Source organism: Tenacibaculum sp. TC6 (assembly GCF_050606265.1).
Classification (GTDB): Bacteria; Bacteroidota; Bacteroidia; order Flavobacteriales; family Flavobacteriaceae; genus Polaribacter.
The window spans coordinates 1-45,603 of sequence record NZ_JBOCUK010000030.1 but is presented as its reverse complement, the minus strand read 5'-3'; the positions used below and the strand labels follow the sequence as shown (position 1 = coordinate 45,603).

Annotated in this window: 37 protein-coding genes, 1 other RNA gene and 1 pseudogene; 21 read left to right on the top strand and 18 right to left on the bottom strand. The window is 31.7% G+C overall.

The window, feature by feature from the left end; all coding sequences use genetic code 11:
- Both ACQY1Q_RS13990 and ACQY1Q_RS13985 read left to right on the top strand, forming a co-directional pair.
- A pseudogene (locus tag ACQY1Q_RS13990) lies at positions 1–101 on the top strand (integrase core domain-containing protein); the annotation flags it as partial.
- A gap of 110 nt (positions 102–211) precedes the next feature.
- Positions 212–1,003 (top strand): ABC transporter substrate-binding protein, encoded by a 792-nt coding sequence (locus ACQY1Q_RS13985; RefSeq protein WP_431005944.1) that lies wholly within the window; start codon positions 212–214, stop codon positions 1,001–1,003.
- A 315-nt stretch (positions 1,004–1,318) separates the two neighbouring features.
- Here the strand turns inward: ACQY1Q_RS13985 and ACQY1Q_RS13980 are convergent, their stop codons facing one another.
- The gene (locus ACQY1Q_RS13980; RefSeq protein ID WP_431005942.1) at positions 1,319–2,026 is read right to left on the bottom strand and encodes a DUF4197 domain-containing protein; all 708 of its coding nucleotides are present in this window, start codon (positions 2,024–2,026) and stop codon (positions 1,319–1,321) included.
- A 58-nt stretch (positions 2,027–2,084) separates the two neighbouring features.
- Positions 2,085–2,252, bottom strand: a complete 168-nt coding sequence (locus ACQY1Q_RS13975; protein WP_431005941.1) for a DUF5522 domain-containing protein — start codon at positions 2,250–2,252, stop codon at positions 2,085–2,087.
- Positions 2,253–2,354: 102 nt separating this feature from the next.
- On the opposite strand from ACQY1Q_RS13975, the gene ACQY1Q_RS13970 reads away from it, so the two are divergent.
- Positions 2,355–3,464 carry a hypothetical protein gene (locus ACQY1Q_RS13970; RefSeq protein ID WP_431005940.1) on the top strand — a complete coding sequence of 370 codons (1,110 nt, stop codon included), beginning with the start codon at positions 2,355–2,357 and terminating at the stop codon, positions 3,462–3,464.
- A complete protein-coding gene (locus ACQY1Q_RS13965; RefSeq protein WP_431005939.1) occupies positions 3,454–4,515 on the top strand; it encodes a nucleotidyltransferase family protein in 1,062 nt (353 codons plus the stop codon). Before ACQY1Q_RS13970 ends, ACQY1Q_RS13965 begins: the two co-directional genes overlap by 11 nt.
- Here the strand turns inward: ACQY1Q_RS13965 and ACQY1Q_RS13960 are convergent.
- On the bottom strand, positions 4,499–5,851 hold the full coding sequence (locus ACQY1Q_RS13960; RefSeq protein ID WP_431005938.1) for a UDP-N-acetylmuramate--L-alanine ligase: 1,353 nt from the start codon (positions 5,849–5,851) through the stop codon (positions 4,499–4,501). The two genes, ACQY1Q_RS13965 and ACQY1Q_RS13960, sit on opposite strands and share 17 nt — an antisense overlap.
- 205 nt (positions 5,852–6,056) lie before the next feature.
- On the opposite strand from ACQY1Q_RS13960, the gene ACQY1Q_RS13955 reads away from it, so the two are divergent.
- Positions 6,057–12,167: an alpha-2-macroglobulin family protein gene (locus ACQY1Q_RS13955; protein WP_431005937.1), complete on the top strand. Its 6,111-nt coding sequence runs from the start codon at positions 6,057–6,059 to the stop codon at positions 12,165–12,167.
- Between the two features lie 62 nt (positions 12,168–12,229).
- Positions 12,230–12,703, top strand: coding sequence for a hypothetical protein (locus ACQY1Q_RS13950; protein WP_431005936.1), 474 nt, complete (start codon positions 12,230–12,232; stop codon positions 12,701–12,703).
- Positions 12,704–12,753: 50 nt separating this feature from the next.
- On the opposite strand, the gene ACQY1Q_RS13945 is transcribed toward ACQY1Q_RS13950, so the two are convergent.
- Positions 12,754–13,494, bottom strand: a complete 741-nt coding sequence (locus ACQY1Q_RS13945; protein WP_431005935.1) for a hypothetical protein — start codon at positions 13,492–13,494, stop codon at positions 12,754–12,756.
- A 216-nt stretch (positions 13,495–13,710) separates the two neighbouring features.
- On the opposite strand from ACQY1Q_RS13945, the gene ACQY1Q_RS13940 reads away from it, so the two are divergent.
- The 3 genes from ACQY1Q_RS13940 (at position 13,711) to ACQY1Q_RS13930 (ending at position 16,957) form a co-directional block, all read left to right on the top strand.
- Positions 13,711–14,127: an HYC_CC_PP family protein gene (locus tag ACQY1Q_RS13940; RefSeq protein ID WP_431005934.1), complete on the top strand. Its 417-nt coding sequence runs from the start codon at positions 13,711–13,713 to the stop codon at positions 14,125–14,127.
- A gap of 213 nt (positions 14,128–14,340) precedes the next feature.
- Positions 14,341–16,581, top strand: a complete 2,241-nt coding sequence (locus ACQY1Q_RS13935; RefSeq protein WP_431005933.1) for a TonB-dependent receptor — start codon at positions 14,341–14,343, stop codon at positions 16,579–16,581.
- A 13-nt stretch (positions 16,582–16,594) separates the two neighbouring features.
- Positions 16,595–16,957: a heavy-metal-associated domain-containing protein gene (locus tag ACQY1Q_RS13930; protein ID WP_431005932.1), complete on the top strand. Its 363-nt coding sequence runs from the start codon at positions 16,595–16,597 to the stop codon at positions 16,955–16,957.
- Between the two features lie 267 nt (positions 16,958–17,224).
- On the opposite strand, the gene ACQY1Q_RS13925 is transcribed toward ACQY1Q_RS13930, so the two are convergent.
- On the bottom strand, positions 17,225–18,001 hold the full coding sequence (locus ACQY1Q_RS13925) for a DUF6261 family protein (protein WP_431005931.1): 777 nt from the start codon (positions 17,999–18,001) through the stop codon (positions 17,225–17,227).
- A gap of 864 nt (positions 18,002–18,865) precedes the next feature.
- Here ACQY1Q_RS13925 and ACQY1Q_RS13920 point away from each other — a divergent pair.
- Positions 18,866–19,057 carry a cold-shock protein gene (locus tag ACQY1Q_RS13920; protein WP_431005930.1) on the top strand — a complete coding sequence of 64 codons (192 nt, stop codon included), beginning with the start codon at positions 18,866–18,868 and terminating at the stop codon, positions 19,055–19,057.
- Between the two features lie 667 nt (positions 19,058–19,724).
- Here ACQY1Q_RS13920 and ACQY1Q_RS13915 read toward each other — a convergent pair.
- From ACQY1Q_RS13915 to ssrA, 5 genes are all read right to left on the bottom strand, one after another.
- Entirely contained in the window at positions 19,725–21,035 is a 1,311-nt protein-coding gene (locus tag ACQY1Q_RS13915) for a DUF3570 domain-containing protein (RefSeq protein ID WP_431005943.1), read from the bottom strand.
- A 57-nt stretch (positions 21,036–21,092) separates the two neighbouring features.
- The gene (locus ACQY1Q_RS13910; protein WP_431005929.1) at positions 21,093–21,305 is read right to left on the bottom strand and encodes a DUF4266 domain-containing protein; all 213 of its coding nucleotides are present in this window, start codon (positions 21,303–21,305) and stop codon (positions 21,093–21,095) included.
- Positions 21,302–22,300 carry an FAD:protein FMN transferase gene (locus ACQY1Q_RS13905; protein ID WP_431005928.1) on the bottom strand — a complete coding sequence of 333 codons (999 nt, stop codon included), beginning with the start codon at positions 22,298–22,300 and terminating at the stop codon, positions 21,302–21,304. Before ACQY1Q_RS13905 ends, ACQY1Q_RS13910 begins: the two co-directional genes overlap by 4 nt.
- Positions 22,301–22,375: 75 nt before the next feature.
- On the bottom strand, positions 22,376–22,816 hold the full coding sequence (locus ACQY1Q_RS13900) for a thioredoxin family protein (RefSeq protein WP_431005927.1): 441 nt from the start codon (positions 22,814–22,816) through the stop codon (positions 22,376–22,378).
- Positions 22,817–23,097: 281 nt separating this feature from the next.
- Positions 23,098–23,494, bottom strand: a transfer-messenger RNA (tmRNA) gene (gene ssrA, locus ACQY1Q_RS13895).
- Positions 23,495–23,743: 249 nt separating this feature from the next.
- On the opposite strand from ssrA, the gene ACQY1Q_RS13890 reads away from it, so the two are divergent.
- Both ACQY1Q_RS13890 and ACQY1Q_RS13885 read left to right on the top strand, forming a co-directional pair.
- Positions 23,744–24,949 (top strand): NAD(P)-dependent oxidoreductase, encoded by a 1,206-nt coding sequence (locus tag ACQY1Q_RS13890; RefSeq protein WP_431005926.1) that lies wholly within the window; start codon positions 23,744–23,746, stop codon positions 24,947–24,949.
- Between the two features lie 33 nt (positions 24,950–24,982).
- Entirely contained in the window at positions 24,983–25,201 is a 219-nt protein-coding gene (locus tag ACQY1Q_RS13885) for a DUF3820 family protein (protein WP_431005925.1), read from the top strand.
- A gap of 4 nt (positions 25,202–25,205) precedes the next feature.
- Here ACQY1Q_RS13885 and ACQY1Q_RS13880 read toward each other — a convergent pair whose 3' ends face one another.
- The 3 genes from ACQY1Q_RS13880 to kdsA are packed head-to-tail and all read right to left on the bottom strand — an operon-like array spanning position 25,206 to position 27,432.
- On the bottom strand, positions 25,206–25,568 hold the full coding sequence (locus ACQY1Q_RS13880; protein ID WP_431005924.1) for a DUF2809 domain-containing protein: 363 nt from the start codon (positions 25,566–25,568) through the stop codon (positions 25,206–25,208).
- A gap of 39 nt (positions 25,569–25,607) precedes the next feature.
- Positions 25,608–26,567, bottom strand: coding sequence for a transglutaminase domain-containing protein (locus ACQY1Q_RS13875; RefSeq protein ID WP_431005923.1), 960 nt, complete (start codon positions 26,565–26,567; stop codon positions 25,608–25,610).
- Positions 26,568–26,613: 46 nt separating this feature from the next.
- Positions 26,614–27,432 carry a 3-deoxy-8-phosphooctulonate synthase gene (kdsA, locus tag ACQY1Q_RS13870; protein WP_431005922.1) on the bottom strand — a complete coding sequence of 273 codons (819 nt, stop codon included), beginning with the start codon at positions 27,430–27,432 and terminating at the stop codon, positions 26,614–26,616.
- 72 nt (positions 27,433–27,504) lie between these two features.
- On the opposite strand from kdsA, the gene ACQY1Q_RS13865 reads away from it, so the two are divergent.
- The 4 genes from ACQY1Q_RS13865 (at position 27,505) to ACQY1Q_RS13850 (ending at position 31,135) form a co-directional block, all read left to right on the top strand.
- Complete coding sequence (locus ACQY1Q_RS13865) at positions 27,505–28,497, top strand: M28 family peptidase (RefSeq protein WP_431005921.1); 993 nt, start codon at positions 27,505–27,507, stop codon at positions 28,495–28,497.
- Between the two features lie 183 nt (positions 28,498–28,680).
- On the top strand, positions 28,681–30,174 hold the full coding sequence (locus tag ACQY1Q_RS13860; RefSeq protein ID WP_431005920.1) for a S8 family peptidase: 1,494 nt from the start codon (positions 28,681–28,683) through the stop codon (positions 30,172–30,174).
- A gap of 100 nt (positions 30,175–30,274) precedes the next feature.
- Complete coding sequence (locus tag ACQY1Q_RS13855; protein ID WP_431005919.1) at positions 30,275–30,787, top strand: DUF4136 domain-containing protein; 513 nt, start codon at positions 30,275–30,277, stop codon at positions 30,785–30,787.
- Positions 30,788–30,793: 6 nt separating this feature from the next.
- Positions 30,794–31,135, top strand: a complete 342-nt coding sequence (locus tag ACQY1Q_RS13850) for a TfoX/Sxy family protein (protein WP_431005918.1) — start codon at positions 30,794–30,796, stop codon at positions 31,133–31,135.
- A 77-nt stretch (positions 31,136–31,212) separates the two neighbouring features.
- On the opposite strand, the gene ACQY1Q_RS13845 is transcribed toward ACQY1Q_RS13850, so the two are convergent.
- From ACQY1Q_RS13845 to ACQY1Q_RS13825, 5 genes are all read right to left on the bottom strand, one after another.
- A complete protein-coding gene (locus tag ACQY1Q_RS13845; protein ID WP_431005917.1) occupies positions 31,213–33,048 on the bottom strand; it encodes a DUF349 domain-containing protein in 1,836 nt (611 codons plus the stop codon).
- 86 nt (positions 33,049–33,134) lie between these two features.
- Positions 33,135–33,890, bottom strand: a complete 756-nt coding sequence (locus ACQY1Q_RS13840) for a shikimate dehydrogenase family protein (protein ID WP_431005916.1) — start codon at positions 33,888–33,890, stop codon at positions 33,135–33,137.
- Complete coding sequence (locus tag ACQY1Q_RS13835) at positions 33,871–34,878, bottom strand: DUF368 domain-containing protein (protein ID WP_431005915.1); 1,008 nt, start codon at positions 34,876–34,878, stop codon at positions 33,871–33,873. The genes ACQY1Q_RS13840 and ACQY1Q_RS13835 overlap by 20 nt, the downstream gene beginning before the upstream one ends.
- 33 nt (positions 34,879–34,911) lie before the next feature.
- Positions 34,912–35,835, bottom strand: a complete 924-nt coding sequence (locus ACQY1Q_RS13830; RefSeq protein WP_431005914.1) for a DUF368 domain-containing protein — start codon at positions 35,833–35,835, stop codon at positions 34,912–34,914.
- Positions 35,836–35,844: 9 nt separating this feature from the next.
- The gene (locus tag ACQY1Q_RS13825; RefSeq protein WP_431005913.1) at positions 35,845–40,275 is read right to left on the bottom strand and encodes a translocation/assembly module TamB domain-containing protein; all 4,431 of its coding nucleotides are present in this window, start codon (positions 40,273–40,275) and stop codon (positions 35,845–35,847) included.
- Positions 40,276–40,433: 158 nt separating this feature from the next.
- On the opposite strand from ACQY1Q_RS13825, the gene tsaD reads away from it, so the two are divergent.
- The 5 genes from tsaD (at position 40,434) to ACQY1Q_RS13800 (ending at position 45,487) form a co-directional block, all read left to right on the top strand.
- Positions 40,434–41,462 (top strand): tRNA (adenosine(37)-N6)-threonylcarbamoyltransferase complex transferase subunit TsaD, encoded by a 1,029-nt coding sequence (gene tsaD / locus ACQY1Q_RS13820; protein ID WP_431005912.1) that lies wholly within the window; start codon positions 40,434–40,436, stop codon positions 41,460–41,462.
- 5 nt (positions 41,463–41,467) lie between these two features.
- The gene (locus tag ACQY1Q_RS13815; protein WP_431005911.1) at positions 41,468–43,318 is read left to right on the top strand and encodes an LTA synthase family protein; all 1,851 of its coding nucleotides are present in this window, start codon (positions 41,468–41,470) and stop codon (positions 43,316–43,318) included.
- Between the two features lie 2 nt (positions 43,319–43,320).
- Positions 43,321–43,884, top strand: coding sequence for a Crp/Fnr family transcriptional regulator (locus ACQY1Q_RS13810; RefSeq protein ID WP_431005910.1), 564 nt, complete (start codon positions 43,321–43,323; stop codon positions 43,882–43,884).
- A gap of 71 nt (positions 43,885–43,955) precedes the next feature.
- The gene (locus tag ACQY1Q_RS13805) at positions 43,956–44,720 is read left to right on the top strand and encodes a hypothetical protein (protein ID WP_431005909.1); all 765 of its coding nucleotides are present in this window, start codon (positions 43,956–43,958) and stop codon (positions 44,718–44,720) included.
- A 149-nt stretch (positions 44,721–44,869) separates the two neighbouring features.
- A complete protein-coding gene (locus tag ACQY1Q_RS13800) occupies positions 44,870–45,487 on the top strand; it encodes an aspartyl/asparaginyl beta-hydroxylase domain-containing protein (RefSeq protein WP_431005908.1) in 618 nt (205 codons plus the stop codon).
- Positions 45,488–45,603 lie beyond the last annotated feature (116 nt).

Sequence of the window (45,603 nt, the reverse complement as noted above, 5' to 3'; positions counted from 1 at the left end):
CTTGATAAGTACATCTTTGAGAATATCGACCAAGTAAGAGAACAAACACAAGATTGATGTATGATTATAACCATCATAGACCCCATGACAGACTGGGTAGATAATCACCGATAAAATACGCAGAAATTTATGCAGTTCTAATTAGGGGAAGCTCACATTGGGATAATATTTCATTCTCATCTAATTTTTTCTCATATATTGCGATTAAAAAATAACCTTGATTGATCAAATTAACAGAGAAATTACATTATCCAAAACACCTAAACGAATTATCTCTCTAGTTCCTAGTCAAACAGAATTGTTAGTTGACTTAGGTTTAGAGGAATTTTTAGTGGGTATAACAAAATTTTGTGTACATCCTGTTCATATTAAAAAAACAATAACTATTGTTGGAGGTACTAAAAATATTAAAGCAGACAGAATTAAGGAGCTTAAACCTGACATTATTCTTTGTAATAAAGAAGAAAACACTAAAGAAATAGTTGAAGCATGCGAAAAAATAGCTCCAACTCATGTTTCTGATATTTTTACCTTATCTGATGCCAAGGAGCTTATTCAACAATATGGTGAGTTATTTTCTTGCAGAACTGAGGCTAATAGAATAATACAAAAACTAAATTTTAAACTTAACGAATTTCAAGAATTCGTAAAGGATAAACCTACAAAAAAAGTTGCTTATTTTATATGGAGAAACCCATGGATGGTAGCTGGCAACAATAATTTTATAAATCATTTATTATTACTAAACAACTTTGAAAATATTTACAGTAATAAAAATCGTTACCCTGAAATTGAATTAAAGAAAATCCGAATTGAAGGTGATCCTGATCTTGTTTTATTATCATCAGAACCCTACCCTTTCAAAGAGGAACATGCCTTTGAAATAGGGAGATTTACACATCATGCCAAAACGATTTTTGTTGACGGTGAAATGTTTTCTTGGTATGGTAGTAGACTTTTGAAAGCTTTTGATTATTTTAAACAGTTACACAATCGAATCTGAAAATTCCTGATCTAAATATTTTATCCTATTCAATTTCTCCAAAATTTTCATTGCTTTAAAAGCTGATCTGTCACTTTTACACTCATCGATATATTTATAATCATTAGCTCTTTCAACCAATTTTCCATATCTATCCTCAAGATGTTTTCTATACTTATGTAATTGATCTACTCGTAACATAGTTTAAAATTTAACAACCTTATAAATATACACAATATTTTGATTTACAATTAATTATTATTTTATTTTTTACTCAATTAAAAGCAAAAAAAGCTCCACCAAAGGTGAAGCTTAAAAATAATATATCTAACTTTTTTATATTTTATCTTGCAAAGCAAAAACTCTACGAAGTAAATCAGTATTACGTAAACCTACTTTTTCTCGTATTCCTTTCTCTTCTACCGCAATCATAGTAAAAACTCCTTCTAAAGCTTCTTGAGTTACATAATCTGTTAAATCAGGATTTACCTGTTTTACAAAAGGAATGCTATTGTATTTAGAAATTAAATTAGCCCAAATTTTATCAGCACCAACCTTAGCAAATGAATTCTGAATTACCGGGTGAAATTTACCATACAGAGCTGTATTTGTTTTTCCTTGTAAATATGTAGTGGCAGCATTTTGCTCTCCTAATAATATATTTTTTGCATCTGTAAATGTAATTTCTTTTACCGCATTAACAAAAATAGGTGTTGCTGTTTTTACTGCATCTTCAGCAGTTCTATTAATAGCCCTAAGCCCTTCATCTGCCAATGAACTTAATCCTATTTTACGCAAGCCTCTGTCTACAACCTGTAATTCTTCCGGTAGTAAAATTTTTACTAATTCATTTTTATAAAAACCGTCTTTTGCGGTTAATTTAGATACCTGATGCTGTATTCCGTTATCAAGTGCCTGGCGTAATCCATTTCCTATTTGTTCTTGAGTTAACCCTCCTTGACTTGGCAATTGACTAACTACTTTTTGCAATTCAGCACAACCAACCAACTGAAGCCCTATAAACAATACTAAAAATTTTTTCATTTTTTATATTTTAATTGAATTTTCCTTTTAATTAGAAACAATAATCTATATAAGGTCACTACTTCTTAAAACTATCTGTTTTTTTATCATAACTATATGGACAATGTTTGCACCCACTCTTACAACAATACCCTCTTCTCAAATGGTATTTTTCTGTAAACACTTTATATCCCTGCTCGTTAAGATAATAATCTCCTTCTTCTAATTCTATTCTTTGTTTGTACATACCACAAAAATACCAATCAATTATTTATTTAAACGTAAATAGTTTAATATATTTTATGAGAAATATAATTGCTTGAAATTGGTTTTATTATTTTTGTTGGATATGATTTTAACAAAAGATATTGAAGAGAAAAGCTTGGTATGGTTAGCCAACAATAATCAATACATTATAGTAGAAAAAATTGTTGCAGAGATACTCACTTTATTAACAAACAATACTCCTGAGGAAACCATTACAAGTTTTCTTTCTGATAAGATACATGTGCCATACTCAGAAGCAAATCAGTTCATTAATGATATTAAAAAATTATTAGAGAAAACAGGAACATTACCCTTTGAACAATGTAACACTCCTATTCCTTCTTCATTTGAACATAGAAAATATTATAAAATAAATAATACCGTATTTTTAGTTGATTTTCTATCTGACTATGAAGTATCGCTAATACATCCAAAGTTTGCTCATTTAGAAGTAAAAAAACAAGAAAAAATAAACTATCACTATCAGGTATTCACGTATAAAGAAGCTATCTTTTTTTATTGCAATGATGAATATATTGGTCATTGGTCTTTTAATGAAAGTCATTTTTTTCAAGGAAAGTTTTCAATGAAAATAATAGAGCATACTCATAGCTATAAAGAAGATGATTGGATGGGAATTTTTCATGCTTCTGCGGTTAGCAATGATGAAAACGCTATACTTTTTCTTGGTGATTCCGGTAATGGAAAAAGCACTTCTTTAGCTTTATTACAAGCCAATGGTTTTACCTGTTTAGCAGACGATTTTGTTCCTGTTCTTGCAAAAAATAAAGAAGTGTATAGTTTTCCTTCAGCAATTTCTATTAAAAAAAATAGTCTACCAGTTCTTTTACAGTTGTATCCTGAATTAGAAAACACTGCTGAATATCACTTTAAAAAGCTAAATAAAGTTGTACGATATCTTCCTCCTAATAATGCTGATTACACACAGCACAAGCCATGTAAAAAACTTGTATTTATTAAATATGTTCCTGAAAGCAATTTAAGTATTACCAATATATCAAAAACAGAAGCCTTTCAACAATTAGTTCCTGACTCTTGGTTGTCTCCTATTCCTGAAAATGCTGAAACATTTTTAAATTGGTTTAGTGATTTAAATTGCTACAGATTGGTTTACTCTGACAATCAAAAAATGATTCAAACTGTAAAAAAATTGTTTTCAAATGAACTATAAAGAAACCTTATTTTTTGTTGGTAAATGTTTAACCATAACGCATGAAAAACACAACAAAGATGGTGTTGAAAATGAAATAATTTCCGGTAACGTTGATTGGGATGCAGTCGTCAAATTAAGTACAGCTCATTATGTTTTTCCGGCTTTATATTGCAATTTAAAACGTACTGACTTACTTAAGCATATTCCACAGGACCTGGCTGAATATATGGAACATATTACTAACCTCAACAGAGAACGTAATCTTCAAATTATAAAACAGGCTCAGGAAATTAATGATATACTTTTAACTAATAATATTACACCTATCTTTTTAAAAGGAACCGGTAATTTACTGGAAGGATTATACGAAGATGTAGGTGAACGTATGGTTGGAGATATTGATTTTTTAGTCCCAAACTCTGATTTTTCAAAAGCTGTAATAAGTTTAAAAAACGATGGATATAAGGAAAAAAATATCGACTTTATTGATAATACTTTATCAGAAAGACATTATCCTAAGATTACAAAACATAATCGTATAGCTGCTGTAGAAATTCACTATAAAATGATTTCAGATGAAAAATATTTTAACTATAATCATGTAAAAGAGAATCTAAAAAAAAATAAAGACAACACCTCGGTACTTTCTTTTACTGATCAAGTTTTAATCACTTGTTATAATAAACAAATAAATGATAAAGGGCAGTGGTATAAAACTCCCTCTTTAAGAAACACTTACGACCTATACCTTCTTTCTTTAAAAACATCAGTAAAAGACTCACTAAAAAATAATAAAAACTTCAATTACTTAAATAATTTTGTTGCTAGTTCTAGCTTTTTAATGAACAATCCTAATTCTCTAAAATATCACAAGACTAGAGACACTTCTAATTTTATAAAAAAACAATTATTCTTTATAAAAAATCTTAGAATTAGCCGTTACAACAGAAAAATATGGGGCATTGTTTTTCTATATAAACACAGGTTAAACTTGTTAACTCTATTCATATTTAATAAAAAAATAAGAAAATATGTTATTAGCAGGCTAAAATCTAAACTAAACCTTTAACCTCATCAAAGTTTAACCCTCCGTAGTTACCCGAACTCATTAAAAGCAGAGCTGTATTTTTCAGATTTTCATTAAAAAGAAAATTTTTAAAATCTTCAGGGTGCGTATAAATAATTAAATCTTCTCTTTTAAATGCTTTTGCTATTTGATCTTTAGTAACTTCTTCTAGTTTTTTAATTTTTACAGCATCCGGAGAATAAAAAACTACCGCTTTGTCTGCATTTGATAAGGTTCCTTCATACTCTTCTAAAAATTCAGCATTTAAACTACTATAGGTATGTAACTCTAAACAGGCTAGTAATGTTTTATTGGCATATTGTTTTTTAACTGCTGTTGTTGTTGCTTTTACCTTACTTGGACTATGCGCAAAATCTTTAAAAACTACCGTATCTGAGCTCTCTGCTATTTTTTCTAAACGCTTACTTGCTCCTTTAAAACTAGCAATAGCTTCGTAAAAATCTTCCTCATCTATTCCCATGTGTTGACATATCCATTTTGCTCCTGCCAAGTTTTGTAAATTATGCTTTCCAAAAATTTCTAACGGCATTGCTCCATCGGGAGTATCGATATAAGTAGTTCCGTTTTCTATGGTGTAACCAGGAGTACGATATGGATATTTTTTTATCGAGTGCTCAGACGCTTCCACTACTTTCTTTACTTCAGAATCTTCTTCATTATATACCATAATACCTCCATTGGTTAAAGAATTAGTAAATATTGAAAACTGCTCTACATAATTTTCAAAAGTTGGAAATACATTAATATGATCCCAAGCAATACCGCTTATTAAAGCTATGTTCGGTTTGTACAAATGAAATTTAGGTCGTCTATCAATTGGTGAACTCAAATATTCATCCCCTTCCAAAACAATAAATTCATTTTCTTCGGTTAAATGCACCATAGTTTCAAACCCTTCCAATTGAGCTCCTACCATATAATCTACCTTTACATCATGGTAATTCAACACATGTAAAATCATTGAAGTTATGGTTGTTTTACCATGTGACCCCCCAATAACAACTCTTGTTTTATGTTTTGACTGCTCATATAAAAACTCCGGATACGAATATATCTTTACTCCTAACTCCTGTGCTTTAATTAACTCCGGATTATCTTGTTTTGCATGCATCCCTAAAATAACCGCATCTAATGTTACGTTTACTTTTTCAGGAAACCACCCAAATTGCTCAGGTAGTAATCCATATTTTTCTAAACGAGATTTAGAAGGCTCATGTATTGTATCATCACTTCCTGTAATTTGGTATCCTTTTTGGTGTAAAGCAATTGCTAAGTTGTGCATTGCACTGCCTCCAATAGCTATAAAATGTATGTTCATATATCCATGTGAGTTTGCAACAAAAATACAAAACCATGGTACAAATTCGTTATCTTTAAAACCAAAACTCAATGAAAACTCTTGTTTACACGCTAAATACACTGTTTCACGTATTTTAAGTTGCTCAACACCTATTAAAATCCGTGTTTTACTAATTATTAAACCCTAAAAAAACTAAAAACTCTTTCTGAAAAAATTTTAGAATATGAAAAAACTAACACCCATTTTACTCATGATATGCTTATTTTCAACCACCATAAACGCTCAGGAAAACTATAAAGGTTTATGGAATAAAGTACTTAAGTTTGAAAATGACAATCTTCCTAAATCTGCCTTAGAAGTAGTAAACGAAATCTACAATAAAGCGCAAAAAGACAAAAACTCACCTCAAATTATAAAGACTCTTTTTTATAAAAGTAAAATTTCATTAGTACTGGAAGAAAACGCTCAATTAAAAGTTATCAATCAGTTTAAAGAACATATAGCATCCAGTAACTTTCCTACTAAAAATGTTCTTGAAAATATTTTAGCCAACTTATATTGGCAATATTTTAATCAGAATAGATGGAAGTTCTATGACAGAACACAAACTTCAAGTAAAGTTGATAAAGATGATTTTAGAACTTGGGATTTAACAACGCTTTTTAACGAGGTACATTCTTATTTTGAAGCTTCTTTACAGAACACTCCGCAGCTACAAAAAATAAAGATTCACGACTTTGAAGATATTTTACAACTTACTGAAGACACTAAAACATTTCAACCAACTTTATTTGATTTTTTAGCACATAACTCATTAGAGTTTTACAAGACCACAGAAACTAATATAACTAAACCGTCGTATGAATTTAAGATTGATAATCCGGATTTTTTAGGTGATTTCAACAAATTTTCAACACTAACGCTAGCTTCTAAAGATAGTCTATCACTCCAGCTTAATGCCTTAAAAGTATATCAAAAGCTTATTCAATTTCACCTTAACAGTAAAAATTCAAATGCTTTAGTAGCAAATGATATAGAACGCTTGACTTTTGTAAATGAGCATGGTACTTTTTACGATAAACAAAAATTACTTTTAACAACTCTCGAAGCTTCAAAAAATAAATATAAAGGCAACGAAGCATCAGGTTTATATGCGTTTGAAATTGCCAAGATATACAATGAATTAGCCAACACGTATCAACCTAATAAAGATGAAACGTATCAATTTAAAAACAAAGAGGCTTTAACTATTTGTACTCAAATCATTACTACTTACCCTAAAAGTTTAGGAGCAAAAAAATGCACTATTTTAAAACAACAGATAACCTCAAAATCACTGAGCATACTAACTGAAAAAAATGTTCCTGTAGAACAATTTTCTAAAGTATTAGTGAATTACAAAAACGTACATGAGATTTATTTTTCTGTCTATAAAATTACTTCTGATCAAATAACTCAACTTAATGAAATATATAATGAGGGCAAACAAGTTGATTTTATACAGAAATTACCTAAAAATGAAAGTTGGTGTTCCGATTTAAAAAATGAAGGAGATTACCAACAGCATACGACAGAAATTGGTCTTCCAAAATTATCCGATGGTAGTTTTTTAATATTAGCTACTACAGACAAAAATTTAACTAAAAAATCAACCTTTGCTTTTTCATCAATCCAAGCAACGGATATTGCTTTTATTATCAATCACAATCAAGAAAACAACTATCAGATAGTTGACCGAAATACCGGTATGCCTCTGGCAAATGCTAAAGTGCATTTTACCAACACAACCAGAAATCATTATGATAAAAAAATTGACACTCACTTTACTACAGACAAAAATGGTGAGTTTACATATTATCCTAATAATCGCGAATATTTCCCTAATGTTCGTGCTATAATAACTTACAAAGGCAAAACAGCGACTTTTGGTTATTTTTATATCAATCCTAAATATAGAAACACTTCTTCTGTAGAAAAAGCCTATACAGAAACGTTTCTTTTTACTGACAGAAGTATATACAGACCCGGTCAAACGATTTATTTTAAAGGAATATCTATGGAATCCTTTAAAAACAAAGCAACAGTTAAAACCAATGAAACTGTTGTAGTCACGTTAAAAGATGTAAACCATCAAAACATCAAAGAAATAACATTAAAAACAAATGATTTTGGTTCTTTCTCTTCTCAATTTATCATTCCAAAACAAGGATTAACGGGGCAGTTTGTAATTGAAACATCTATTGATGGCAGAAAAAACTACACCTATATTTCTGTTGAAGAATATAAACGTCCAAAGTTTGAAGCTGAATTTTCACCGATTACTTCCAGTATAAAAATAAATGATGTTGTAACTATAAACGGTTTTGCTAAAGCATATTCTGGAGCTACTATTTCTGATGCTAAAGTAGTTTACCGAGTACATCGTAAAGTTGAATACCCAAGATGGTGGTATTGGTACAAACCTTTCTTTATTTCACAACCTCAAGAAATTACCTATGGTGAAACAATAACCGATAATTCCGGTAACTTTTCAATTGAATTTAAAGCATTACCGGACGAAAGTGTTAACAAAAAAGATTTACCCGTTTTTACTTACGAAATAACCGCTGATGTAACAGATATTAATGGTGAAACCCGAAGTGCTACCACACAAGTAAAAGTGGGCTATCACACACTACTTGCTGAGCTAAATATTCCTGAAAACATTGATAAATCTGAAGGAAAAACCACCATAAAAATTAATACTAAAAATTTAAATAATGAGTTTGTAGCAGGTTCAGGAACTATTTCTATATACAAACTAAAAGCTCCGAACAGAATTTTACGCAAACGTCCTTGGACCGCTCCTGATTACCAAACAATTCCTCAAAAAGAATTTGAGAACAAATATCCTCATGATGCTTATACTGATGAAGATAATTTTATGAATTGGGATAAAGGAAATGCTATTCAAACACTAGCTTTTAATACCGAAAAACAGAAAGAACTGATATTAGACAAATTTAAAAACTGGCCTTCAGGAAAATATTTAGCTGTTTTAGAAACCAGTGATAAATTTGGTCAAAAAGTAGAAGCGAAGCAGTTTTTCACGCTCTTTTCTCCTCAAGATAAATTACCCGCAGATCAAAAACTTATTAGCATTACTGCTGATAAAAAATCATATAAAGCCGGCGACAAAGTTGTACTAACCGTTAGCTCTAATTCAAAAGATATTAGCTTGGTTTTGCTAGTTGAAAAACAACGTAATATTGTTGAAAAACACTATATCCATCTTACTAAAGATCATAAAAAAATCACCATTCCGGTGACAGAACAAGACTTGGGTGGTTTCGGCATTCAATGGTATTATGTAAATTATAATGCTTTTGATAAAGGCAATTTATTAATACAAGTACCCTACCCTAAAACTGATTTAGAAATTACCACGAAAACCTTTAGAGATAAACTCTACCCGGGTGAACAACAAACATGGAGTTTTACAGTAAAAGGAGCTAAAAAAGACATGGTTACTGCCGAACTTTTAGCAGGAATGTACGATGCTTCTCTTGACGCTTTTAAACCACATCAATGGCAATTTACACCTATACAAAAACCGATATACCATACATATAATAATGCAGAGGCTAATGCTAGTTTTGGTGTTTCTCACTTTAGAGTTCAAAATTTATATGATAATAACAATAACATAACTATAAATACCGAGCTCTTTAACGCTCAGTATAATTGGTATGGGTTTAGCTTTTTTAATAGTCCTGTTTACATGAAAAGAGCTACATTAAATGAAATGAATGATGCTCCTGTTGAAGCTGAGCTTGAAGAGGAAACTGTAACCGGTAACCTTATGGCTTCTCAACGAAAAAAAGTAGCCCGACTTTCTGAAAATGCTAATGGAGTTGCCGATTCTGATTTACCACCTCCGGTTTCAGGGGAATCTGACACGAATGATATTGCATCTACAAAAGTGCAAATCCGTAAAAACTTACAAGAAACTGCTTTTTTCTATCCTCATTTAACAACGGATAAAGACGGAAACGTATCTTTTAACTTTACCGCTCCGGAAGCATTAACCAAATGGAAATTACAGTTATTGGCGCATACTAAAGAGCTAAATTCTGCCACTAAAACATTAGAAACGGTTACTCAAAAAGAGCTTATGGTTACTCCAAACGCTCCTCGTTTTTTACGTCAGGGAGATCAAATTACCATCAATACTAAAATAGCTAATCTATCTGATAAAAACTTAGAAGGTACCGCTCAACTTATCTTAACAAATCCTATTACCGGTAGTGAAGTTAATCTGTTAACAGCTTCCGGTAAAACACAATCTTTTTCGGTAGCTAAAAACGGCAATGCCAATGTTTCTTGGAACTTATCTATCCCGGAAAACCTGGAAGCTGTTCAATATAAAATTATAGCTAAGGCGGGTGATTTTTCAGATGGTGAGCAAAATGCTTTACCTGTATTATCCAACAGAATGTTGGTTACAGAAACACTCTCTATGTGGGTAAAAGGTAACCAAACCAAAACTTTTAGTTTAGATAAGCTAAAAAACAACAGCTCTTCTACTCTAAAAAATCATCAATTAACATTAGAGATTACGTCTAATCCTGCTTGGTATGCTATACAGGCACTACCTTATTTAATGGAATATCCTTATGAATGTAGTGAACAAACTTTTGCTCGTTATTACGCCAATACTTTAGCTAGTCATATAGCAAACTCTAATCCTAGAATTCAAGAAGTTTTTAATCAATGGAAATCTTCTGATGCTTTACTAAGTAATTTAGAAAAAAATCAAGAATTAAAATCACTGATTATTCAAGAAACTCCTTGGTTACGAGACGCGCAATCTGAAACCGAACAGAAAAAGAGAATTGCTTTGTTATTCGATTTAAACAAATTAAGTAACGATCAACAAGCCGCTATTCAAAAATTAAAAAATATGCAAATGAGTAACGGAGGTTTTCCTTGGTTTAAGGGTAACTATTCGCCAAATCCGTATATTACGTTACATATAGCTAGTGGTTTTGGGCATTTAAAACAGTTAGGCATTACTACTTCTGATAGTACTCAAGAAAGTATTATACTAAAAGCTATTCAATTTTTAGATAATGAAATTGTAGATATCCATAAAGAAATGCTTAAACAAGCGCTTAAAATAAAAGAGAAAGAAGGAAATAAGAAGTATGAAGCTTTTTTAAAGAAAAATCACTTAAGCAATTTTATTATTCAGTATTTATACATGCGTAGCTTTTATAAAAATGTACCGTTAAATAACAATACTGATAAAGCAGTTAACTTCTACACCCAACAAACAACAAACTATTGGAAAGATTTTGACCTCTACAGCGAAGGGTTAATGGCTTTAATTAATCACAGAACCGGAAATAAAAAAACAGCTACGGCCATTTTAAAATCTTTAAAAGAAAACAGTATTACTTCTGAAGAACTAGGGATGTACTGGAAAGCCAATAAACCTAGCTGGTTCTGGTATCAAGCTCCTATTGAAACGCAAGCGCTTTTAATTGAAGCCTTTACTGAGATTGAAAATGATGCTTCTACTATTGATAATTTAAAAATATGGTTATTAAAAAATAAGCAGGTAAGTCAATGGAAAACCACCAAGGCTACTACCGAAGCTATTTATGCGCTATTACTTCAAAATAGTGACTGGGTGTCTTCTACAGAATTAGTTACAGTTACCATTGGTAATAACGTGATTAAACCTTCAGAAAACCCTAACATTAAAGTAGAAGCCGGAACAGGCTACTTTAAAACTTCATGGAAAGAAAATCAAATTACACCTAACATGGGCAACGTTACCCTTAACTCAAACAGCAATTCTATTGCCTGGGGTGGTTTGTACTGGCAGTACTTTGAAGACTTAGATAAAATTACAGCGGCAAAAACGCCTTTACAATTGAGTAAAAAACTGTTTAAAAAGATCAACTCAGATACCGGTAAAAAACTGGTAGCCATTACTGATAATTCAACACTTAATGTGGGTGACCTACTTACCGTTAGAATAGAACTACGTTCTGATAGGGATATGGAATTTGTTCATATGAAAGATATGAGAGCCAGCGGTGTTGAGCCGGTTACAGTTTTATCTGAATATAAATGGCAAGACAGTTTAGGATATTACGAAAGTACCCAAGACGCCGCAACAAACTTCTTTTTTGATCGTTTACCTAAAGGAGTATATGTTTTTGAGTATGATGTAAGAGTAAATAATGCCGGTAATTTTAGCAACGGAATTACAACTATTCAGAACATGTACGCACCTGAATTTAGTAGTCATTCTAAAGGTAACAGGTTAATAGTAAAAAAATAATGGATATATTTGGCATATAATTTGACAAAAAACACAAATTAAGAACAATTAAATTTTTTATTATGAGAAAACTATTTTTATTCATTGGTTTCGTAACCTTGTCTGTTTTAACAGCAAATGCACAGGAGATCTCTGAAAATGCTTTAGGTATTCGTTTTGGAGATAACAACGGATTTGGTGGAGAAATATCATACCAACGTAGATTAGGAAGCGCTAACCGTTTAGAGGTTGATTTAGGTATTAGAGGAAATAAAAACTATAGTGCTTTTAAAGCTACCGGATTATACCAATGGGTATGGCAATTAGAAAACCGTTTTAACTGGTACGCCGGTGTTGGTGGTGGTGTTGGTAGTTGGAAAGTTAAATCTACCGACATTTCTAGTACTTCATTATTTGGTGCCGGGGTTATTGGTGTAGAGTACAACTTTGACATTCCGTTATTAATTTCATTAGATTACCGTCCTGAAGTTGGTTTTAGCGATGGTTATGACGGATTTAATTCTGATTTCGGACTAAGTGTTCGTTACCAATTCTAAATAAAAAACTAAAAAAGAAAAGCCTTCAACTCGTTGAAGGCTTTTTTTATTTACTTAGTGCTTATTGATGTTTTACTGGTTCCTCCATTGGTAATGGTACCATCTGCATATTTTGCATACGGTTTAAAATAATAGGTTGTTGATGCCTTTAATCCACCTATAAGTTCTTGATACTCTTTTTCTATAAAGTTTCCTTGCACTCCAGATATTACTACTTTTTTACTATCTGAAAAATCTGCGGTAGTACTATATTCAAACCCTATTTCTACCGGTGATTCTTTTTCTACCTTTACTACCTTAACCTCCGGAGTAATTTCAGTTTGCGATACAAAAAACGGCTTACTCGCTATTTCTAAAGTTATTGAGCGTGTATCTTTTACATTAGCTCCTGTTACTACTTTTAATTCTTCTCCATAGAAATGATTCCCACTTACTTTTTTAAAATATCCTCTGATATAATATGTTTTTTCTTTTTCTAAGTTTCTAAGATCACCAACTACTATATTCTCTATAACGCCTTTAGCTACCGTAGTATTTCCGTTTTCTATTTTAGGGTTAGGAGTTAACCCGTATACAAAACCTCTTTCTATAACTACAGAGTTAGGGTTTGTGTCTTTAAAAGCTCCTTTTACTAATACATTTACTGATCCGTCTCTGTTAACAAACAAATCTGTATTAGGTTGAATTGTAAAACTTGTTTCATACCCTACATTTAAGGTGTCGTCATCAGAGCAACTCAATGTTACCATTGCTAAAAATCCTACAACCAATCCTCTTAATAAATTCTTCATTTTAATTTAATTTTTCGTGTAGAGGTGAAACAACTGAATTCAAAAACACCATAACTAAAAAATGTTAAAAAAATGTTAAAGGATTTTAACTACTTATAAAATCCTTTCTTTCAGGCAGAATACTTTCTTTTAGGAATCATAAAAAAATGGTTATCTATAACTATAAAAAAACACTAGTTATTCACTATACTATTACTTTTTTGTAAGTTTGCCTTTATGAGCATGTTACTCAAAAAAATAGCCATTACCCTATTAACCCTCTTAACGGTTTTATCTACTGTTTCTTTCACAGTAGAAAAACACTTTTGCGGTAACTTTTTAATAGATATTTCTTTTTTTGGCAATGCCAATTCTTGTGGTGGTGAAAAAGAAGAAGATTGTAGTGATGCTTTTAAATCAGAAAAAAAATCGTGTTGTAAAGACGAGCTAACGTATATAAAAGGGCTACAAAATGTTGATAAATTATTAAAAGAGAAAACAGTTGTAACTAAAGTTGTCCATGCTATTTCACAAACTAAAATTACGCAACCTGAGTTAACTTTTTTAAAACGGTATCGTATTCCTTTTAAAAACTATATCCCCCCAATAATAACTCCTAACATACAACTTCTCAATATGGTTTTTATCATATGATTTCATATTTAATTTTTTAGTTAAGACTAAAATTTAACTACTCATTTTGACCTAAAATCAAAATAATTACAGTTCACATTATCGTGAATATGAATGATAAAAATTATAAAAATGAAACCGACATGTTCAAAATAATTATTAACACACATCAGAATAATTATTTTTAACATCAAAGGTTACATGTGACGATTGAAAACCAATAAATATAAACACATGAAACACATATTAAATACGTTTGTATTGTTTTTATATGCCGTAACGTTTTCTCAAAATTCTTTAAAAGGAATTGTCTTAGAAAAAAAGCAATCCGGAAAAACAATTGGTGTTCAAGGAGCTTCTGTTTACTGGTTGCATACGCAAACAGGTACAACCACCCAAGAAAACGGATCTTTTACACTTCCTTATAAAAAAGAATTTAAAAAACTAATTATAAATTATATAGGCTATAAAACAGATACATTAACTATACTCAATAATAAATTTGTAAAACACGTATTAAAAGAAGCCCATGTTTTAGATGAAGTTACCATTAAAACACAAAGGCAATCGGTACAAAGGTCATTTTTACAAACCCAAAATGTAATGACTATTGATAGCGGAGAATTATTAAAAGCTGCCTGTTGTAATTTATCTGAAAGCTTTGAAACAAATCCTTCTATTGATGTTAATTTTTCAGATGCCCTAACGGGTACAAAACAAATTCAAATGTTAGGCTTAAAAAGTCCGTACTTATTAATCAACCAAGAAAACATTCCCTCCATTCGAGGTGCTTCGCAAGTATATGGTTTAACTTTTACACCCGGTACTTGGGTGGAAAGTATACAAATAACAAAAGGAGCCGGAAGCGTTATTAATGGCTATGAAAGTATTTCCGGACAAATTAATACAGAATTGGTAAAACCTTTTACTGATTCTCCTTTTTTTATAAATGTATACAGAGCTCTTGGCGGCAGAACAGAATTAAACATTCATTTGAATCAAAAAGTAAGTAAAAAATGGCATACCGGTTTGTATTTGCATGGTAACTACAGAGGTGAGCGTTTTGATAGAAATAAAGATAGCTTCTTAGACGCCCCTTTAGCCAATCAAATGAACATAATGAACAGGTGGCAATATATTGATGCCGAAAAAGGATGGGTAAGTTTTTTAAATCTCCGTTTTTTAAAAGACCGTAAACAAACAGGGCAAGTTAATTTTGTTCCAAACCATGATAAAGGAACTACCAACGCATGGGGTAGTGAAATAAATACGACCCGCTTTGACGCTTCTGCCAAAATAGGTTATGTTTTTCCTGAATTACCTTTTCAAAGTTTTGGCTTTCAAACAGCCTATAGCAATCATAACCAAGAATCTTATTTCGGATTAAAAGATTACTCTATCAAGCATCAAAGTTTCTACGGAAATGCCTTATTTAGCTCTATTATTGGTGACACCAGACATAAATTTAAAACCGGAATAAGCGTGGTTTATGATAAGTACCATGAACAGGTACTTACTAATTATTTTAACAGAACAGAAAAAGGTGTTGGAGCCTTCTTTGAGTATGCTTTTGATAATTCTGATGATTTTAGTATTACAGCCGGTATTCGATTAGATTATCATAATGTATTAGGCACCTTTATAACTCCCAGATTACATACAAGATATGTAGTATGGAACAAAGGTGTTTTAAGGGCCTCTATAGGAAAAGGAAAAAGAAGTGCCAATGTTTTTGCAGAAAACCAGCAACTGTTTTCTTCGTCAAGAACCATTAACCTAATGCCAAATCAAGGAAAAATATATGGTTTGAATCCGGAAACAGCATGGAACTACGGAATTTCATTTTTACAAGGTTACAAGTTGTTTGGTAAAAAAGGAGATATTACCTTAGATTTTTATCAAACAAATTTTGAAAATCAGGTAGTGGTAGATTGGGAAAACGCCAGAGAAGTTTCTTTTTATAACCTCTCAGGCAAAAGTATAGCCAATAGTTTTCAACTAGAAGTAAATCAAAACATTATTCCTTATTTCAACATTAGAATGGCCTACCGAATCAATGAAGTGACAACCGATTATTTAAGCGGTTCTTTTCAAAAACCTTTATTGGCTAAAAACAGGTTTTTTACCAGTATTTCTTATGAAACATTACCAAAAAACAAGGAGGCTAAGTGGAAGTTTGATGTAACTTATAATTGGTTGGGCAAACAACGCCTACCCAATACTACTCACAATCCTAGTGCATATCAGCTTGCTACATATTCTAGACCATACAGCTTATTAACTACACAAATAACCAAAGTATTTTCAAAAAGGTTTGAAGTATATGCAGGAGCAGAAAATATAACAAATTACAAACAAGAAAACCCCATAGTAGGCAGTGATAATCCATTTGGTAATTATTTTGACACTACTATGATATATGCTCCCATATTTGGAAGTAACTTTTATACGGGGTTACGATTTAAAATAAATTAAAAATTAATAAAATATGAAACACCTAATTTTAACCATAACCATGGTACTATTTTGTGCTACAATGCAGGCACAGGAAAAGAAAAAGAATGCAAAAACTACTATTAAGGTAGATGGAGTTTGTATGATGTGTAAAAAAAGAATTGAAAAAGCTGCGTTGGCTACCAAAGGCGTTAAATATGCCGTTTGGAATGTAAAAACACATGATTTAGATTTAATTTTTGACGAACGCAAAACCGCTATAAAAGCAATCGAAGAAAATATTGCCAAAGCAGGACACGATACGCAGGAAACAAAGGCAACTGATGAAGATTACAACAACCTTCATCCTTGCTGTAAATATAGAGATACTAAGGTGATAGATGACCATAAAAATTAGAGAGTAAACATTATTCCCGACATTACGAACAAAGCTTATAAAATGTAGGTATCTATTTTTTTAAGAGTACTCCTATTAGAGTTGAGTGTTAAAGCTCAAATTAAACACTTTATTTTGTTTCAATAGATAATCATTCTTTCGTAATGTCGGGTATACCCTTATTGATAATCATAAAAAACCGCAACCTATATTCATAGGTTACGGAAAATTGATATATGATGAGTATACTTACAAATGGTAAGCCTTTTTTAACTTCTCAACAGCTACTTATGAAACTGTTGGAGTATCTTCTTCAGAAGACGATTCTTCTGCTGAAGTATCATTAGATATTTCATCCTCAGATGGTGAGTTTAATCTCCCCTCTATTGTTTGATGATAACTAATCGTTAAGCTATCAACTTTATCTAAGATTTCTTTATAAACAGGGTTATCGGTTAAGGTATCATAGGCTTTTACATAATCTGTTAACCCTTGAAACATGGTAATTGCCTCTAAACGTAGCCCCGCAAAATTAACGATAGGACTCACTACTGTTTCTTCTACACGTTCTACAAACTTTGCATTAAATAAGGTATTGGCGTCTTTTAATTCGTTTACCCAAGTAGTAAGTTGTAAAGCTGTTACTGCCTCAGTTAATACACTTTCCTTTTCAATGTCTTTTAGAATTGAATTAACAATACCTGTTTGCTCATTATAAGTTCTTCTGGCAATCCCCGCTCCATGCTTATCAATAGTTGCCAGTAATTGCTCTGCCGCTATTACAACGTTTGGGGCATAATGATATAAATAAGATGAAATAACGCCTCTTATACCTATAATAGCATTATCTCTGCGTGCATCTATTTCCTGTAATTCCTTAGTTATACTACTTCCTTGTGTTTGTTTATACACTTCCTGCAAAGTGGCTAATTTAACATTAAGCGCATTTACAGGCTCCGTTAATAGTAAACTATCAATATCTACTTTGTTTACCATATCTAACACTTGGGTTAAATACTGTATAATTTCTAAGTTTTTAAACTTGTAAAATGTAGGTTGAATCATACAATTTTTATTTTTTTAAGATTAACAATTTTTGTTGAAGGCAATGTAGTATTGCATCATATAGCACTGATAAATATACAATTAAATGATTATCACCTAGTAACTCCAGTACTTTTTAACATAAAAATAACGCTTGTTACAGCCATCAAAATTTTATAAAAACTAGCTAAAAAAACTCCTGCATCAGTGTAACGCTCATCTAAGTTCTGGAAACCGTGCTGCGTGAGTGTAACGCCCATTCTGAGTTCTGGAAAGCGTCCTGCATCAGTGTAATGCCCATTCTAAACTCTGGAAACCGTGCTGCGTCAGTGTAATGCCAATTCTGAGTTCCGGAAACCGTGCTGCGTCAGTGTAACGCCCATTCTGAGTTCTGGAAACCGTGCTGCGTGAGTGTAACGCCCATTCTAAGTTCTGGAAAGCGTCCTGCGTCAGTGTAATGCCAATTCTAAACTCTGGAAACCCTGCTGCGTCAGTGTAATGCCAATTCTGAGTTCTGGAAACCGTGCTGCGTGAGTGTAACGCCCATTCTGAGTTCTGGAAACCGTCATGCGTGAGTGTAATACTTACTTTAATACAAGTATTTTAACAATAAAAAAATAATAAAACCTAAAAATGAGTGATTTATAAATTAAATAGCCTACATTTGTTCTGTTCAAGACGAACACTTATTAATTGTAAGGTTTTATTTAGTAATTAGTTTTTTTGAGAGAATACTCTCTTCTTGCCTTTTTTTATTTCATCATTCCTCTATCGTTTTATGTGTTTAGAAAACATTGTAACTGTTTTTATAGTATTATGCTATATAAATATGATTTGTAAGAGTTCTCTTAAACAACAATATTTATAATTTAAATTTTAATACAAATGCAAGAAGGCACAGTAAAATTTTTCAACAACACAAAAGGATTTGGATTTATCACATCAACAGAAACAGGAAAAGATATTTTTGTTCATAACTCAGGATTGATTGATAATATTAGTGAGAATGATAAAGTTCGTTTTGACACAGAGCAAGGGAACAAAGGGTTAAATGCTTTTAACGTTGAACTTATTTAGTAAAAAGAATAGTATTTCTTTTATAATAAATGTTATAATTAAAATGGTGAAAGATTGTCTGAAAAGGCAATCTTTTTTTATTACCACAAAATCAATCTTCTAGGCTTAAAATGTATGTTAATGGAGGGGTTTAAAAATATTCTAAAAAAAGAAACCCACTTAAAAAATTAAGTGGGAAAATTGCTATGAAAAAGAACTTAAGACGTCTCTTAAGTATTGTAAAGATACCGCTAATAATATAGAATACACCTTTAAAACTATAAAACTTTTAATTTATTTAGCACATTTTTTTCTACACCTTAAAAAACCGCCCTGTATCAGTTTAATACCCATTCTGAGTTCTGGAAACCGTCCTGCATCAGTGTAATGCCCATTCTGAGTTCTGGAAACCGTGCTGCGTGAGTGTAACGCCAATTTTAAACTCTGGAAACCGCCCTGCATGAGTGTAACGCCCATTCTGAGTCCTGGAAACCGTGCTGCGTGAGTGTAATGCTCATTCTAAACACTGGTTTGATTGTATTAAAGTATATCTACTCCTATTATTTTATAGATTATAACCAAAGTTATTCAGAGAGTAAATTTATTCCTTACTTACAAATAGATACAGAAAAGAGTTTTATTTTTAGTATGAGTAACGTAATCTCTGTAATATTTCTACTAAAAAGCTTTAATCAAAAATAAACGTGGCTCCTCCACTAATAATACTTGCTTTTAAGCCTGTATTTCGTTTATAATAATCATATTTAATATCAAAGCTCTTAAATCTAAACTTACTGATTTTAAAGCTTGAAAACGGGTTACTATAAGATACTCCTACACCATATTGGTGTGCAATAAACATAGATAAATCATAATCAGAAGTATAAAAACTACTTGTAGAAATATGTTGATCGTAAGGGGCAAAATAAGTTGCTGCTGTTTGAGTATAATAACGATAAGAAGGATATAAAGTCCATTTATCTGTTAACTTAAAAGGTAATTCTATGCTAGCTGTATGTGATTGTATGTTCCAATTATCAAAATAATACCTATAAAAAGTACGAACTACAAATTGCTCATTGATATAATAATTAAAACGGGTTCCTAAAGCTGTTTTAAATCTAGTACCGGGTAATCGTTCTACATCATCGGCTAAATGAAAATTTTCAATATACGTATTTGCTACATCACTAAAATACACACGTTGCATATGATTTGCTAAAAGTCCTTCTTGCTGAGTAAGGTCTAATAAGAAAGACATTTGTGCCCTTTTTGATAGAATTTGACTAAAACTTATCCCTAAAGAATAGGTATTTCTATTTGTTTTATTATAAGGTGTAAATTTAGGAAGGTAATTAAGATTTCCTGTTACCACATAATCATTAATATTAAAAGGCTTCCAATTATGTCCTTCTCCTCCTCTTCCTCCTCCTAATTCATATGGATAAATAACACTCCAAGAATCTAAAAAAACATTGGCGTTAACACTTAACTCAGTGTTTTTTTCATTAAACAACTTGGTAATACTTCCTCCAAAACCAAAAGAAGTATAATCAAACTCATTGGCAAAAGACACATTTGCCGACCAAACGGTATTTCTATCTTCTGAACTATGTGAATAGGTACCTGAAACACTGATAAGATTATCAGCTTGAGAAGCTCCGGAGCTAGCAACAAACGGATCAGCCGGTTGTTTTCCATCAAAAGGGTTCAAATTACTGGAAGAAGCAGAAGTGTAAGCAGAAATACCCGCATCAACTATTAGTATATCATCATCATTTAAAGGAATTGACACTACTATATCTGTAGCCACATCAGATAACTTCTCTGTTCCAATCCCTCCCGTAACTGATGCATTACTACCATCTTGTGTATAATAACTAGCTAACAACTCCAGTTCAGTAGCTTCTAAAACTCTTTTCTTATACGTCTTTTTTTCCTGATTTTCTTGTGCATTTAATGCTACTGATATAAGAAAAAAACATAAAATTTTTAAAATCTTCACGTAATTATTTTTTTTACAAACACTTAATATTACTTAATGGTATTACTATAGTTAATTACAGCCACAACCTCCGCCTGTTTTACCTCCATTTCCTCCTACAGCACTCTCTCTATAAGAATGAAAGGTTTTTACATATTTCTGCGATTTTTTATCTGCCAATACCATATCCGGATCATTTATATTTACCTTCTCGTATTCTTTAACTGCTACGCACGAGCTAAAAGTTACCGTACAAAAAGCGATTATTAATCCTTTTTTTATCATTGTTTATCTATTTTTACATTATTTGAAGTAATTACATTCCCTTTTTCATCAATAATAACACACTCTATATTAGGTAATTGGTTTATTCTATCCAAACCGCTTTCTATACCCATTACAAATAAAGAAGTAGCCAAAGCATCAGCTAATTCGGCTTTAGGAGCAAATACCGTAGCACTTATAATGCCTGTAGAAGGATAACCTGTTCTCGGATCTATAATATGAGCATATCGCTTTCCATTAAACATTACAAATTTTTCATAATTCCCTGAAGTAACTACTGCGCCATTTAAAATAGGCAACAAAGCAAAGGCTTTCTGTTTGTTTAACGGGTTGGTAATAGCCACTTTCCAATCAGTGCCGTTAGGTTGTTTACCCCAAGTATTCATATCTCCGGATGCATTAATAATTCCGGCCTTCACTCCTTTTTTTTGAAGAAGATTTTTTGCCCTATCAGCAGCATACCCTTTACCAATAGCTCCAAAGCCAATTTTCATTCCTTTTTTAGTCAAAAAAACGGTGCTATTAGTTTTATTTAATACTATATTCCGGTAACCTACCTTTGCTACTGATTCTTTGATAGTTGCTACAGAAGGCATTTGTTTCATAGAGCCATCAAACTTCCATATTTTGTCCATAGAGGCATAAGTTATATCAAAAGCTCCGTCACTAAGCTTAGAAATATTTATGGCTCTTTCTATCAAATCAAATAGTTCTTTATCTACTTTAACAGGAGCAATACCTGAATTTTTATTAATTCTTGATGTTTGTGAACTAGAATCCCAAGAAGAAATTAATTTTTCAATTCTTGAAATTTCTCCTGTTGCCAAATCAATAAACCCATTAGCTTCTTCTTGAGTATTTGCAACCACTGTTACCTCAAAATGGCATCCCATTAATTTTAAAGATTTTTTATAAATGTGTTGAGCTTTTACTGAAAAACAGCTTAACCATAAAAAAATTATCATTACTTTTTTAGATACCTTTCTAAATTTCATTTGAATATTTATTTTCAGGGCTTCATGTTATATTAGCGATTAGCTTACATAAACTTACAAAAGTTAACACTCATTTTACTTTTTTAGTAACGCTTCTAATTCTCCTATATATTCTTTTACTGAAATATTTTTATATCCGGTTTCACCCAAAGTTTTCCCGTTTTTATCAAGCAATACTACGAAAGGAAAGTATCCTTCCTTATTATAATCTTCTGCTAGCTTATTGTTTTTCTTCTGCTGTTCTTCAGAAAGTCTATTCTGTTTTCTTTTCGGAAAATCTACTTTTAACATCACATAATGATCTTTTGCATATTCCCTAAACTCATCTGTACTAAAAATTAATTTGTTTAACTTCATGCATGGAATACACCAATCAGACCCTTCAAACACCATCAGTATTGTTTTGTCTTGTTCTACCGCAACCGATTTTGCTTCTGATAAATCTAAATACCACTCTTGGGCTTGTGTTATTCCAAAGGTAAAGATGGCCATAGCGGTAATTATTAAATTTTTCATCACTTTATTTTATTTTAACATTTTTAAAGGAAAAAAGTTTTTTATCAAGTAACTCATAAACGTAGAAATATACCAAATAGTACAAAATGAATATCAATAAATAGTTACTTGGTTTTGAAACTACTATAAATGTAATGTTATTTTTTTTAATTAAATAAAACTTTAATTATCAATTTATACCTTATTGTTCTTAACTGATTATTTTAAACATTAAAAGTTAAAGTGTTTTAACTTTTATAAAAAAATAACTCCTGTAAGTTAGAACTTACAGGAGTTATTTTTTGTGGAGACGCCGAGAATCGAACTCGGGTCCAAACAAGCAGATCAAAGGCTTTCTACATGCTTATTTCTTAGTTAATTTTCGACTAAAAGCTGATTAAGAACGACCTACTTTTAGCTTATCTTCTTAAATTTCGAAAACTCATCGAAGTGCTAAGTTTTCTATGTTTACTTTTACGATGCCCATAAATGAAACGCCGTAAACCAAGGCTTTTCGTGGACATTTAGCTTTCCCGCCTAGCGGGACGTGGCTTATAATCTTACTATAGTTCGGATTAAGCAGCTAAAGCGTAGTTATCTTCGCCGTTTATAATGTTGAAATAAGTTTAGCGAGTTATCATTTCACTCCTCGGCATGCTTACATTTTCACTGTTCTTGCTGTCAAAACCAGTCGTCCCCATTGTAATATGGTTATTCAATCATGGCTTTATTTTCACAGCAAAAAATATACCGGTTACGTATACTTTTGCCTAACATACTACCTATCTATTTTTCAATACACATTTAAATGTTAGCCGTGTAAAAATAAGTGGATGCAAATATAAAAAAATACTACTTGTAAAATCATTTTAAAAAAAGTATTTTCGCCAAGATTGTTATAACTTACAACATTTAAAGTCAAATTGTTTAATTTTAATACAAAAAGGAATGAAATTCGGAATTATAAAAGAGCGTAAAAATCCACCGGATAAAAGAGTGGTTTTTTCTCCGGAGAAACTACAAGGGCTTCAAAAACAATATCCACAGGCTGAGATTGCCGTAGAAAGCTCAGATATTCGTGTTTTTTCAGATCAGGCTTATCATAATGCCGGATATACCGTTACCGATACTTTAGAAGATTGTGATGTTCTTTTAGGCGTTAAAGAAGTACCTACAGAGTATTTAATTCCTAACAAAAAATACTTTTTCTTTTCTCATACTATTAAAAAACAGCCTTATAACAGAAAATTATTACAGGCAGTTTTACAAAAAAATATTGAGTTATACGATCATGAAACCATTATTAAAGAAAACGGTGCCCGCCTAATTGGTTTTGGTCGTTACGCCGGTTTAGTAGGTGCTTATAATGGTTTTAGAGCCTTAGGTTTAAAAGAAGGTACTTTTACCTTACCTAAAGTAGAAAGTTTACCGGATTTAGAAGCCGTAAAACAAGCTTTAGACAACATAGAAATTCCTGCTATTAAAATTTTACTTTCCGGTACCGGAAAAGTAGCTAACGGAGCTAAAGAGATTTTAGATCACCTTAAGATTAAACAAGTAAGTGACGCTTTATATTTAACTTCTAAATTTTCTGAACCTGTATATTGTATAGTAGATGTGATGGAATACAGCAAAAGAAAAGATGGTAAAGTGGGTGATAAATTTGAATTTTATAAAGACCCAACCGGATATGAAAGCAACTTTATGCCGTATGCAAAAGAAACCGATTTCTTTATTGCCGGTCATTTTTACGGAGATGGTGCTCCGTTTTTATTTACCAGAGAAGATGCTAAAAAAGAGGATTTTGCGATTAAATACGTAGCTGATATTTCTTGTGATATTGACGGACCGGTAGCTTGTACTTTACGAGCGTCAACCATAGCTGATCCTATTTACGGATACAATCCTAAAACGGAAAGTGAAGTGCCTTATACTGATCCGGACGCAATTGTAGTAATGGCCGTAGATAATCTACCTTGTGAGTTACCTAAAGATGCCAGTGAAGGTTTTGGTACCATGTTTTTAGAACATGTGATTCCGGCTTTTTATAATAACGATAAAGATGGTATTTTAGCACGCGCTAAAATGACAGAAAACGGAAGATTAACAGAACGCTTTTCATATTTACAGGATTATGTAGATGGAAAAGAATAAAAAATAATACTCCCGCAACAGCGGGATTTTTTTATGCTACCAGACAAACAGTTTTTAATAGATACCGCTAACATGAAAATGCCTTTTGGCAAGTATAAAAACACCTATTTGGTTGATATACCGGAATACTACTTAGTATGGTACAAAAACAAAGGCTTTCCTAACAATAAACTAGGAAAAATGATGGCATTAGTTTATGAATTAAAACTAAATGGGTTAGAAGATATGTTAAGAAAAATCAGGCGTTTGTAATGGGTTATTTTCTTGCTAACCTTTTTTCCACCAACACTACAGTGGTAATTCCAAGTGTATAAGCTATTAAATCTCCAACACTAAATGTAGCACCAAAAATAATTTTTGCCCATCGGTTATTTTGTAAGCCTATTACTTCTAAAAAAGAAGTTAACTGCAACAACTCTACCACAAAAGAAAAAATCAACACACATATAGCCGCTTGCATTGTAGTGATTTTAAAAAATGATTTTAGTAGATAAAACAGTAAAATAACAACTAAAAAATCACCCATAGTATTTCTGATAAAACCTTTAGTTTGTGCTATAATGAACTCAACAAGTAAGAGAATTAGGAATACTATAAAATATTTTAAATGGAATTTCATATGGGTTTCTTTTTCACATAAGCATGTGCCACTAAGATACTAAATCAACTTAAATTCAATATATATTTCTCCATCAATGACTAAAAATAATTTATCACTGTTTTTAAGGGACTTAATTTGTATATACCCTATACCATCTTCGTAAGAAATATCCGGTTGTTTAGCAAATCGGTTGTTGCTTACTCCGTATAAAACACGTTGAAAGGTAAGTAGGTTTTTAATCTTTAACGTAAGAGGTTTATCTTTTTCAATATGTAAAGTACCATGTAACGGAGCAATTAATTCTAAATTAGTTTTTAAAAATTCCGGTGTAAAAATAGGTTGCTCATAAAATTCTTTTTTAGTCAACTCAATATCAAACATCCATTTTTCATCTGCCGGATAATGTGTTTTTAAATAATGTTTAATCGGAATGTTAAAATAGTAGTCATCATAAATTTGTTGCCATCTGCCATTAATTACTGAACCTGCTGCCCAAGTAGCATCCACAACTATCCATTTTTTATGAATTTTTACTACATTCCAAGCATGATTGGGCACAAATTGCTCGTTACCTATGTCGTATATAGAATTTCTTACGTAGCCTCTTATTACTTCATTTTCAAAACCTAAATGTGTATATACTTTAGCTAACGTTTGAGCGTATCCTTCACAAACTGCTTTTTTAGTAGTTAATGTTTGTCTTACAATACTATCTTTAATCGCTTCTAGCTTCTTTATTTTTTCTTCTTCATTTCTATATCGAAAGCCAATTACTTTGTTTTTAGCTTCTTTATAAGCCGACAAATTGTATTTTACATGATGTGATACCCAGTAAAAAGCAGCCTTAGCCCTTTCTTCATCAGAAGAAAAATCTTTTAAAATTTTTCCTGCAAGCCCTTTGGCAGTTAAGTTTTGAGAATATGTGTTTAGGATATCTTCAAAACTTGTTGCTTCTTGAGCATTGACAGTACAAGCCAATAAAAACAGGGCAATAACAAATAAAAGTCGTTTCATCATTTTATATGGGGAGTTACAACTTTAATGATAAAATCAAAAACTATGCCTATAACGACACTACTACTTTTCTAATAGCTACTAAATTAGTTAATAATTTTTCAAGGTATTTTAAATCCAACATGTTAGCTCCGTCACTTTTTGCATTTGCCGGATCAAAATGAGTTTCTAAGAAAAGTCCGTCAACATTATTCACTACTCCTGCTCTGGCAATAGTTTCAATCATATCCGGTCTTCCACCTGTTACTCCACTTGATTGATTAGGTTGTTGTAATGAATGTGTTACATCTAAAATTGTTGGCGCGTATTGTCTCATGGTAGGAATCCCTCTAAAATCAACAATCATATCCTGATAACCAAACATAGTTCCTCTATCGGTTATCCAAGCTTTATGGTTTCCGGAATCATGAACTTTTTTTACAGCATGTTGCATCGCTTCAGGACTCATAAACTGTCCTTTCTTTAAATTTACCACCTTTCCGGTTTGAGCTGCCGCAACTACTAAATCTGTTTGACGAACTAAAAATGCAGGAATTTGTAAAACATCTACATATTGAGCTGCTTTTTCAGCATCAGACACTTCATGAATATCTGTTACTGTGGGTACCCCAAATGTTTCTGCTACTTTACGTAAAATTTTCAATGCTTTTTCATCCCCTATTCCTGTAAAACTATCTACTCTACTTCTATTCGCCTTTTTAAAACTACCTTTAAAAACATAAGGTATTTTCAACTTGTCAGTTACCGTTATTATTTTTTCTGCTATTCTCAAGGCCATTTCTTCTCCTTCAATAGCACAAGGGCCAGCTAAAAGAAAGAAGTTATTTGAGTTACTGTGTTTTATAGTAGGAATTTCAGATAAATGCATATTCAAGGTTTATTTTTTAACAAAAGTAAGAAATAAAATTAGCTTATATTTAGTGTTCAAAATCAATTTAACATGAAGAAAAACACAATTATTTTATTTACTCTGATTTTTCTGGCTTTTGCTTGCAAACAGACGAAACAATCTATTACCTCCTCTACTACTCCAACCTCTTCTAACGTAGCCCAAAAACCTACATCTCTTATAGATTCTTCAACCGTAAGAAAACATTTATATACACTTGCTTCTGATGATATGGAAGGAAGGAAGCCGGGAACGGAAGGTATGGAAAAAGCCACTAAATATATTGAGAATGAATATAAAAGAATTGGATTAAAAACCTTTGCCGATTTAAATAGTTATCGTCAAAACTTTACTCATAATGGTATTGAAATGAGTAATATTATAGGTGTTTTAGAGGGGACATCAAAAAAGGATGAATTTGTAATTGTATCTGCCCATCATGATCATTTAGGTATCAAAAAAGAAGGTGACGGTGATCGTATTTTTAACGGTGCAAACGATGATGCTTCTGGTGTTGTTGGGGTACTTACTTTAGCGGAGTATTTTGCAAACAAAGGAACTAATGAGCGTAGTATTTTATTTGTGTGTTTTACCGCTGAAGAAATGGGATTGGTAGGTTCTGAATACTTTGGTAAAGGAATAGATCCTTCTAAATTTGTAGCAGGTATTAATCTTGAATTAATAGGAAAAGAACCTAAAACAGGTCCTAAAACAGCTTGGTTAACAGGGTTTGAACGTTCAGATTTTGGTAAAATCATACAAAAAAACTTAGAAGGTACGGGATATCAACTTTTTCCGGATCCATATATTAAGTATAATTTATTTTTTAGGTCTGATAACGCTTCGTTAGCACGATTAGGGGTTCCTTCTCATACGTTTTCTACAACTCCTATAGATGTTGACCCTGATTATCATAAAGTAACAGATGAGGCAAAAACGTTAGATGTAGGTGTGTTAACCGAAACTGTTAAAGCTGTAGCTAAAGGAACTGAAAGTATTATTAACGGAATGGATACACCAACTAGAGTGGTACTGAAAAAATAACTATAAAACGTTTGTAAAAATAAGGTAAAGCAAGAATTAAGTTCTTGCTTTTTTTTGTGTCTCTCTTATTTTTTTCCGTTTGATATATTTACATTTTATTAAGATTATTTTTACATTCTAATGTTATTTTATATTGTTTTTTTAATATATTCGTCAAAAGTTAACAAAAAACTCTTCTTAATTATGAAAAAACAAATTTTGAGTTTAGGAATTATTTTAGCAATGCTTTCCTGCTCTACGAATGATGATTCTTTTGAAGTAACAAACCTTCAACAACAAGAATTACTAACCAAATCAGAAATTAACAAAGTTATCAAAGAATCTTTGGAAGCTAAAGGCGACTTTAAATGGTCTGAACAAAATGTTCATACGATATGGAGTGCTCTTAAACATGGTAACAACATTTTAACGATTGGTTATGGTAATTCTAAAACCAACTTTGAAAGAAGTGCTACTTCAAAAAACATTAAAGATGAAATTTTAGCTTTAGTTCAAAGCCTAGAAAGAACATCATCTAAATCCAAAAATGAAATTTACGCTGACGAAAACATTAATGTATTAGATGTTAAAGTTACTAACCAAGAAACCTTAACTGCTTTATTAAATGATAGCAGAGTTAGATACATTGAACCGGCAGACTATAGTTTCTTTACTTCTGATGAGCAACAACAACGTTCTGACTCTTCAGGTTCTTCAGGATGTGGGTATAGCCAAGTAACACTTAACAGTAACGATTATCGTACAGTAGTACCAGGAGCCAGAGTTCCTTGGTCTTTTGATGCGCATAAAATTCCACAGGCATGGAGTTATAGTACCGGTGCCGGAGTAACTGTTGCTGTAGTAGATACAGGATTATCTCCTGAACAACGATGGATGAATCAATATTTTAATGATGGGTATTCTTCTGGAAGAACCGTTCAAAAGTATGGTACATTCGTAGATTCATGGTGGTCATGGTCAGATAACTATGACGGAGTAAATGATAAATGTGGACATGGTACAAGTATGGCCTCTGTAGCAACTGCTCCAAGAAATAATGATAACCTACCGGTAGGAGTAGCTTATAATGCTAACTTAGTAACCTACAGAGCTGTAGAAAATGTTGTTATTGATGATTATCATGAAAAAAGAGGTATTTCTGAAGCTTTAACTGCTTTAGGAAACAGAAGCGATGTAAAAGTAATTTCAATGTCTATTGGTTCTCCTTTCAGCATAGGTAGAGTTGAAGATGCAGTAAAATATGCCTACAACAGAGGTAAAATGATTATTGCTGCCGGAGGTACATCTACTTCATTTACTACTTGGTACGGTGTTATCTTCCCTGCTTGGATGAGCGAAACAGTAGCTGTTACAGGTGTTAAAGAAGGTACTTATAGCAAATGTGATGTATGTCATACAGGATCTGAAATAGACTTCACAGTTCAAATGCAAAGAAGAAACGGAACGGATAATAAAGTGCCTGTTTTAAGCTACTATAACGGCAAAGAAAACTACGTAGGTGGTTCATCTGTAGCAACAGCTACTACTGCCGGTATTGCTGCTTTAATTTGGGGTAAAAATCCGGGATGGTCTCGTGAGCAAGTTTTACAAAAAATGAGACAATCTGCAGATTTCTATCCTAACAAACATTCAGAATATGGATACGGAAATATTGATGCTTTAAAAGCTGTTCAATAACTCACTCACTCACTAACCTTGATCAAAAGCCTCGAATTTCGAGGCTTTTGTGTTTTATATAGGCACTATTTTTGTTATTTTAGCTATAAAACAAATCATTATGCGTAAATTAAATGTTCTCTTTTTACTGCTACTAATAGGATGCTCTTCTAGCAAGGTATTTTATGATTATGATAATGAAACCAATTTTACTTCTTATAAATCATTTAGTTTTTTTGAAGATGCCGGAGAAGGGTTAAATCAATTAGATATAAAAAGAGTAAAAGAAAGAATTACTAAACAACTTGAAGCAAAAGGTGTACATTATACTGAAAAACCGGATATTTTTATCAATTTTTTCTCCAAACAAAGAGAATCTGAAAATAGAAATACCATTGGAATTGGTATTGGCGGCGGTGGAAATATTGGCTTTGGTATTTCCGGAGGCATCCCTATCAATGAAAAAAAGATTGTTCAATCATTAACTATTGATTTTGTTGAGGCAAGTAATAATCAATTAATATGGCAAGGCATTATTGAAAGTGAGTTTAATGAAAACTATTCTCCCTATCAAAAAGAAGAATACTACACTAAAACAATTACTAAGGTTCTTAATAAATATCCTCCAAAATAGTAACCAATGGCTTATGATCAATTTTTAGCGGAAAGAATAACCCATTTTTTTGATACCCGAAACATCATTGTCACCACCAAAAAAATGTTTGGGGGAGTATGTTTTATGGTTGATGATAAAATGTGTGTAGGAGTTGTTAAAGAAGAGGTAATGGCTAGAATTGATCCTGAGATTTATGAAGAAGCACTCACTCATAAAGGATGTTCTGAAATGAATTTTACAGGTCGTCCTATGAAGGGTTATGTATTTTTATCCGGGGAGGCTATCGACTTAGACCAACAACTTTATTATTGGCTACAATTAGCTCTTGACTTTAACCCAAAAGCTAAGTCGAGTAAAAAGAAATAATAACTTATTTTTTATATAACAAAAAAAAGCGATGAGTTTAAAACTCATCGCTTTTTGTATTTCCAGTTCTATATTTTTTAATAGTCCAGTTTTCTCAAATAATCTAGTTTTGCTTGCCAAATATCTAGTTCATCTTTAAATTCCTGTATTCCTTTACGTACACTAACAACTAACGGATTATCTTCTGTTGCGTTAGATATAAAACTCAAGTTGTTTTCTAATTGTTGCATTTCACGAACATTTTCATCAATTTTTCTTCTGATAAATAATTGTTCACTATCCAGCTTTTTATAATCTTCTTGTGTTAGATATCCTTCAACAATATTCTTAAACTTCATTAGCTCAATCTCGCCTCTGTTCATATTCAAGTTATTCAAATGAGCATCAATAGTTTTATTGAATTTCTCATTCAAATGACGAGCATTTCTAGGTAACATTCCTAAATTTTTCCATTTTAAAATTGCTTCCTGTACTTCTTCAAGCGTTACGTTTTCTTTTGATTTAATTTCGTCAATAAACTCTTTTTTAGCTTCAACTACAGCTAATTGTTCTTTATTAAGCTCATTCTTACGTTCGTGTAATCTATCAAAATAGTGGTTACAAGCATTTTTAAATCGGTTCCAGATTTCATCAGAATATTTTCTAGGAACATGACCTATTTTTTTCCAATCTGCCTGAATACGTTTCATCGTATTTGTAGTAGCTTCCCAATCATCGCTTTCTCTTAAACCTTCAGCTAGCTCTACTAAGTCCATTTTCTTTTTTAAGTTATCACTCTGCGCACTTTTTTCTTCTTTGTAAAAGGCATTTTTATCAGCATTAAATTTTTTAGTAGCTGCTTTAAATTGTTGCCAAATTGCTTCGCTCTTACTGTAAGGCAGTTTTCCTATGTCGAAATATTTTTTTCGTAATGTTTCTATTTCAACAATACTTTTTTGCCAATCGTTGTGCGTTTTATTTTTACTTGTATCAAACTTATTGATTTCTTCTACAATCTTCATTTTAGCATCAATCATTGTTTGATACTTAGATTTTAAATCTTTAAAGTATTGATGACGCTTATCATGTATTTTCTTAGTTGCTTCACTAAACCTGTTCCAAACGTCTTCTCTGTATTCTTTTCCTACAGGTCCGATATCTTCTTTCCATAAACGGTGCAACTCTTGCAGTTCTTTAAATGCTTCATTGATATCTTCTTTATCATTTAAAGCCTCTGCTCTTTCTATAAGTCTAATTTTTTCTTCTAAATTATGCTTAAAGTCTAGCTCCCTAAAGTCTTTATTTAAGTGTAATAAATCGTAAAAACGCTCTACATGATGATGGTAAGTTCTCCAAGTATCATTATATCTTGTTTTAGGAACAGGACCTATAACTTTCCATCTATTTTGAATTTCCTGAAAATCATTATACATTGTTTCAACATCTCCTTCTTCAATTAATGTTTTTAATTCTTCTATAAGAGTATTTCTTCTTTCAAGATTATCTTTAAGCTGCTTTTCTAATTGTGAATAGTAACTGTCTCTTTTTTGTTTGTAATCTGCTAACAGTTTATTGTATTCCGTTTTAACCGGGCTAGAAAACTGGAAGTCTATTGAATTACCTCCTTCTGCTAAAAATGCTTCCTTTTTTTCTGCTAACAGTTTTCCAAACTTTGAGTTGAAAGAGGTTTTGATAGCATCAATATTATTTTTTAGCTGTTGTATAGGATGTGCTTTTAATAACTTACTAAGCTCATCAACCAACTTTTCAAGTTCCATAGCCTCATAATCAAGCATAGGAATTTCATGCTTTTCACCTGATCTTTCTGATTCTTGAGCTACTTCATCTTCAATTTCATTAACTGCTTTTTCAATATCAGTTACAGACCCGTTGTTTGTTGGTTGTTCAACCTTTTCTTCTTTGTTTTCTAACATATCTACAATGTTTAAGTTCCTTTTAATTAGATGTTAAAGATAAGCATTCTTATAAAAATGCAAACTTTATTTTGATTAACATTATATTATTTATTCCATATTTCCCAAGCTTTTTCTGCTTGTTGCTCTAACATTTCTAATCCGTTTTTTATATCTGCTCCCATTTTTTTCCCATTTTTCAAAAAAGTGGTTTCAGCCGGATTGTATATTAAATCATATAATAAATGTTTGTTTGTGATATCATTGTACGGAATTTCCGGTGCATTCTCTATAGCAGGGTGAGTTCCTAAAGGTGTACAATTAATGATTAACAGATGTGAGTTAATAATTTCTTTATTAAGCTCTTTATATGTTAAATTACCCTCTTTAGCAGCTCTTGAAACAAATTGATATTCAATACCTAATTCATCAAGCACGTAAGCTACTGCTTTTGATGCTCCGCCGGTTCCTAAAATTAAAGCTTTTTTATGGTATTTTTTTAATAAAGGTTGAAGCGACTTTTTAAAGCCATACACATCAGTATTAAAACCTATTAGTTTTCCGGCATCTGTAATTTTTATGGTATTTACTGCTCCTATTATTTTTGCTTCCTTATCTATTTCATCTAAAAAATCAAAAATCTCCAGTTTATACGGAATGGTTACGTTCATTCCTTTTAAATTGTTTTTATGAGTTTTTAACTTTTCAGGAAATTCATCTAAGTTCTGAAAATCGAAGTTCACATATTCATGGTTTTCTAGCCCTAAATTGGAAAATTTAGTGGTAAAGTAACCTCTTGAAAAAGAATAAGAAATGTTTTTTCCTATTAAAGCAAACAAACTTTTATTTTCGTTTTCTACCATAAAAATCTATGATTAATATTAAAGCAATTCCCAATATTACAAAGCCTATAGATATCCATGTTTCAGAACTGTAAATATCAGGCATGTACCTTTCGTAGTTTTCTACTATTTTATTTCCTTTTTGGTCAAGTAAAAACTCAGCTCCTACTTTTTTGTATATCGTTTTTTTCCAAGGCCATACAATACCTAAAGATCCTGTTATAAAACCTATAATTACTGCAGTTACTACTTGATGCCATCTTTTTAGCACATATCCTAATACGTGTGAAATAGACACCAAACCGAATGCTGAGCCTGCGGTAAAAACTCCTATAATTTTCAGATATCTTACCTTTATAGGGTCTTTTAGTACTTCAAAATTTCCGGAAAACACATTGGTCATTACGCTTCCCAGTACATTAACACTATCTACTAAAAGTAACACGTAATTTCCTAATAATATCAATATAAAAGAGCCGGATAATCCGGGAAGTGTCATTCCTGAAACGCCTATAATTCCGCAGATAAATACAAACCAAAGGTTATCGTTTTCTTTTGCCGGTGTCATAAAACTTATAGCCAATCCTACCGATGCTCCGATAAGCAGTGCTATTCCGTTTTTTAAACGCCAATCTGCAAAGTCTTTAGATATATAATAGATTGATCCTACAATCATTCCGAAAAACCATGCCCAAACGTATAATTCGTGGTTTTTTAAAAAGTAATCCAGTAGTAATGACACACTAAAGTAGCTAAACATACTTCCTGCCATTACCAGCACTAAAAATTCCAGATTTGTATAACGTGCAAAACTTTTAAAGCGCCCGTTAAAAAGTAATTTAAAAGCCTTTCCATTTACACGTTGAAAAGTAAAAATAAGCTCTTCGTAAAATCCCATAACAAAAGCAACCATTCCGCCGGAAACCCCAGGTACTTTATTGGCTCCTCCCATCGTCAGTCCCTTTAAAAATAAACCGACTTTTTGTATGAATGTTCGTTCTTGATACATTTGGTTTGGTTAGAGAAACGAAGTTACGTATTTCTACTGCTTTTTCACTGCTATTTTTTCTAATAAAATTATAAGACCAAAACCAAGAGCTGCTAAGGCTACTGCGTATAGTATTTGAGGATCACCTTCATACGATGTTGGCGATATTGATAATTCATTAAAAGGCACTTGTTCTCCGTGTGAATTTGTTCTATAAGTCAACACTTTTTTCCAAGGCCAAATTTTGTTTAATGATCCTAAAATAAACCCTGTTAATACAGCCAATGTATAATTTTTATAATGAGCAAATAACCATTTTAATACTCTGGAAAAACTGAGTAATCCTAAAATAGCTCCTGCACCTACTACTGCTACAATTGTTATGTTTCTATTACTTACGGCTGTTAAAATTGGTTTATAGGCTCCTAGAAGTACTAAAATGAATGAACCTGAAATTCCGGGTAAAATCATAGCACAAATGGCTAATGCTCCTGCTAAAAACAAAAATAAAAACGAAGAATTTTCAGAAACCAGCGGATTTAATGTTGTGATATAGTAAGCTAAAGCAGCTCCGATTACGAGTAATATATAGGCTACTGAATTCCATTGTGTAATTTGCTTAGCTATATAGATAATACTTGCTAAAACTAACCCGAAAAAGAAAGACCATAGTAATACCGGATGTTCATCTAACAACCAAGTAATTACTTTTGCTAAAGAAACCACACTGATAAATATTCCTAATAGAAGTGAGATTAAAAAGTTTCCGTTTAATTGATTCCAGGCTTCTTTTAATCCTTTGTTTTTTAACGTTTGTAATAAGCTTAAATTTATATTACTTATTGACGTTAATAATTCTTCATAAATCCCTGAAATAAACGCAATGGTTCCGCCTGAAACTCCCGGAACAACATCTGCAGCTCCCATGGCCATTCCTTTTAATCCTACCAATAGGTAATCTTTAATGGTTCTACTCATAAAGTTTGGTTATTTTTCTTTCTTTTTTGTTGGTTTAAAATGAATTATTTTTTTCTTCTCTTTAGGCAATGTATCTTTCTTCTCTTCTTGTTTTTCTTTTTTCTTTATTCCTAGTTTTTGACCTAATTCTTTTAAATTATTAAAGTTTACTTGGTAAGATAAACCAACACCTTGTGTATATCCTTCGTCATCAACTGAATATTGAACATCATTTTGCCTGTTAAAAACGGTTCCTCTAAAATTTCCTTCTTCATTAAGTAATACCTCAACTTTTACTTCTCCCACTACACTTGTTTGCGTATTATTTCCTACCGGAACGCCTACTTTTCCATTTACCAATACTCTGTCACTTAACTGCGTGCTTACAGATACATCAACTTGATCATCTGTATTCAAATTATTTACATTTCCTCTATCTCCTTGTGTGTATCCTACCCCTACCTGAAACTTATTATCATCACTATTTAACATGTTTGATAAAATACTTGATGCTATTTCAGAGGCTGTTCCTGTTAACCCTGTAGCTGCACTACTTCCTATAGCTTCTCCGTTATAAAATGTTCCGAATGCTAACAGAAAAGAGAAATGTTGCATTTTGGTATTCAAATCATTTTCGTTTAAAATAAATTCTAACTCAGAACTAACGGTTGAATTTGCATTAGGTATTTTAATATCAAACTCTTGTTTGGAGTTGAATAATCCTCCGGTAATTTTTGTATATAAATCAATAGGTATTTTTCGGCTAGAATTTACATTATCCAGGATTTGTGCCGGGTTAGCTTTGGTTCTATATATGGCTGTTATGTCTAGCTCTGCATCATAAGGACTTCCATTCCACGATATGGTTCCTCCTTTTTGCACCACAAAAGGTTTTGTGATTCCGGCATATCTAAAATTATAAACCCCATTATCTACTTTAAAATCGCCATACATATTAAATTTTCCTCGGGTATTGATATCTATAGCTAAGTTACCTTGTCCGCTTCCTTTTAATTCACTTCCGGACACTTTATCTATTACCACTTGAGCTACAGCATCTTTGGTAACATCTAATCTCATTCTAAGATCTAATCCTTTAATATCTTCAATATGTCTTTCTTTTTCTTCTTTTTCTTCTGCTCTTTTTTCAAAATGAATTAATTTATAATTATCAATCATTTTTATATCACTTAAAGGAATAACAAATACGGTACCCGGCTCTGTTTTTCCGTTAACTTCAATATCTAAATTACTTGTTAGTCCGATAATTTCTGCTCTCCCATTTAAAAACCCGGTTCCGTAATACGGCATTTCTTCACTTTCTTTAGTATCTAATACCAACATATTGTTAGTAGTAATGTCTAAATCCAAGAACCACATTTCAAAGTTTTGGTGTGCTATATACCCTGATAATTTTCCTTGTGTTTTGTATTTTGTATCTTCTAAAATAACATTATCTAACTTAAATTGCTGCCCTTCCAATTCAATATTGGTATTTCCTTTTAAGTCAAAATCTACATTCAGATACGGAAAAGCTAACCCTGCTCCTTCTATTGCTAAAGTTCCATCAAAATCCGGGTTTCTTAACACTCCTTTTGCTGTAAAATCACCGGAAACTTTTCCTCTTAATCTAGAAAGCACTTCTTGTCCTAACGGGCTAAACGCATCTATTTGGTATTCTTTTAAAGAAACATCTAAATCTATTAAAGGTCGTTGCGTTGAAAAATCCAGACTTCCTTTTGCAGAAATACTTTTAGCTCTGCTATTTGCCAGAGACATATTAACATCATACTTCTCATAAGAGTTATCTCCTTCAACTTCTAAGGTTAAATTACCTTGCTCAAATCCGTTAATTTTGAAATCTTCTACTAATACGTTTGCCTTGGGACTTATTTTGTTTTCTATTTGTTTAAAATCTACAACTCCGTTAATTCTACCATTTAGCTGTAAACTATCAATAGGAGGTAAAAAGCTTTCTAGATTAACTTTTGTAAAGTTAGCGTGCAGGTCTTTATAATTAGTGCCTTTAACTTCACCTTTGAGTTCAATTTTTTGCTCGTCAGATTCTAAAACAAAAGGGCTTATTAAAAAATCATTTTCTTTGATATTGAAAGTAACCTTATTTTCTTTATTGTTTTTCGGATTTACTACCCAATCAAATCCTCTATAGTTCAGCGTTGATTTCTGAATTCCTACAACTCCTTTTTGTTCTTTGTCAATTGTATAATAAAAATCCAAGTTAAAACTTTCTGTAAACTCTTTTCCGCCTTTAAACTCTGATTTAAAAAACAGCGTATCGTTTTGAGTTCTGTTTAATAGGTTTAGTTTTTCAATATCGTAATATTTTGTATCAACCTTTCCAGCTGTTAAGTGGGTGTTGTATAGCGGATTTTTATTATCTAATCTTAAGACTATATTATCAATTAAATTTTCATAGATTTTAATTTCCGGAGATGAAAAAGTTAATCTTAATAAGTTTTTATCTGAATTAATTTTCCCTTTCACAACTGTATTACTTCCTATTGAAATATTAGGAAGAAAAACATCAATTATTTGATTGTATATGGTAAAATCAAAGTCTAAAAACTGATTTGGTGTTACTTTAAAAGGTTTATAGTTTGTATATACACTTCCCAGAGCATTTTGAGTTACGTGAGACAATTCTTCAAACAAAAATTTTCCTTCCAGTTTTCCTTTTACAATATCTTCTGAATTAATTTCTATGGTTTTAATACTATCTTTTACCGTAGAGCTTACATAGAATTTTTTAAATGTATAGGCTTGTTTTTGGTTCGTATATACAAAGTTTTCAAAAGTTGCGTTTCCTACTATATCGTCAAAAGTATTACCGGATATATCTAAAATTACTTTTCCTTTTAATTGAGCAATGCTATCTCTGGTAAAAAGATTTGTTTCTTTAAGATTAATATTATCAATGTTAGCTTCAAAGTTAAATTTGTTTATTACAGATGAAAAATCTGCCAACCCTTCAAATACTATTTTAAAGTTTTCATCTTCTGCGCTTAAAAAACCATCAAACTTTTTATTTTGAAACTGTCCGTTAACACTTAAATCTTTGTACTGATATTTATTAAATTCTACACTGCTAACCTTTCCAATAATAATGGTATTTACATTATCAACATCAAATCCGCTTCCGTTCACATCGGCTTTTAATGATATTTTACCCAACAGAGGATCATTAGCAAAAACTCCTAAATCAAATCCTCTAAACTCAACTTCTCCAACATACGTAGCTTTATCAATATTATCTATATTGGTTAGTTGTAAATCGGAAACAGTAGTTCCTATTTCTGAGTTTACAGTTAATGTGGCCTCCATTTGATCAGGAGTTACCTTTACCAATCCGTACATAGTAAAGTTTCCCAATCGTTGAAACTCTGTAGGTAACTTTTTTCCTAATAAATTAGGCAATACATTTCTTAGCTGAAAATAATTGGCAGTAACATTTTTTACATCGGCGTCAAAAACAAAACCTCTATTGGTATTCAAAGCATTTACAAAACCTAAATCTCCAATTATTCTCATTCCGTTTTTTGAATGTAGGTTTACATTGGTTGCACTAAAGTTGTTTAGTACTCCATCAACAGAACCTGTAAAGTGCATCATATCACCACCACCAAGTTCATTATACAGTTTATTCAAATCTTTAACTGCTAAATCACTCTTTTTAAACTTGGCATTAATATGAACTTTATCATTAAAATCAGCAAAATCTTTTCGATTATAGGTTAGCTTAACATCGGTATCTAACCTCGTATTATTGTCTGTTTGTAAAATAGTATTTTCAAACAGCATAGAAGTCTTAGTATAAGTAAACTGAGTTGATAAATCGGTTACATTTATCCCTCGGTTTTCTGTAAAATACATTTCTTTGATATTCATAGATACGTCAGGACCTACGATAGAGAAATTATGAAGCTGGGCTCCTGCATTATGTGCAGAAAATTCTAAAGGATTTTTTTTGTTTTCATCAAACAATTTAAAAGTTAACCCATCTAACCCAATACGCTCACTGCGCAAAATAAAAGGTTTCGACAAACTATCTCTGGGTTTACCATCTTCAAAGCTTTCAATAAAAATAGAGAGGTTATCATTTTTTTCGCCTTTGTACGTGCGTAAATAAAAATGAATTCCAGATAGTGATGCTTCTCCTAAATCAACTTTATTGTCAACCACCTTTTTTGCATTTTGTATAGACGTTTTTAAATTATCTACAAAAATAAGGGTGTCTTTATGGTGGTCTCTAATTTCTATGCCTTTCAACTGCACACTTCCTAACCACGACAAATCAATTTTTTTTACGACTATATTCGTTCCAAAATTATCGTTAATGTATTTAGTAGCATAGCTTCCTAACTTACTTTGTACCACCGGTAATGACAACAAAATAATTAGTAATAACAAAAAAAGTACTGCGTACTTTATTGTTTTAAACACTATTTTTTTAGCTCTTTTTATAACGAAAACCTTAAATTGATACTAATTAACAAAAGTACATACCAAACCCCAAAAATCTTGCCTTTATTGTAAAGAAAATTAGAATTTAACGAATTTCTAACGCATTATGAATATTTTTGCAGTTTAATTCTTGTAATTTGAGTACACAAAACATTTACATCCTAGGTATTGAGAGCTCTTGCGATGATACAAGTGCTGCAGTTATTTGCAATGGTAAAGTGTTAAGTAACATAGTTGCTAACCAAGAAGTACATGCTAAATATGGTGGAGTGGTTCCTGAATTAGCTTCAAGAGCGCATCAGCAAAATATTGTTCCTGTTGTACAACAGGCTATTGAAAGAGCCGGTATTACTAAGGAAGATTTAAGTGCAATTGCATTTACCAAAGGACCCGGATTAATGGGGTCTTTACTGGTAGGAACTTCTTTTGCCAAATCACTGGCATTAGGGTTAAATATTCCGCTAATTGATGTAAACCATATGCAAGCTCATATTTTAGCTCATTTTATAGAAGAAGAAAACAGTAAAATACCTCCTTTTCCTTTTATCTGTTTAACTATTAGCGGCGGACATACTCAAATCGTAAAAATTTCTAATCATTTTGATATGGAGATTTTAGGCGAAACTATTGATGATGCTGTTGGGGAAGCTTTTGACAAATCGGCAAAAATATTAGGTCTTCCCTATCCGGGTGGTCCTTTAGTTGATAAATATGCTCAACAAGGAAATCCTAAAGCTTTTCAGTTTAGTAAACCTAAAGTTGGTGATTTAGAATTTAGTTTTAGTGGTTTAAAAACCGGTATTTTATATTTTATTCAGAAAAACGTAAAAGAGAATCCCGATTTTATTAAGGAAAATCTATATGATATTTGTGCATCAATCCAACATACTATTATTGAAATTTTGATGGACAAAATTAAAAATGCCGTTAAGCATACTCAAATTAAACATATTGCCATTGCCGGTGGGGTTTCTGCAAATTCTGAAATTAGAAAACGCTTACAACAAGCTGAAAAACATTGGGGATGGACTACGTACATTCCAAAGTTTGAATATACTACTGACAATGCCGCAATGATTGCTATTACCGGTTATTTAAAATATTTAAACAAAGAGTACTCTGATGTTTCAATTACCGCTAAAGCCCGATTAAAAGTTACCGAATAAACCTTATGCTATTTTTTAAAAACAGATTACTGCTAGGCATACGCTACTTTATACTGTGGCTACTTTATTTTGCTTTTGCACGATGTATATTCTTAGCCTTTTATTATACCAAAACCATAGAGTTAGGTTTTTTAACGGTTCTCAAAACCTTTTGGTACGGACTTAAACTAGATATTTCCTTTACCGGTTATTTAGCTCTCATTCCCTTCCTTTTATTAGCCGTATCTGTATATATACCTAAGAAAAGTATTGGCTTTATTCTTAAAAGTTACACTTTTATAGTATTGGCTGTTATTAATTTATTTATGCTTGTTGATGTTATTTTATATAAGTCTTGGGGAGTTCGAATAGACTCTACTTTGCTCAATTATATAAACACTCCAAAAATAATGCTTGCCTCTATATCTTTAAATCTACTTATAGGCGGTATTTTAGTTTGGCTGGCCATTTCAGGACTTACTATTTATTTTTTTAACAAACATCTCACCAAAGCTCTCAACAATTTACACAAAGGAGCATTTTGGGAAGTTCCTGTTTTTCTACTTCTTTTTGGCTCTTTAGTACTTCCTATACGCGGTGGTATACAAACCATTCCTATTAACCAAAGTAATGTATATTTTTCTAATCGTATGTTTGCCAATCATGCGGCTGTTAATTTTATATGGAATTTTGCCAATGCGTTAACCCATAAAACTGAAAATTCAAATCCGTATAAAAGTTTTGACACAGAAATTGCTAAAAAAATTATCAATAAAACACGCAATCAGCTTTTAACCGGTAACGATTCTATTTTAACTACCGAAAAACCAAATATTATTCTTATTATTTGGGAAAGTTTATCGGCAAAAGCAGTAGGTGTATTAGGTGGTGAACCGGGCGTTACTGATAATTTAAATGCTCTTGCCAAAGAAGGAATCTTGTTTACTAATTTTTATGGTAATGGAGACAGAACCGACAAAGGTTTAATTGCTATTTTAAGTGGCTACTACCCACAACCTACTCACAGCATTATTAAAACACCTAATAAAGCAGGTTCTTTACCTATGCTAACAAAGGAAGTGAAAAATTTAGGGTACAACACCTCTTTTTATTACGGAGGCGACACTAATTTTGGGAATATGAATGCCTATTTAAGAAGCGGTGAAATAGATTATATAGTTGACGGTAGTATTTTTGACAAGGATGATTGGAATTCAAAATGGGGAGCGCATGATCATATTCTTTTAGAGCATTTTATGAAAGATTTATCAGCTCCGAGCCTTAAAGAACCGTTTTTCAAAGTAGGACTCACATTAACCAGTCATGAACCTTATGAATTTCCGGGCTCTTATAAATTTGGTAAAAACTCAGAAGAAAACCTTTATAAAAGTGCTCAAGCTTATACAGATAAAGCTATTGGTAAATTTATTGAAGATGCCAAAAAACAACCTTGGTGGAAGAATACATTAATTGTTATTATGGCTGATCATGGACATCCGTTACCTAAACATGAAGGTTATTTTAACGGGGCTAAGAAATTTCAAATACCTATGGTGTGGGCAGGTGGTGCGCTTAAACAAACCGGAATTACCGTTGATAATTACAGTTCGCAAATTGACTTTTCATATACATTAATGCACTTATTGAAAGGAAACTCGGCTAAATTCACCTTTGGAAAGCACATTTTTAACAACTCAGACCAACAATATGTTCATTACATATTTAATAAAGGTTTTGGTACACTTTCTAAAAATGGTTCTTTTATTTACGATTATGTAAGTAACAAACCTGTAATTGAAAAAGGAAACTTTCAACCTTTAGATTCATTAGGCAAAGCTATTTCTCAAGAAGCTTATCAAGATTTTCTGGATAGATAGGTATGGAATCTTTAATTAATTTTTGTAGCCAATTTTCTGTACTAGACAACTCTTCTATCGAGGCTTTAAAAAATTGTAATTACGAAATAAAAGAGTTTAAAAAAGGTGAACTTATTTTAAGAGAAAACAGCCATTGTAATTATTTTTATTTCATCACAAAAGGATTAGTCAAAATGTGTTTTACTTCAGAAGAAAAAGAGTTTATCATGCGCTTTTTTCCTGAACATATTTTATTTACTAATTTAGAAAGCCTTGCCTCAAAAAAAACATCTAAGTATAAGTTTATTGCTTTAGAAAACACCTCTTTACTTCGTGTAAGTAGTAACAGTTTTGAAACGCTTTGCTTAAAACATCACTCACTGGAAACATTCTATCGAAAGTTTATGACATTAGCCAATTTAAACATGATGGAAAGAATTAGTGAAATGCTGGAAGAAGATGCCAGTAAGAGGTATGAGAATTTCACTAAAAAATTTCCTCAATTAGTCCAACGTATAAGTTTAGGCGATTTATCAAGTTATCTAGGCATTACACAAGTTTCTTTAAGTAGAATCAGAGCCAAGTAATCGTTTTTTATCATTTGTAAAAAAATAAGTACCGGCTAGTATAGAAATTTGTACTACTTATTTTTTTAACCATGAAACATCAAAAAGAACTAACCATTGTAAATAGTTATTTAAACTATCCTAAAGTTACTTTAATTCCAACTTCAAAAAACTACTTTATACATATTGCTGCTGAAGTTGATCAAAACACAATTCCTTTTTTTATTAAACAATCATCTAAAAAAAAGACCCTGATAAAATTTTGTAAACAACAAACCAAAAAGCTCGAAAAAATAGAAGGAGTTGTAAATTGCTCCGTTTTTAAAGCTACTGTTATTCCTCCTGGTCAAGGACAATATATACTTGAAAATAGTAGTAAAACTCACTTAGCTAAATTTGATGTTGTTATTTTAATTGAAGTAAATAGTTCTACAGTTTTACATCAATTACAAACCAATAGTACATTTACTGATTTAATGATTAAAATTAAAGAAACAGCCTCTTTTATACATTGCATTACAGCATCAAACGTACGAAGAATTGGAGCTGTTAATCATGCCCGACAAGGTGTTTTTCTTTTCAATTATTTTTATGGGAAAAGTATTGAACAAAATTTATCAGTATGGGAATATACAGCCGGATGGTTTGAAAAAGAAACCGATTTAGATAATTCTACCTTATTACTTCCTATTCACAAAGAAGACTCCGCTTATACCATAATAAACCATTGCAGATGGAACACTTTATGGGACATTATTCCTGATTTACTTTTTAAAAGAACATTTAAAAAATATGTATTAGATAATTTTTATGCAAATCAAGTCGGCGCCCAACCTATATTATACAAATTAGCCTAAAACAAGAGCTCTTTTCTTTAGCATAGAAAAGAGCTTTTTCAACTGTAAGATATTGTCTTTCCAACGATTTTCTATTAACTTAGCTTTTCAGCGTATATTTTTTTAAAACGCTGCTTAAAATTTCAACCAAACTACAAACGTATAAAGCCATGTCTGACATATCTAATCTTACTGAAAAAGTGTATAAGGATAGAATACAACTACCTTTTCATTTTGACACTGCTAAAATGATTGAAGAGTTTAACTTTTTAAAACAAAAACATCTTTCTCATTATGAATATTATGATGCTATTCCTTTAAGAGGCCCAGCACATATGATAGACCCCAGCCTTCCATTTCCTCCACCTGCAGAAGATTATGCTGATGGTTCATGGACGGATTGGTTAGATACTAACTCTTTAAAAAGCTCACCTTACTTATTAAGTGTAATTGATTTTTTTAGAAGTAATACTAAAGTAACTTTGGTAAGGTTACTTCGATTGGCTCCTGGACAGGTAGTTAAAGAACATACAGACCCTACCCTTGCCTTAGAAGTTCATAAATCTGTAGTAAGACTTACCATTCCTATGATTACTAATGATAAAGTTACATTTTACCTGAATAATACACCAGTACCTATGAATCCCGGTGAGTGCTGGTATTTAAAACTTAACGATCCGCATAGGATTACAAATTACGGAGAAGAAGAAAGAGTTAATTTAACCATTGATATGATTCCTAATGAATGGTTACGAGCTATTATTGATGAAAGTCAAAACAACGAATAAAAAAAATCCCAAGCGAAAACTTGGGATTTTTTATTACGGATATGTCCCGTCCTGAAATAGCGTTACACTAAAAATTAAGTGTCATGAAAAACAAACATGTAAAACGTACTCAAAAA

What these genes read in the sequence shown, in the direction of transcription:
- ACQY1Q_RS13980 (WP_431005942.1), bottom strand. Translation starts at nt 2,026, where the DNA reads ATGAAAAAATTTTTAGTATTGTTTATAGGGCTTCAGTTGGTTGGTTGT.
- ACQY1Q_RS13975 (WP_431005941.1), bottom strand. Translation starts at nt 2,252, where the DNA reads ATGTACAAACAAAGAATAGAATTAGAAGAAGGAGATTATTATCTTAAC.
- ACQY1Q_RS13970 (WP_431005940.1), top strand. Translation starts at nt 2,355, where the DNA reads ATGATTTTAACAAAAGATATTGAAGAGAAAAGCTTGGTATGGTTAGCC.
- ACQY1Q_RS13965 (WP_431005939.1), top strand. Translation starts at nt 3,454, where the DNA reads ATGAACTATAAAGAAACCTTATTTTTTGTTGGTAAATGTTTAACCATA.
- ACQY1Q_RS13960 (WP_431005938.1), bottom strand. Translation starts at nt 5,851, where the DNA reads ATGAACATACATTTTATAGCTATTGGAGGCAGTGCAATGCACAACTTA.
- ACQY1Q_RS13955 (WP_431005937.1), top strand. Translation starts at nt 6,057, where the DNA reads ATGAAAAAACTAACACCCATTTTACTCATGATATGCTTATTTTCAACC.
- ACQY1Q_RS13950 (WP_431005936.1), top strand. Translation starts at nt 12,230, where the DNA reads ATGAGAAAACTATTTTTATTCATTGGTTTCGTAACCTTGTCTGTTTTA.
- ACQY1Q_RS13945 (WP_431005935.1), bottom strand. Translation starts at nt 13,494, where the DNA reads ATGAAGAATTTATTAAGAGGATTGGTTGTAGGATTTTTAGCAATGGTA.
- ACQY1Q_RS13940 (WP_431005934.1), top strand. Translation starts at nt 13,711, where the DNA reads ATGAGCATGTTACTCAAAAAAATAGCCATTACCCTATTAACCCTCTTA.
- ACQY1Q_RS13935 (WP_431005933.1), top strand. Translation starts at nt 14,341, where the DNA reads ATGAAACACATATTAAATACGTTTGTATTGTTTTTATATGCCGTAACG.
- ACQY1Q_RS13930 (WP_431005932.1), top strand. Translation starts at nt 16,595, where the DNA reads ATGAAACACCTAATTTTAACCATAACCATGGTACTATTTTGTGCTACA.
- ACQY1Q_RS13925 (WP_431005931.1), bottom strand. Translation starts at nt 18,001, where the DNA reads ATGATTCAACCTACATTTTACAAGTTTAAAAACTTAGAAATTATACAG.
- ACQY1Q_RS13920 (WP_431005930.1), top strand. Translation starts at nt 18,866, where the DNA reads ATGCAAGAAGGCACAGTAAAATTTTTCAACAACACAAAAGGATTTGGA.
- ACQY1Q_RS13910 (WP_431005929.1), bottom strand. Translation starts at nt 21,305, where the DNA reads ATGATAAAAAAAGGATTAATAATCGCTTTTTGTACGGTAACTTTTAGC.
- ACQY1Q_RS13905 (WP_431005928.1), bottom strand. Translation starts at nt 22,300, where the DNA reads ATGAAATTTAGAAAGGTATCTAAAAAAGTAATGATAATTTTTTTATGG.
- ACQY1Q_RS13900 (WP_431005927.1), bottom strand. Translation starts at nt 22,816, where the DNA reads ATGAAAAATTTAATAATTACCGCTATGGCCATCTTTACCTTTGGAATA.
- ACQY1Q_RS13890 (WP_431005926.1), top strand. Translation starts at nt 23,744, where the DNA reads ATGAAATTCGGAATTATAAAAGAGCGTAAAAATCCACCGGATAAAAGA.
- ACQY1Q_RS13885 (WP_431005925.1), top strand. Translation starts at nt 24,983, where the DNA reads ATGCTACCAGACAAACAGTTTTTAATAGATACCGCTAACATGAAAATG.
- ACQY1Q_RS13880 (WP_431005924.1), bottom strand. Translation starts at nt 25,568, where the DNA reads ATGAAATTCCATTTAAAATATTTTATAGTATTCCTAATTCTCTTACTT.
- ACQY1Q_RS13875 (WP_431005923.1), bottom strand. Translation starts at nt 26,567, where the DNA reads ATGATGAAACGACTTTTATTTGTTATTGCCCTGTTTTTATTGGCTTGT.
- kdsA (WP_431005922.1), bottom strand. Translation starts at nt 27,432, where the DNA reads ATGCATTTATCTGAAATTCCTACTATAAAACACAGTAACTCAAATAAC.
- ACQY1Q_RS13865 (WP_431005921.1), top strand. Translation starts at nt 27,505, where the DNA reads ATGAAGAAAAACACAATTATTTTATTTACTCTGATTTTTCTGGCTTTT.
- ACQY1Q_RS13860 (WP_431005920.1), top strand. Translation starts at nt 28,681, where the DNA reads ATGAAAAAACAAATTTTGAGTTTAGGAATTATTTTAGCAATGCTTTCC.
- ACQY1Q_RS13855 (WP_431005919.1), top strand. Translation starts at nt 30,275, where the DNA reads ATGCGTAAATTAAATGTTCTCTTTTTACTGCTACTAATAGGATGCTCT.
- ACQY1Q_RS13850 (WP_431005918.1), top strand. Translation starts at nt 30,794, where the DNA reads ATGGCTTATGATCAATTTTTAGCGGAAAGAATAACCCATTTTTTTGAT.
- ACQY1Q_RS13845 (WP_431005917.1), bottom strand. Translation starts at nt 33,048, where the DNA reads ATGTTAGAAAACAAAGAAGAAAAGGTTGAACAACCAACAAACAACGGG.
- ACQY1Q_RS13840 (WP_431005916.1), bottom strand. Translation starts at nt 33,890, where the DNA reads ATGGTAGAAAACGAAAATAAAAGTTTGTTTGCTTTAATAGGAAAAAAC.
- ACQY1Q_RS13835 (WP_431005915.1), bottom strand. Translation starts at nt 34,878, where the DNA reads ATGTATCAAGAACGAACATTCATACAAAAAGTCGGTTTATTTTTAAAG.
- ACQY1Q_RS13830 (WP_431005914.1), bottom strand. Translation starts at nt 35,835, where the DNA reads ATGAGTAGAACCATTAAAGATTACCTATTGGTAGGATTAAAAGGAATG.
- ACQY1Q_RS13815 (WP_431005911.1), top strand. Translation starts at nt 41,468, where the DNA reads ATGCTATTTTTTAAAAACAGATTACTGCTAGGCATACGCTACTTTATA.
- ACQY1Q_RS13810 (WP_431005910.1), top strand. Translation starts at nt 43,321, where the DNA reads ATGGAATCTTTAATTAATTTTTGTAGCCAATTTTCTGTACTAGACAAC.
- ACQY1Q_RS13805 (WP_431005909.1), top strand. Translation starts at nt 43,956, where the DNA reads ATGAAACATCAAAAAGAACTAACCATTGTAAATAGTTATTTAAACTAT.
- ACQY1Q_RS13800 (WP_431005908.1), top strand. Translation starts at nt 44,870, where the DNA reads ATGTCTGACATATCTAATCTTACTGAAAAAGTGTATAAGGATAGAATA.